Here is a 57,671-nt window from a genome sequence, read left to right on the forward strand (position 1 = left end):
CTATCAGACTCTTTCGTGTCCGATTTCCTCGGTGCCTTTCCGGTTCCCGCTCCGGCCTTTCGGCTTTCGCGTTTCCCTTTCCGGCGGTTCCGACTTTATCAGAAGTTCTGAGTCGGATTTTCCGCCCGGCTCGGGTGGTCCCAGGCACCTGAGTGCTCCGGGTTCCCTCGCTGGCGGAGCCGTAAACCTAACGGAGCGGGGCGCCCCGATGCAAATCGAGGGGCCCCGCTCCGAAGAAGGCGCGGTCAGGAGGGTCAGACCTCCACGACCACCGGCAGGATCATCGGGCGCCGGCGGTAGTTGTCCGAGACCCACTTGCCCAGCGTGCGGCGGATGAGCTGCTGCAGCTGGTGGGGCTCGACGACGCCGTCCTGGGCCGACTTCTCCAGGACTTCCTGGACCTTCGGGACGACACTGGTGAACACCGAGTCGTCGATGCCGGAGCCGCGCGCCTGGATGTGCGGGCCGCCGGTGATCTTGCCGGTGCTGGAGTCCACCACCACGAAGACCGAGATGATGCCCTCGTCGCCGAGGATCTTGCGGTCCTTGAGAGCGGGCTCGCCGACATCGCCCACGGAGAGGCCGTCCACGTAGACGTATCCCGCCTGAACCTTGCCGACGATCTTCGCCTTGCCCTCGACGAGGTCGACGACGACGCCGTCCTCGGCGATCACGATGCGATCGTGCGGGACGCCGGTGAGGGCACCGAGCTCGGCGTTGGCGCGCAGGTGGCGCCATTCGCCGTGGACCGGCATCAGGTTCTTCGGCTTGCAGATGTTGTAGAAGTACAGGAGCTCGCCGGCCGAGGCGTGGCCGGAGACATGCACCTTGGCGTTGCCCTTGTGGACGACGTTCGCGCCCCAGCGGGTCAGGCCGTTGATCACGCGGTAGACGGCGTTCTCGTTGCCGGGGATCAGGGACGACGCCAGGATCACCGTGTCGCCCTGGACGATGCGGATCTGGTGGTCCCGGTTGGCCATGCGGGAGAGCGCGGCCATGGGCTCGCCCTGCGAACCCGTGCAGACCAGGACGATCTCGCTGTCCGGCAGGTCGTCGAGCGTCTTGACGTCGACGACGAGGCCCGGCGGCACCCGGAGGTAGCCGAGGTCGCGGGCGATGCCCATGTTGCGGACCATCGAGCGGCCGACGAAGGCGACCCTGCGGCCGTACTCGTGTGCGGCGTCCAGGATCTGCTGGATGCGGTGCACGTGGCTGGCGAAGCTCGCGACGATGATGCGCTTCTGGGCGCCGGCGAAGACACCGCGGATCACGTTCGAGATGTCGCGCTCGGGCGGGACGAAGCCCGGGACCTCGGCGTTCGTCGAGTCGGAGAGGAGGAGGTCGATGCCTTCCTCGCTCAGCCGCGCGAACGCGTGCAGGTCGGTCAGGCGGCCGTCCATCGGCAGCTGGTCCATCTTGAAGTCACCGGTGGCGACGACCATGCCCGCGGGGGTGCGGATGGCGACGGCCAGGGCGTCCGGGATGGAGTGGTTGACCGCGACGAACTCGCAGTCGAACGGGCCGAGGTGCTCGCGGTCGCCCTCGACGACCTCCAGCGTGTACGGACGGATCCGGTGCTCCTGGAGCTTCGCCTCGATCAGCGCGAGGGTCAGCTTGGAGCCGATCAGCGGGATGTCCGGCTTCTCGCGCAGGAGGTAGGGGACACCGCCGATGTGGTCCTCGTGGCCGTGCGTGAGCACGATGCCCTCGATGTCGTCGAGGCGGTCCCTGATGGACGTGAAGTCCGGCAGGATCAGGTCGATTCCGGGCTGCTCCTCCTCGGGGAAGAGCACTCCGCAGTCGACGATCAGCAGGCGACCGTTGTACTCGAAGACGGTCATGTTGCGGCCGATCTCACCGAGGCCGCCGAGCGGGGTGACCCGCAGGCCGCCCTTCGGGAGCTTCGGCGGGGCGCCGAGTTCAGGATGCGGATGACTCAAAAGACTCTCCTCACCACGCGCGCCACGTACCTCCGAGGCACGTGGCGCGTATGACGTTCGTGCATTAGCAGTTGTTGTGTGGGGTGCGGGCGGCCGTCGGCTGCTGCCGCGCGCCCGCGTGTTCCGCGTATTCAGTTGTGAAGTCTGTGATTACAGCTGTACCCCGCCGGCGGCGAGATCGATCTTGAGCTGGGCCGTCTCGTCGGGTGACAGCTCCACCAGGGGGAGGCGGAGCGGCCCCGCGGGACGGCCCTGGAGGGCCAGCGCCGCCTTGGTCGTGATCACGCCCTGCGTGCGGAACATGCCGGTGAAGACCGGGAGCAGCTTCTGGTGGATCTCCGTGGCCTTCTGTACGTCACCCGTGAGGTGCGCCTCCAGCATGGCGCGCAGCTCCGGGGTGACGACGTGACCGACGACCGAGACGAAGCCGCACGCGCCGACGGACAGCAGCGGCAGGTTCAGCATGTCGTCGCCGGAGTACCACGCGAGGTCCGAGCGGGCGATGGCCCAGCTGGCACGGCCGAGGTCGCCCTTGGCGTCCTTGTTGGCGACGATGCGGGGGTGCTCGGCGAGGCGGACCATCGTCTCGGTGTTGATCGGTACGCCGCTGCGGCCCGGGATGTCGTAGAGCATGACCGGCAGCTCCGTGCTGTCGGCGATGGCCGTGAAGTGCCGGAACAGGCCCTCCTGGGGGGGCTTGTTGTAGTACGGCGTGACGGTGAGGAGGCCGTGGGCGCCCGCCTGCTCGGCGGCGCGGGCCAGCTCGATGCTGTGGCGGGTGTCGTTCGTGCCGACGCCGGCGACGATGTGGGCGCGGTCTCCGACGGCGTCCAGAACGGCTCGTACGAGATCGTTTTTCTCCGCGTCACTGACGGTCGGGGACTCACCGGTGGTGCCGTTGATGACGAGGCCGTCGTTGCCTGCGTCCACCAGATGAGTGGCGAGCTGCTGCGCGCCGTCGAGGTCAAGTGCGCCATCCGCCGTGAACGGCGTGACCATGGCGGTGAGGACCCTCCCGAAGGGGGTCTGCGGAGTGGAGGTCGGAGCCATGGGTAACACGCTACTCGCTGCTCAGCGCGGGGTCGCCCCTCGGGGGATGTGTGCGGACCTGACAAGTGTGGAGCCCGGCACTGCCTGCTCGGGGGTTCAAGCAGTGCCGGGTCCGTTTGATCAGGCTAGATGAACTTCACGAAGTGCCGCAATACGGACACTTCACTCGGGCCACCCGCACATCAGTGCCTCGCCCGCTCGTGGGTCGGCCCCGACAATCGGCCGTTCGGTGCATCGCCAGCACATTCTTCGACTAATTTGCTGAAACAGGGCACCTTTTGGGCGTTTCACGCGTCTGTCTATACAACAGAGTCCACAGAGCTCCGTTCGAGACCCGTGAGGAGAAGCGCGCCCCATGTTCCGTCGGCGAGAGCCCGTTCCGTTCGCCTTCATCGCCGAAGCCGACAAGTTCCGCAGTAACGTCACTCCCCCACCCCGTGAGCGCGCGTCGGCCAGTCAGATCGTGGGCCGCACGCTCATCGGCCTGACCGTCGTGGCCGGTCTGGTGGGATCCCTGCTCTTCGGGATGCCCGCCATGTCGGCCCACCAGTCACCGGCGCAGACGCAGCAGTCCGAAGCTGCCGAAGGCCGCTGACCGGCGCCGACCGTCGTCCGGACTGACTCGTCCGGACCCCCAAGGGTGGTAGCGGGGGGCACGGCTCGATAGCCTCACCGGGCACAGCCCATGTGTGGATCGAGTGAGGATCAGCCCGTGCCCCTGCCCTTCCTGACCGCGGACCGCACTTTCGACGACGTGGCGGACGACACCGCGCTGCCCTTCGAGAACCGCGATCACTGGCGCCGGCCCTACCGGCCCGGTCCCTGGCGGGTGGGCGCCTCGGCACTCCTGTTGCTGCTCGCCTCGTTCGTCCTCTTCGCCGCCGTGATCATCGCGTTCGCGGACTCCCTCGCGGGCGCCGCGATCTGCGCCGGGCTCGCCGTCCTCGTCATCGTGAGTTCCCTGCGGCTGCTGCGCATGGGCATCTGGGTGAGCGCCCACGGACTGCGCAAGGTCGGCTTCCTGACGACGCAGACGCTCCCCTGGGGCCGCATCTCCGCGGTGCGGACCGCTCAGCAGCCGGTGCGCTGGCTGGGGCTGCCCCGCACGGTCCAGGGGCAGGCGCTCGTCCTCGTACGGCGTGATCAGCAGGCTGCCGAGGCGCGGCAGCTGCTCCTCACCGACCGGAACGCCGACTTCCTGGCGCGGCACGAGGCGTTCAACCGTGCGGCCGACTCCATCGAGGTGTGGGCCGACGAGTACCGGCCCGCCACCGAGTACAGCCCCACGGCCTAGCCATCGCCTGGCCACCGCCTAGCTCAGACGTTCACCGGCTTGCCCGCGTGCAGGGCGATGGCCCGCTGCATGGCCTTCCGCGCGCGGGGGGTGTCCCTGGCGTCGTGGTAGGCGACGGCCAGCCGGAACCAGCAGCGCCAGTCGTCCGGTGAGTCCTCGGTCTCCGCCTTGCGGCGGGCGAAGACCTCGTCGGCCGAGTCGCGGTCGATGCGGCCGCCCGGAGTGCGCTTCAACTCGTCGACGGGCAGGCCGCCTTCGGCCTCCAGCTCGGCGGCGAGGCGGTTGGCGCGCTGGACGAACTGGGTGTTCTTCCAGAGGAACCAGACGCCGATGACCGGCAGGATCAGCACCGCGACACCGAAGGTGACGGTGAGCGCGGTGCCGTGCTTTATCAGGAGCACGCCGCGGCTGCCGACGAGGACGAAGTAGACGACCAGGACGGCGGCCGTGACGGCGTAGGTGATCTTCGCGCGCATGTTTCTCAGCTGTCTCTCGGCTCTTGCGTCGGCTCTCGCGTCAGCCGAGATCCAGGAAGTGTTCCAGACCGAACGTGAGCCCCGGGGTGCTGACCACGCGCCGCGCGCCGAGCAGGATGCCCGGCATGAAGCTGCTGTGGTGCAGCGAGTCGTGGCGCACCGTCAAGGTCTCGCCCTCGCCGCCGAGCAGGACCTCCTGGTGGGCGAGGAGGCCGCGCAGGCGCACGGAGTGCACCGGCACGCCGTCCACGTCCGCGCCGCGGGCGCCGTCCAGGGCCGTCGTCGTGGCGTCGGGCTGCGGGGCGCTGCCCGCCGCCCGACGGGCCTCGGCGATGAGCTGGGCGGTGCGCGTGGCGGTGCCGCTGGGGGCGTCGGCCTTGTTCGGGTGGTGCAGCTCGACGACCTCGACGGACTCGAAGTAGGGCGCCGCGATCTGTGCGAACTTCATCGTCAGGACGGCGCCGATGGAGAAGTTCGGGGCGATGAGCACGCCCGTCTCCGGGGACTCGGCCAGCGAGGTCCGCAGCCGCGCGAGGCGCTCGTCGGTCCAGCCCGTCGTACCGACCACGGCGTGGATGCCGTGTCGTACGCAGAAGTCGAGGTTCTCCATCACCGAGTCGGGGTGGGTCAGCTCGACCGCGACCTGGGCGCCGGCCTCCGCCAGCGACTCCAGCTGGTCGCCCCGGCCGAGGGCGGCGACCAGTTCCATGTCGTCGGCGGCCTCGACGGCCTTGACGGCCTCGGAGCCGATGCGGCCCTTGGCGCCGATGACCGCCACGCGCAGCTTGCTCATGTCCTTCATTCCTTCGAGGGGTAGGGCCCGTGCGGGGACTAGGCGACCGCTTCGTGGAGGCGGGCCGCCTGCTTGTCCTTGAGCGGGCCGATGGCCGACAGGGACGGGCGGTGGCCGAGCACGTCGCGGGCCACTTCGCGCACCTCGTCGGGGGTGACCGCGGAGATCCTGGCCAGCATGTCGTCGACCGACATGTGCTCGCCCCAGCAGAGCTCGCTCTTGCCGATGCGGTTCATCAGGGCGCCGGTGTCCTCCAGGCCGAGGACGGTGGAGCCCGCGAGCTGGCCGATCGCGCGGCTGATCTCGTCGTCCGTCAGTCCGTGCTCCGCGACCTGGTCGAGCTCGTCGCGGCAGATCTTCAGGACGTCGTGGACCTGGCTGGGGCGGCAGCCCGCATAGACGCCGAAGAGGCCGGTGTCGGCGAAGCCCGACGTGTACGAGTACACGCTGTAGGCCAGGCCGCGCTTCTCGCGGACCTCCTGGAAGAGGCGCGACGACATGCCGCCGCCCAGAGCGGTGTTGAGGACGCCGAGGGCCCAGCGGCGCTCGTCGGTGCGGGCCAGGCCCGGCATGCCGAGGATGACGTGCGCCTGCTCGGTCTTGCGGTTGATGACCTCGACGCGGCCCGCGGTGCGCAGGGCGCGGGAGCCCTGGCGGGGGCCCATCGGGACCGCGTCGGTGCGCCGGAGCGCGCCGGCCTTCTCGAAGGCGGCACGGACCTGACGTACGACCTTGTTGTGATCCACATTGCCCGCGGCGGCGACCACGAGGTGGGTGGGGTCGTAGTGCTTCTTGTAGAAGCGGCGGATGCGGTCCGCGGTGAGGGCGTTGATCGTGTCCTCGGTGCCGAGGACCGGGCGGCCGAGGGGGGTGTCGCCGAGCATCGTGTGCGCGAACAGGTCGTGCACGCAGTCGCCCGGGTCGTCCTCGGTCATCGCGATCTCTTCGAGGATGACGCCGCGCTCGGCGTCGACGTCCTCCTGGAGGATGAGGGAGCCCGTCAGCATGTCGCAGACGACGTCGATGGCGAGCGGCAGGTCGGTGTCGAGCACGCGCGCGTAGTAGCACGTGTACTCCTTCGCCGTGAAGGCGTTCATCTCGCCGCCGACCGCGTCGAGCGCGGCCGAGATGTCCAGGGCGCTGCGCTTCTTGGTGCCCTTGAAGAGGAGGTGTTCCAGGTAGTGCGTGGCGCCGTTCAGCGAGGGGGTCTCGTCGCGTGATCCGACGTTGGCCCAGATTCCGAAGGTGGCGGAGCGCACGGAGGGCAGGGTCTCCGTGACGACGCGCAGACCGCCGGGGAGGGTCGTCCTGCGGACGGTGCCGATGCCGTGCTCGCCCTTGATGAGGGTTTGGGTACGGGCGACGGCCCGCCCCTCCGAGGAGGGGCGGGCCGTCGTCGTGGTGCTACGCGACGTCACTTGTCGGTGTCGTCCTTCTGGTCTTCGCCCTCTTCGCCCTCGATGACGGGGATGAGGGAGAGCTTGCCGCGGGAGTCGATCTCGGCGATCTCGACCTGGACCTTCTGGCCCACGCCGACGACGTCCTCGACGTTCTCCACGCGCTTGCCGCCGGCGAGCTTGCGGATCTGCGAGATGTGCAGCAGACCGTCCTTGCCGGGCATCAGGGACACGAACGCACCGAAGGTGGTGGTCTTGACGACCGTACCCAGGTAGCGCTCGCCGACCTCCGGCATGGTCGGGTTGGCGATGCCGTTGATCGTGGCGCGGGCGGCCTCGGCCTGCGAGCCCTGAGCGGCACCGATGTAGATGGTGCCGTCGTCCTCGATCGTGATGTCGGCGCCGGTGTCCTCCTGGATCTGGTTGATCATCTTGCCCTTGGGGCCGATGACCTCACCGATCTTGTCCACCGGGATCTTGACGGTGATGATGCGCGGCGCGTTCGGGGACATCTCGTCCGGAACGTCGATCGCCTCGTTCATCACGTCGAGGATGTGCAGACGCGCGTCACGGGCCTGCTTCAGCGCGGCGGCCAGGACCGAGGCGGGGATGCCGTCGAGCTTGGTGTCGAGCTGCAGCGCGGTCACGAACTGCTTCGTGCCGGCGACCTTGAAGTCCATGTCGCCGAAGGCGTCCTCCGCACCGAGGATGTCGGTGAGGGCGACGTAGTGCGTCTGGCCGTCGATCTCCTCGGAGATCAGGCCCATGGCGATACCGGCGACGGCGGCCTTCAGCGGCACACCGGCGTTCAGCAGCGACATCGTGGAGGCGCAGACCGAGCCCATGGACGTCGAGCCGTTCGAACCGAGGGCCTCGGAGACCTGGCGGATCGCGTACGGGAAGTCCTCGCGGGACGGGAGCACCGGCACGATGGCGCGCTCGGCGAGCGCGCCGTGGCCGATCTCGCGGCGCTTCGGCGAACCGACGCGGCCGGTCTCGCCGACCGAGTACGGCGGGAAGTTGTAGTTGTGCATGTAGCGCTTGCGCGTCACCGGGGAGAGGGTGTCGAGCTGCTGCTCCATGCGGAGCATGTTGAGGGTGGTGACGCCCAGGATCTGGGTCTCGCCACGCTCGAACAGCGCCGAGCCGTGCACGCGCGGGATGGCCTCGACCTCGGCGGCGAGCGTACGGATGTCCGTGATGCCGCGGCCGTCGATGCGGACCTTGTCCTTGATGATGCGCTCGCGGACCAGCTTCTTGGTCAGCGCGCGGTACGCACCGGAGATCTCCTTCTCGCGGCCCTCGAACTGCGGGAGCAGCTTCTCGGCGGCGAGCTCCTTGACGCGGTCGAGCTCGGCCTCGCGCTCCTGCTTGCCGGCGATGGTGAGCGCCTGGGCAAGCTCGGTCTTGACCGCGGCGGTGAGGGCCTCAAGGACGTCGTCCTCGTAGTCCAGGAAGACCGGGAACTCGCCGGTCGGCTTGGCGGCCTTCGCGGCGAGGTCCGACTGGGCCTTGCAGAGCGCCTTGATGAAGGGCTTCGCGGCTTCCAGACCGGCGGCGACGACCTCTTCGGTCGGGGCCTCGGCGCCGTCCTTGACGAGCTGGATGGTCTTCTCGGTGGCCTCGGCCTCGACCATCATGATCGCGACGTCGCCGTCCTCCAGGACGCGACCGGCGACCACCATGTCGAAGACGGCGTCCTCAAGCTCGGTGTGCGTCGGGAAGGCGACCCACTGGCCCTTGATGAGCGCCACGCGCGTGCCGCCGATCGGGCCCGAGAAGGGCAGGCCGGCCAGCTGCGTGGAGCAGGAGGCGGCGTTGATCGCGACCACGTCGTACAGGTGGTCGGGGTTGAGCGCCATGATCGTCTCGACGATCTGGATCTCGTTGCGCAGGCCCTTCTTGAAGGAAGGGCGCAGCGGGCGGTCGATCAGGCGGCAGGTCAGGACCGCGTCCTCGGAGGGGCGACCCTCACGACGGAAGAACGAACCGGGGATCTTGCCTGCGGCGTACTGCCGCTCCTCGACGTCCACCGTCAGGGGGAAGAAGTCGAGCTGGTCCTTGGGCCGCTTGGAAGCGGAGGTGGCCGACAGCACCATGGTGTCGTCGTCCAGGTATGCCACGGCGGAGCCGGCGGCCTGCTTGGCCAGGCGGCCCGTCTCGAAGCGGATGGTGCGGGTGCCGAACGTGCCGTTGTCGATGACGGCCTCGGCGTAGTGGGTCTCGTTCTCCACTGTTCTCCTACGTGTCTACGTTTCGTCTTCTCGCCTCTGGGCCCGTGTGGCCCGGAAACGGCGTCCCATGCGTCCTCTGGCGGACGGGGACTGTGTGGAGAAGCGCGCCGTGGATGCGGGCCGGTCTTCGATCGAAGCACCCGGGATGCTCCCGGGGGCCACTACCGAGGACCGGCGGCGGCTGCGTGCGCCTCTCCCTCGTGGGGTTTTCGTGTCGACGCCCCGGAGCGTTTCCCGCCCGCGGGACGTGCTTGTGTCACCAGACTACAAAGCGTCGGTGACACCGCGCATGTACAGCAAAGGGAGCGGCCCCCTTCGAGTGCTTCGAGTGGGAACCGCTCCCTTCACGGCGTCTTACTTGGCGCCCGCCGCACCGCGGCGGATGCCGAGGCGCTCGACCAGGGCGCGGAAGCGCTGGATGTCCTTCTTGGCCAGGTACTGCAGCAGGCGGCGACGCTGGCCGACCAGGATCAGCAGACCACGACGCGAGTGGTGGTCGTGCTTGTGGGTCTTGAGGTGCTCGGTCAGGTCCGAGATGCGGCGGGAGAGCAGCGCCACCTGAACCTCGGGGGAGCCGGTGTCGCCCTCCTTCTGGGCGAACTCGGTCATGATCTGCTTCTTCGTAGCGGCGTCGAGCGACACGCGTACTCCTCGTGATGTCTTCGAGTGCCTCCGAGTGCCCCTGGTCTACATCTCAGGGGAGCTTCCGTGACTCGGGAGGCCGGAATGGGCCGCCGGGCGCGGTCCCGGGTCCTTGGCGGATCCGGGCTCCGGGTCCTTGCAGGGCCGGGTTCGGATCCCTGGGGATTCGCGGGTGCGCAGACAGGCGGTTGTTTCACAGGGTACCAGTCGGCTTGTGGGGCTCGTCGCGGGCCCAGGGGCCTCCGCCCATCGGCACCGTCGGTCAGCCGCTGCTCTCGAATCCTCTCATCACCCACTGATGGGGGCCGTCGCCCCGGCTCCGCGTGACGCTTGTCGTGGCGAGGCGTCTCCACGGTCTCCCTGATGGCGTCGGGGGGCAGCGGTGCCGAGGCCGTGCGCTGATTCGACGTGGTGTCGCCGTCCGGGCCGCCGAGGCTCCGCTGGTGAAGCCTTGCTACGTATGTACGAATGAGTTCGGGGCGCCGCGGGGATCAGCTCGTCATGGCCCTGGCCTGCGCGTACACGTCGAAGACCGCGAGGGTCAGCGGCACCAGGGTCAGCAGGACGAAGGTCTCGGCGATCTCCAGGAACCGGCCCCAGAAGGGCGTCACACCGGTACGTGAGGCGACCAGGCCGATGCCGGTCACCAGGGCCGCCGCCACCGCGATCACCGCGACGAGCCAGATGGTCCGCAGTTCGAGCGCCGCGCCGTCACCGGCCCGGGCGGCGGGCAGGTCGAGGCAGCGGCCGATGCCGAGCAGGACGAGGGCCACCAGTCCCGCGGCCAGCGTGGCGGCGACCTGAGCGGTGTAGCGGAACAGGTGCGCTCGCATCAGCATCGCGATACCCGTGGCCAGGGCCAGAACCTGTCCCCACGTGTCGCCCGAGAAGCCGAGTACCGCGGTGGAGCCGATCGTCACCAGCGCGCAACCGCCGACCAGCCCGATGAGGAGTTCCTGACCGCGGCGGGCCTGGGCCGCGATGCGCTCGGCGTCGACGGGCTCCTGCGGGGCGGGGTCCGTCCCGTAGCTGCCACGCGTGCCGTGCGGAGGTTCGAAGCCGATGGGCAGGCGGGCGAACCGCATGGACAGTCCGGGCAGGAAGGCGAGCGCCCCCACGGCCAGTGGGGCGCACAGGGCGGCCGTCTCGACAGGTTCCAGCTGCCACAGCGCCGCGAGGAACGTGGCGAGCAGGCCTACCGCGGAGGCGAAGACGAAGGCGACGAACGGGCCGTCACCGCGTGGCGAGATCATGCCGAGGAGCACGGATGCCGTCAGGACGGCGGCGCAGGCCAGCAGGAACTGCAGCCTGCCCACGCCCTGGCCGTCCGCCGCGGGGAGCAGGCCGGAGCCGGCCGCCGCCACGTTCGGCAGCGCGCCGAGGCCGAGGGCGAGGGCCGAGGCCCGGTCGTCGTACACCCGCGCGCGGACGGCCGCGAGGGTGAGCAGCAGGACGCCCGCGACGGCGGCGAGGATGCCCGGCAGTCCGTGCATGTCGTGGCGGGGGGCGGCGGTCCAGGCCACATAGGCGAGGAGGGTCGACAGCACGGTTCCGCCGACGAGCCCGGCGCCTCGCGTCAGGTCTCCGGTCCACAGCACGCGGTCACGGGTCACCGCCGACGCCACGACCTCGGACACATCGTCGAAGACGGCGGGCGGCAGCGATTCGGAGAAGGGACGCAGCGTGAGGAGTTCGCCGTCGAGGATGCGCTGGCCCGCGAAGGTGCGGGCGCTGTCGAGGACGGTGCCGTCGCGTCGTACGAGGTGATAGCCGACCGGGGCGCCCTCGGCCGGGCCCTGCCGGGAGAGCCGCAGGATCTCGGGGTAGATGTCGGCGACAGGGACGTCGTCGGGCAGTGCCACGTCGATGCGGCTGTCGGGCGCGACGATGGTGACTCGGCAGAAGCCGGAGGCCGTGCCGGCACCTGAGCCGTGTCCCGATGCGCTCCCGGAGGGGATTCCGCTGCCCTGTCGCCCGTGACCGTTGGCCGTCGTGGAGGCCGTCGTGCTCACCTGCTGCTCCCCCTCTGATGCTGACCCGCTGTCGCCGTCGGACGTGGCCGGCTCCGGTGGTGGTGTTACTGATGTGGCGCCCGCGCCCTGCTCACCGACTGTGCCGCATCGCGCGGCGCATCGCGGCACAACCGGCCCACCTGGCTGATTCTTTGACCGTGCCCCCGCGACGTACCACGAAATGCCCCCGCACTGCGGCTGGTTGATCCCCACGCCGATCGGCCGGTTCAACCGCCGCTCATGTGCACATCCGGCACCCTATCCCCGAGTGGTGACTGGCGGTGTCAGTAGGATCACACGGCGATTGCATCGCCCGGTCACCGGGCGGCGGACGGAACGCCCGCCCCTACAAGGGAATTGGTGCTCAGTGAGCCACATCGTCGTGAAGCGCCCGCCTCGCACACTGCCCTCCGCGGTCCCCACCGACGAGGTCGTGCTGCAGCCCCCGCCCGAGCTGCCGCGCGGGCAGCAGGAGGGCGCGATGATGCAGCTGCTGCCCATGCTCGGCATGGGCGGCTCCGTGGTGTTCTTCTTCATGCCCAGTGCCCATCCGTTCATGAAGGTCATGGGCATGGTGATGGTGGCGTCGACGGTGGCGATGTCCGTGGCCATGCTGATCCGCTACCGCCGGGGCAACCAGGGGCAGTTGGCGGACCTGAGGCGCGACTACCTCGGATATCTGAAGCAGACCCGCCGCGCCGCCATCGACACGGCGCGGGCACAGCGCGACGCGCAGTACTACCTCCACCCCTCCCCCGAGCAGCTGTGGGCCCTGGTCGCCGAGGGCAGCCGGGTCTGGGAGCGCCGCACGGGCGACGCGGACTTCGGACAGGTGCGCATCGGCTTGGGGCCGCAGTCGCTCGCCACTCCCCTCGTGCCGCCGCAGACCGGGCCGGTGGACGAACTTGAGCCGCTCACCGCGGGCGCGATGCAGCGCTTCCTCGCCGCGCACAGCACGCTGGACGACCTGCCCATGGCCATCTCGCTGCGCGCCTTCTACCACGTGACGGTCAGCGGGGATCCCGAGACGGTGCGGGGTACGGCGCGTGCGCTCACCGCGTCCCTCGCCTCGCTGCACTCCCCCCAGGATCTGGTGATCGCTGTCGGGGCGGGCACGGCTGCCGCGCCCGCCTGGGAGTTCACCAAGTGGCTGCCGCACACCCAGGATCCGGGGGCCGCGGACGGAGCGGGCAGCCGCCGGCTCATCACCGGTGACGCGAGGGAACTGGAGGCCATGCTCACCGCCCGGCTCCAGGGGCGGCCCCGCTTCCACCCCGAGGGATCCCCGCTGCCGGACGAGCCGCACATCGTCGTCATACTCGACAGTCTGTCGCTGCCTCCGACAGCGGCGCTCGCGTCACCCGAAGGGCTGCAGGGCGTGACGGTCGTGGAAGTCGTGCCGGGTGAACTCGCCCAGGGGCGAGGCGGTTTGTCGCTCGCGGTGCGCCCGGGGATGCTGCGGATCGAGTCGGACCGCGGCCTGGTGTACGAGGGGACTCCGGATGTCCTTTCGTACGAGGGAGCCGAGGCGTTGGCCCGGCAACTGGCCCCGCTGCGCGTCCCTTCCGGGGGAGACGACGACGAACCGCTGCTCGCCAACCTGGAGTTCACCGACCTGCTCAACCTCGGTGACGCCGACTCGGTCGACACGAGGCGGACGTGGCGCGCCCGCTCGCTCGCGGAACGGCTGCGCGTCCCCATCGGTGTCGGCGAGGACGGCCGCCCCGTCATGCTCGACCTCAAGGAGGCGGCCCAGGAGGGCATGGGCCCGCACGGGCTGTGTGTGGGAGCCACCGGCTCCGGCAAGTCGGAGCTGCTGCGCACGCTGGTGCTCGGCCTCGCCGTGACGCACTCCTCGGAGACCCTCAACTTCGTACTCGCCGACTTCAAGGGCGGTGCGACCTTCGCGGGCATGGCGCAGATGCCGCACGTCGCCGCGGTCATCACCAACCTGGCGGACGACCTCACCCTCGTCGACCGCATGGGCGACTCCATCCGGGGCGAGCTCAACCGCCGGCAGGAACTGCTGCGGGACGCGGGCAACTACGCGAACATCCACGACTACGAGAAGGCGCGGCTGGCGGGTTCGCCGCTCCAGTCCATTCCCTCACTCGTCCTGGTCATCGACGAGTTCAGCGAGCTGCTCACCGCCAAGCCCGATTTCATCGACATGTTCGTGCAGATCGGCCGCATCGGCCGTTCGCTCGGCGTGCATCTGCTGCTGGCTTCGCAGCGCCTGGAGGAGGGGCGACTCCGGGGGCTGGAGACGTACCTCTCGTACCGGGTCGGGCTTCGCACCTTCTCGGCCGCCGAGTCGCGCGCGGCGTTGGGGGTGCCGGACGCCTACCACCTGCCGAACGTGCCCGGGTCCGGCTATCTGAAGTTCGGCACGGACGAAATGGTGCGCTTCAAGGCGGCGTACGTCTCCGGGGTGTACCGGTCGGGGACGGGGCAGGCCGCGGTTCCGGGCGGCCCACGCCCCGTGGACCGCCGCCCGGTGCTGTTCACCGCGGCCGAGGTGCCGGTGCACTACGCGCCCGTGACCGTCCCCGAACCGCGTGCCGCCACCGGGCCGGAGACGGACGACGCGCTCGCCGACACCGTCCTCGACGTGATCGTGCGCCGCCTGGAGGCGCAGGGTCCTGCCGCCCACCAGGTGTGGCTGCCGCCGCTGGACAGCCCGCCGTCCCTGGACGCGCTGCTCCCGGGGCTCAGCGCGGTGCAAGGGCGGGGCCTGACCCAACCCGGCTACAAGGGAGCGGGACGTCTCGTCATCCCGCTGGGCCTGGTCGACAAGCCGTACGAACAGCGCCGCGACACCCTGTGGTGCGACTTCGCGGGGGCCGCCGGCCACATGCAGATCGTCGGCGGACCGCAGTCCGGCAAATCGACCCTGCTGCGCTCGCTGATCGCGGCCTTCGCCCTCACCCACACCCCGTACGAGGTGCAGTTGTACGGCCTCGACTTCGGCGGCGGCGGGATGGCCTCCGTCGCCGGGCTCCCCCACGTGGGCGGCGTCGCCTCGCGCCTCGACCCCGAACGGGTGCGGCGCACGCTCGCCGAGGTGTACGGCGTGCTGACCCGGCGCGAGGAGTACTTCCGTACGGCGGGCATCGCGTCGATCGCCGACTACCGGGCACGCAGGGCCGGGGGCGAGATCTCGGTGACGGACCAGCCCTGGGGCGACGTCTTCCTGGTCATCGACGGATGGGGCAACTTCCGTTCCGAGTACGAGGGCCTTGAGCCCGCCGTTCTCGACATCGCGGCGCGCGGCCTCGGCTACGGCGTCCACCTGATCCTCACCGCGTCACGGTCCATGGAGGTGCGCGCGAACCTCAAGGACCACCTCATGAACCGTCTCGAACTGCGGCTCGGCGACACCATGGACTCCGAGTTCGACCGGAAGGTCGCCGCCAACGTCCCCGCCGGAGTGCCCGGTCGCGGCCAGACCCCGCAGAAGCAGCACTTCATGGCGGCAGTCCCCCGTATCGACGGGCTGTCCTCCGACACGGATCTCGCCGAGGCCACGGCAGCCATGGCCTCCGAGGTCACCCGCCACTGGACGGCTCCGGGCGCTCCCTCGGTCCGTCTGCTGCCACGGGAACTGCCGGCCGGTGACCTGCCCCCGGGCAACGTCTTCCCGGACCGGGGCCTCTCCTTCGCCCTCGACGAGAACAACCTCGAACCGGTCTTCGTGGACTTCGAACAGGATCCGTTCTTCCTCGTCTTCGGGGAGAGCGAGTCCGGCAAGTCGAATCTGCTGCGGCTGCTCATCAAGCGGCTGACGGAACGCTACAGCGGCGATGTCTGCAAGCTCTTCGTGGTCGACAACCGCCGCTCCCTCCTCGATGCCACCCCGGCCTCCCACCTTGCCGAGTACATCCCGATGTCCAACGCCATGGACCACCACATGGCAGCGCTGGCCGACCTGATCCAGCGGCGCACCCCACCCGCTGACGTCACCGCGCGTCAGCTCCGCGACCGCAGCTGGTGGCAGGGCCCGACGGTGTACGTGATCGTCGACGACTACGACCTGGTGTCCACCTCCAGCGGCAACCCGCTGGGAGGTCTCACCGAGCTCCTCCCCTTCGCCCGTGACGTGGGGGTGCGCTTCATCATCGCCCGGTCGACGGCGGGCGCGGGGCGGGCCTCGTACGAACCGTTCATGCAGCGCGTGAAGGAGCTGGGCGCGCAGGGGGTGGTCCTGGCCGGCGACCCCGACGAGGGCGACATCCTGGGCGGCGTACGGCCGCGTCCCATGCCGACCGGGCGAGGGATCTTCGTGTCGCGGAAGCGGGGGAAGCCGATGGTGCAGACGGGGCTGATGGCCGACCAGTTCTGAGAGGCGCGGGAGGGCCGCGGGCGGGGCGCGGGCGGAGAGCGGAAGAATCGGATCCGTCCGGGCCTTTCCAACCTCTGAACAGCGAAGGAGCCCCCCAAGTAGGGTGGGCCCACAGCTCTTTCGTACGTTGTGAAGGGACCCCTCCGCCATGACCGACGCACCCGACCCCGAGGCGCAGGACAAGGCTCGCAAGGAGCGTGAGAAGGAGGAGCTCTACGCCCTCGACATCTCCGGCGTCGAGTGGCACAGCGCCCCGGGCACCGAGGAGCACGAAGAGCGGGTGGAGATCGCGTATCTCCCCGAGGGCGCCGTGGCCATGCGGTCGTCACTGGAACCGGAGACCGTGCTGCGGTACACGGAGGCGGAGTGGCGGGCGTTCGTCCTGGGGGCGCGGGACGGGGAGTTCGACCTGGAGCCTTCGGTGCGCAATGGCGGAGTCGCGGCGACGGAGTGACGTCTGTCCGGCTCCCCGCCGGTCCTACGAAGAAGGCCGGTCCTACGAAGAAGGGGTGGACGCCTCCCGCGCGCGTCCACCCCTCCCTCATGCACCGGCCCAGCCTCACTGGAAGTAGCTGGCACCCTTCAGGTCGCCGCCCCGGTAGTCACCGCCGGCCTGGCCGACCTTCTGGCCGATGTCGACGAGCGCGCGATGAATGGCCTCGACGTGCTTGTCCCATTCCTTCTGCTTCGCGACGTACGCCGTATGGGCCTCGCCCTCCCAACCCTCGGCCACCTTGGCGACGGCCCGCTTGATGTCCGCGAGGTCCGCCTCCAGCTGCTTGGCCTGAATGCCGAGTTCAGTGGTGATGGCGTCGAGGCCGCCGTACTTGACCGCGAGTTCATCCAGGTGCACGTTTGCCATGTCTGCCCCGTCTCTCAGTAGGTGGGGGTTCGTACCCCAAAGACCTCAGTGGTTCAGTAGCTGTTGATCGCGGAGTGCTGCGCGCCGTACTGGACGTCGATACCGTCCATCGTCGACCGGACCTGCTCCTCAAGCCCATCAGTGAGTTTCTCGTTGCCACTGATGCCTTCCAGGAAGTCGACCAGGATGTTTCCGACCGCCCTCATGTGCTCGTTGATCTCGGTCTGCTTCCTGTCGAAGGCATGCGCTCCGATGCCCCGCCAGTTGCCTTCCATCATGTCGAGCGTGCCCTGAAGGCGCTTCAGCTGCTTCTGGACCGAGTCGTACTTGCCCACGATCTCTTTCTTCAGAAGCGCCACTTGCTCGTTGTTCAACTTCCGGCCGTCAGCCACGGCGGGCTCCCTTCGTGCACTGTCGCTGGGACGTATCAGGTGTTGTCGTACCGAGCTCAGGCCCGGCGCCGAGCACGCTTCGCCGCGAATGCTCCGCCGCCGATCACGACGAGTAGTGCGAGGCCGCCCAAGGTCGGCCACAGCCAGTTGCTGCTGCCCTCGTCCAAGGACTCCTCGGCGGCGGAAGTCCCCTTGCCGTCCGAGGCCGCCTCCTTCGCGGGCTGCGACGGCGCGGCGGGCGTGGAGGCGTCATACTTCGAGCCGCCGTCATCGGAACCGGCACCGGCGGTCTTCTTGTTGGTGATGGGGTCGACGTCCGCGGGCCCGGGATTCCCCTCGCCCTTCACGACATTGCGGGCCGGCCGGATCAGCCCGTAGCCGAGGTAGTCACTCGGCTCGTCCTTCGGCCAGTCGCGGCCGGCGGTGTCGATGAGGACACGGAGGACCTGGTTGGCGGTCCAGTCGGGGTGCTTGGACCAGACGAGGGCGGCGGAGGCGGAGGCGATGGCGGTGGCGGCGCTGGTGCCGCCGCCACCTTCGTCGCAGTAGGAGCGGAAGGTCTCGTCGCACCAGCGGGGGATGTCGAGGCCGGGGGCAGCGAGGTCGACGTACTCTCCGAATTCGGAGAATTTGGCGACCTTGCCGGAACGATCGGCCGCGGAGACCCCCACAACCTCTGGATACGCCGCTGGATACCCTACGAAGTTCTTTGTCTGCGCATCGTTACCGACGCCGGCAAACAGCAACTTTCCTTTGGAAAAAGCGTACTTCACCGCAGCCCTTTCGGCCTGGGACATAAAGTCGCTACCGAAGGACATATTGATGATCCGCGCGTCGCTGTCGGCTGCAGCTCGGATGGCAGCGGGGGTGTCGCCCAGTTCCTTGCCCAGTTCTTCACCCGTCGTGGTGCGGACGGGAATAATCTCGGCGTCCGGAGCCAATCCCTTCAGCCCTCCAGCGCGACCGGAACCTGCGATGAGCTCAGCCATGGTCGTGCCATGGCCCTCATAGTCGTCCTCGGCACCGCCCGCCTTGCCAGTGACGTCTTTGCCGGGCAGCACACGGCCCTTCAAAGAGGGAGTCACCCTTACGCCGGAATCGACGACGGCCACTTTGACGCCCTTACCAGTGCTGACTTTCCACAGCTTCTCAGCACTCATCGCGTCCAAGTACCACTGCTTGGACTGGGCATCGGCACTGCTGGCGGCCGGAGCCAAGCCCAACGCCAGCAGGGTCAGCGCACACATGGCAGAGCCAACGGTGGCGACTCTTCGCCCAGCACAACGTGAAAGCGGCGCCTCACGGGGCCGTCCATTGAACCCTGCCTCCATGCCCTGCACGCCCTCGCTCACAACTAGTCGATCACTGGTGGTACATGTCGCCGCACGGCAGGCAGGTGCGTCTCTTCGTCCTCAACTGCGTAATTGGCCCGCTGTGCGTCGCGCCCCTCCCCGCGGCCCGGATCACGCCGGCGGTCGCCCGAAGGCCCTCGCACGAGGCCGGCACCACCGGCCGAGAATCCGTCCCTGCGGCCTGCTGCCGTAGAAACGGGACCCTTTGCGTTCCCAACGACGCCTCCGGGGCTTCCCGGAATGCGACGCTGGCTCCCCCCGGCGGACCCAGCCGCCCCGGACAGAGGGCTTGACACAGGCCGACCTCCCACCACTCCCCGGGTCTGCCCCGCTCCGGTGCTGTGCGGAACGCCAGAATCGCGACCTGATGTCGCCAAGGGCCTCGGGGTGCCGCCGGTGACGCTGCGACCCATGGGTGGCTGTCCAGACCCCGATGGCCCACTAGGACTCCGCCCTTGGGCCATCGGGCCTGTGCGTTGGACCGGCGCGGTGTCGCCGCGGCCGATGCTTTCGTGTACTCCTTTCGGGCCCTCTGCGCCCGTCCGGCCCTGAGCCGGCACGGGGTGCTTAACACCTCCCCGGGGCCCAGGCGTGCGGCTCGTGAGGCCATTGGTGGTCGGATTGGAACGGCCCGCGCTCAGCGGAGGCCCCCCGTCGTTCGGCGTCGGGCCAGACGTCGTGGGTTGCGGCCCCGGCGCCGGGCTCGTGTCCTGCGGGGGCAATGTATGGACACTGTCGAGTTCCGTGCCCACAGGACGTTCCGAGGAAGCCATGGGGGGAAGCACTTCGTGGCGCGACGGCGAGGGTGCGGTCGACGAACCGACTTCGCCCGACGCTTCCGTGTTTCCCGGAGTACGCGTGCTCTGGTCCACCCCGCCCGTGAAGGAACTGGGCGCTTGAGCGCTCTCGCCAGACGCGACGGAGGGCTGCTGTCCGCCTTCACCCACACCCGGCGAGAGTCGTGCAGGGGGCGGAAGACCCACCTCAGGCATCGCCGAGAACGTAGGCGGCTCCTGGCTCGCCATCCCCTCCTGCGACACCAGGTAGAACGACGCCAACCGGTTCATCTGGTTGATCGCCTCTTGACGGTGCTTCTCGGCCTTGACGGCGGCACCGTACTCCTCGTTCCCCTCGACCCGCTTCGGGGAGGGAATGTCCTCCAGAGACTTCGGGTCGGCACGGTTGTCCCGGGGCGGCATGGAGGCGCGTACGGACGCCAACCCCGCACCCGCCGACTCCATGTGCGAGCCCGCAGCGGCAGCGAAGTCGGACAGCTTGTGTGTGTCCTTGACCAGGTTCTTGCCCCACTTGCGAAACGCCTCGCCCGCTTCGCCCTCCCAGTCGACCCGGTCGATGTGCTCTCCGAGCTCCCGGGCGGCAGCGGCGATCGCGTTCCGCGCACCCTGCAGCGCCTTGCCGGCGCTCTCCATGTCCTCCGGTTTGGCCTGGTCGACCAGGTCGATCATGTCGTTGAGACGGTGTCCTTCGAAACCCACTAGGACCACCCTGCATCGGACTTGTCGCTGCCGTGGCCGCCCTGCGGGTCCGGCTTGCCGCCGCGTTCGCGGCCGTCCGGCAGTTCCTCGCGGCCGACCCTGGTCTGGATCGCCCAGAAGCGCTGCCTCAGGTCCTCTTCCAGGTTGTCGAAGCCGACGTCGGCGCCATGCACCGCGATCCCCATGGCGTCAATCTGCTCGCCCAGCATCTTGGAGAGCGAGGTCAGCCGCTCGTGGACCTGGTCGTACTGCGAGTACAGCCCGTCGGCCTCGGGAAAGGGGCTCCCTGTGCCGCTGAAGGACCCCCGGGAGACCTTCTGCGCACCGACCTTCGACGCACTGCCCGCTGAGCCTTCGAACTCTGTGAGAAGCGTGTTGATGCGCCGCCGGAACGTCTTCAACGCTTCCAGGCCGCGCTTGACATCAGCGCCTGACGACGGCGCGGTACCCCCGTGCCCGTCCGTAGGAAGCACCAGGCCTTCCCTCCCCGTTACCTGCCCGCCCGACCCTCTCGTGATCGCAGCGTGACTGGTGGTCACTTATCGCGCCCGTGTCACTCTAGTCACACACGGTGTGCGGACCAACTTCGTTACCTGCTACGCCGGTTGACATCAAGCCACGAGGAGCCACTCGCATGGCGCCCACAGGCTCCCGGAAGCCGCAAATATGGCCCCCGAGGGCTCCTCTTGCGCCACCCGTTCGATCTTCGGTCGAACAACCCGGTTGCCTGGCAGGCGAGTTGCTAGGTTGCTCCGGAAGCTGTCATCCGGGGGAGACGTATCCGGCTACGGGGAAGGGACTCGCGCATGGCGTGGGATGAGTGGGAGCAGCTGAAGTCCCAGGCAGCGGAGCGTCAGTCGACGCATATGCAGCTGAACCAAGTCGAACCTGGTACGGGGGGCAGCACCGCGCCCGACCCCGCCTCGTACGGTGACCTGCGAGTCGCCCAAGCCGACCTGGCGAAGATCGGCGATCACGCTTTCAAGCTTTACGACCGCCTCTGGAAAGAGGCCCGGGTAGCCGTCCCCAGCAGTGACAAGGCGGCAGGCGACCTCACGGGGCAGGGCTTCGCACTGGGCGCCGGGCTCCAGCATGCGTCAACGCGCTGGGACGAGCAGCTCAAGTCTCTCCGGGACGCGTGTGCGCACATCGCCAACCACATGCAGGTCACCAAGAAGTTGCATGCCGGCGACGAGCACTACATCCGGCGTCAGATGAGCAGCATCGACATGCTCGACGCGGGCTTCGACGAACGGGTCGGTGAACCCGGAAAAGACAATCCGATTTACGGGCCGCCGAGTAAGAAGAAGGATGACTGATGGACCTCGACGCCCTCCGCTTCGCGAACTTCAAGCTGCTCGATGAGGCTGTCAGCGACTGGTCGAGGATGGTCGACAACCTCGACGACCTCAAGGAATCCGCCGGCAAAGGGCTTGCAGGTGCGGCTAAGAAGGCCAACTGGGCAGGATACAACGCCACCGTCTCGCGAGAGTTCATCGGCAAAACGGCTGCGGAGTTCGAAGACGCCCTCACCCAGGCCAGGACCACCTGGAAGATCCTCAGGGATACGCGCGATGAGCTGCGAAAGCACAGCGAAGAGCTGGTCCGCGTCATCGCAGCCGGTTTGAAGAAGAACTTGACGGTCAAGCCGACCAGTGGTGGTGGCTTCACCGTTTCCATGAACGTTCATCCCGATCGTGCCGCGAAGGGAAGTTCAGTTCCGGACCACGGCCAGCGTGATGTCGACGCTCTGCGTGACGACGTTCAGAGGATCCTGGACAAGGCCACGGAGAGCGACACCTCCGCGAGCATGGTGCTGCAGGCCATCGCGGACCAGAGCACGCTCGGGTTCTCCGGCGCCAGTTACAGCGACAGAGACGGTGCGGTAGCGGCCGTCAAGGAAGCCGATGCGCTGTCCAAGTTGGCAAAGAAGAACCCATCCGACCTGAGCGTCGCGGAGTTCGACCGGCTCAATGCCAGTCTCAAGAAGTACGCGGACGACGGTCTCTTCTCCGAGCGGTTTGCGACCAATCTCGGCGCGAAGGGAACGTTGGAGTTCTGGGCCAATATCAATGACCCGAACGCGAATCCTCAGCTGAACCACGCGAGGCATGAGAAGTTCGACGACCTCCAGAAGAACCTGAGCCTGACGTTGGCCACTGCTACCCAAAGCGACTCCCTCGGCATGACCGAATGGACGAGCAAGGTGGTGGACCTCGGAAACCGGCCCATTGGGAACAGCGGGCCTGCGGGTTTCCAAGTGATGAGCAACCTCATGCGTTGGGGCGACTTCGACGACCAGTTCTTGACTGATTACGGTTCCAAGTTGATTGAGACCGAAAAGAAGCTGACGGGCAATGGTGAAGGTGCGGCCTGGAGACGCACCGGGACGGATCTGCACCTCAACCGTACAGGTAGCGACACCGGGTGGGACCCGATGACCGGATACTTGAAGGGTCTGTCGAGCAGCCCTGATGCGGCTACGTCCTTCTTCAATTCCGAGTTCATCTCGAAGGGTGACGCAGGAAACCCCTTCGAGCGTGAGGTGGACGGAAAAAGTCAGCCTGCATCTCTGTCTAATTTTCAGTATCTTTTCGAAGAACGGGAATGGCCTGCGGAGACGAACAGCAAGGGGGAAAGCAGCGATACCGGGCGCAACAATCTGGCCCTTGCTCTCGAGGCAGCCGCCACAGGGCACCCTGCGGGCGAGATGCCGACAGCAGATACGCCCCCACACAATGCAGAGCAGGCGAAGCTCGTGGAGAGTATTTTCTCTTCGGTGTCCAGAGATTCCAACCGCCTGACTGACAATGGATACATGTCGGACAGTATGGGTCAGATCGCAGCCGAGTATATGCCTGACATCCATCGCGGGCTGCATCCCGGCACCATTGGCGAAAAGGACTTGTTCCCTGTCGTCGGCTCTTCGGCGCAGCTGGGGGAAGCCGACATCACGCGATTCCTGTATACCGTCGGCAGAAACCCCGAGGGTTACGCAGCCGTGAACCTGGGACAGCACAGCTACACCGCCTCCATTATGGAGTATCACTTCAAGAATCCGGGTGAATACATCAATGACCCAGACTTCACGCAATCCGACAACTTGAAGAAGACGATCGAAGACATCGCGCGTGTCGGTGGAGAGATCGAAGGCACTATCGGCGCGGGGCGGGCTTATGAAGCTGAATTGGAAGCCGGCGCGAAGGACAGTGACTACAACAAGGTCATGGAGAAGGTCGGCACGTGGGGAGGCACAGCGGTTGGCATCGGAATCGGGCTCGGTACGGCACCACTCATAGGTCCGGGCGGGGTCGTCGTAGGGGGTGTCACCGGAACTGCGGCGGATCAGATCATCGGCTCCCTCGTGGACGGAGCAATGAAGGACAGCTCTGGCGAGGTGCTCTATCGAAACGGGCAAGAACTGAACGGAACTCGCGACTCCACGTATCGCCTCATCGAAGAGTCCGCGAAGGCGGCCGGCGAAAGGTCGAAGAACTCTTCACCTCACATCGTTGTTGCCGCCAGCGCTGCCGCCGAACAAGGGTTCGGCAACGCGCATACCAACATCAAGGACTACATCGAGGGTCAAGGCATTCCAGGGAAACTCGGATAGGGAGCTCAAATACGTGACCACCATCCCCAAGCGATATCTCATCCCCGGCACGTTGGCAATCACGGTCGGCCTGACTGTAGGCATCGTCTACCTGGCGAGCACGCCCCAAGCAGATAATTCCAACACTGTCCGATCCTCCGATTCCTGCAATTTGCTGAAGACCGACGAGGCCGTTTCCGCACTGAATGAGGTGCTCCCTGATCGATCCGCGTATGCATTCGATGAAGAGCCCGTTAGAATCCATTCGACAGAAGCCAGCGACAGCTTCACAACCAGTTGCTTCGTTCGCGGTGACCACGACCTGCTCCTCAGCGCCAGGGCGCGCATGATGATCGCCGAGCCGCACAAGGCGTGGGAAAGCACAATCTTCGAAGGAGAAGCCGACAAAGAAGAGCGGGTGACACCCTTCGAAGCGGGTGTCCGAGGGGTGACGTCCCCCGACAAGGCGGCAGCCTTTGTGCCGTGCGTACCCAAAGGGAAGATTCCTGGTGGAAACTATAACCTCAGCGTAGTTGTGGACTTGAAACAGCGCGGAGATGTCAGCGAGGCCCAGGCGCGGGACAGCCTCATCGACTTGGCGGTCAGTGCCTCCAAGCACGCACACAAAGCAGCCAAGTGCACACTGCCATCAAGAGCCTAGGTCGCCCGCAGGGCGGTTTCTCTTCCGCGAGTGAAGTTCACGCAGACCGACGGCCCCTGCGCCGCGCATCCCGCACAGCCACCCCCACCCCGCCGAGCCCCGCCACCGCGACCACCACCCCCACCACGGCGTACGTGGCCAGGCGGGCCGTTCGTTCTTCGGTGGTCTCACCGAGGTGGAGTTTCGCGGGAGTCGGGGCGTCCGCGCGGATTACGTCTTCCTGTGGCGTCGGGGATTCGAGTGGGTGGCCGTCCTCAGTCAGGGCGCGCACCGGGTCCGCGATGCCCCAGCCGACCAAGCGGTCGTGGCCCGGTACCGAGCGTTCCGCTGTTTGTTGGATTTGGGTTGTGATCTGACGTGGAGTCCAGGTGGGGTGCTTGGATTTGATGAGGGCGGCCAGGGCGGCGACGTACGGGGCCGCGAAGCTTGTGCCGCTGTCGGCGCAGTGGCCGCCGCCCGGGACCGTGGAGATCATGTCGACCCCCGGGGCCGCCACGTCGACGAAGTCGCCGGACTGGGAGAAGGCGGCTCGTTCGTTGTTGCGGTCCGAGGCCGCCACCGCGAGCACGCCCTCGTAGGACGCCGGATAGGTCTTCTTGATGTTGCCGCCCAAGCCGTCGTTGCCTGCTGAGGCGACGACGACCACTTGCTGCGTGAGCGCCCTGTCCACCGCCCGCTTCAGTTCCGGTGCGGGCGTCGCCGCGTTGGCGGTGTCCTGGGAGATGTTGATGACGTCCGCCCCGGCGTCGACCGCGTGGTCGATGCCTTTGGCGAGTGTGGTCGCGGTGCCGTGGCCCTCAGCGTCGTTCTGCGTGATCGGGATGATCGTCGCGTCGGGTGCGAGGCCCACGAAACCGGTGCCCTTGGCTGGGCGTGCCGCGATGATGCCCGCCACGCGGGTGCCGTGACCGACCCCGTCCGTCGTGCCGTTCGCCTTGCCTCGATCGATCTTCTCTCCCTTGTCGTCCCTGGTGGGGAGGAAGTTGCGGCCGCGGGACACGTCCACCGCGGGCTTCAACTGCGGGTTCTTGGTGTCCACACCTGTGTCGATCACCGCTACGCGCATCCCCTTGCCCGTCGACTGGAGCCACAGTTCGTCCAGGAGCACGCGTTGCAGGGACCAGGGGCGCCCCTCGTAGGCCTTCGAGGGGAACGTGCATTGTCCGGACGACGACGGATCGGCGTCGGCCGGCGTCGGTGTCGCCATTGCGAAAGTCAGGGCAGCCGTGACCGCCCCGGCCGCCTTTCTCGTACCGCGGGAGAGCGCAATGGAAGCGTTCGTCATGTCAACGTCCCCTCATGCCTCAGGAGCCCTGCGGCTGCCGTGCCGCGGCCGTCGACAGTCGTGGCCCGGTGGGCAGGAACTTGGACCAGGCCGCGGGGATCGGTGTCACGTCCGTGTCCCCGTACCCGAGCCGTGTCTGGGCTTGCTGCGCCTCCTGCTGTTGCTGCTCGCGCTGCTTCGCGGAGGTGCCGATGCCTGCGTCGTCGGTCGCGCTGTCGCTGTTGGACTGCATCGCGTACCGGAGGCCCGTGTCGGTGACCAGGAAAACGCCGCCGGCCTTCGTCTCGGAGCCGAGGAACTGCCGGTAGAGCTGGCCCGAGCCGGGCGTGACGTACGCGCTGGACGAGCCGGTCGGAAGCGGGGCCGGGAAGTCGGTGCCTGCCCAGGTGCTGAGCGTCGTCGCGCCGTCGTCGGTGTCGACGTCGCGCAGGACGTTGCACACGGTGTTGCGGCTCCCACGCGTGGTGGACGCTTCGTTGGCGGTCCTCGGCTCCTCGCGCGGCCACCTGTACTCCGCTCCGAACTCCTTCGTCCCGGGGGTGAAGGCCGCGGCGCTCAGTTGCCGGGCCCGGCCGTTCTGTCCGAGGGTGACCAGGTCGGGGCTGCTGAGGAGGAGTTTCGCGGTGAAGTCGGAGACCGGGGCGATCCGCCCGGGAAGAACCACGTAGTGCTGGGGACCTTCGCCGTCCGTCGCTTTGAGGATCATGCCGACCTTGTCAGCCACGCGGTCCTGCAGGCCCGGCACCTTCGCATCCGCACCCGGAGGGCCGTCGATCTCGGGGAAGGCGATCGCGTCTCGGGGGAGCAGAGTGTCGAGCCACTGTTTGGAGACCCCCTGCGGCTCACGACCGGACCCCACGAGGACGCGCAGCAGGAGTCCACGCTCCTCCCTCTCCGAGATCCGGTACGCCCGGCCGTGGGCGTCGACCACGTAGCGTGTCTTGTCCGGGCCCACGACGTACAACAGCTCACCGCCCCGCAGACGTGCACGGCCCTCGGTCCTGTTCCGGTCACGCTCCCCGAGGACGAACGCCGCTTTCTGAATGCTGCTGCCGCCCTCGACCGGGCGCTCACAGACAGCCCAGCGTTTGGCGGAGCCGGCCTCCGATGCCGAGGGCAGCCGGTCGGGGGCGTACGGGATGCCGATGGTGGCGCCGTGCGGGATCGTGCCCTTGTCGAGCACGGACTCGTCGACGTTGATGACCTCACCCTTGCCGGAGTCGAGCAGGAGCTTCGCCGACGCCATGTTGAGGACCGGGTGCAGTTGGGCTTTGCCGCGGGTCTTCAGGATGACGTAACGGGTCGTCGAGTCGCTCGCGATGATGACGTGTTCCTTGGGCGTGTCCCAGCCGGGCTTGGCCGTCGGCCGGAACATCCCCCACGCACCGAAGACCGCCAGAACGATCACCGCGACGATGAGGCCGGGCACCACCGCACGCAGAGGGCGAGGCGCTCCTTCCTCCGAGCCCGAGGGTGAGGGCTGGATGAACGCGGCCAGCGTGCGGCGCTTCGCGAAGATGTACGCGTTGAGTTCGTCCCGCCGTGATGCCATGCGTGTCTGGTTCTCCCCGTGAGCGACCTGAGTGGCTGCTGCTCCCCGTGCGGTGGCGGGCCGTGCCCATGCCCGCGCTCTCCGTTGTCGGACCGGGCCCCTACTATGCCTGTTGAGTAATCGCGCGTGCGGGCTGGGTGAGGTTATTGAAGTCCAAGCACCTTGCTCAAGAAGGCGGTTCGGGAGAGTTACGGGGGTGGGGCTGGTGGCTTCGACGTCGCACAGGCGGACGGGAAGACGTGCGGATCCCGCCGCTCGGACTCCGGCGCAGGCAGGCGGCAGCTTGTCGGATGCATCAGCAATGCCCGGCCCCGGCGTCATTCAACTGCGGCTGGCGGCAGGACAATTGGGCTCCCTCCGCCTGTTGCGGCTCGTTCTGCTGGAGCTCGCCGCCGCTCTGCTCGTCGCGGCCTGGATCATCGGTCCACTGGCTCTCGTCCCGGCATCCTTGGTCGCTGCGGCGTTGGTGCTGTTCGCCGTCGTACGTCGCCGCGGGCGCCCGTTGCACGAATGGCTGGGCACTGCACGGGCGTTGAAAGCCCGGCAACGCGCTTCCGTGGAGAGATCGGTGCCTCCGGGTACCGACCCCGCTTTCGCCCCAGCGGTCGAGTGTGACCCTGCCCTGCGTACGTACGCCTACAGCGGCCGGGACCGTCGTGAGGTCGGGATGGTCGGCGACGGGACGTTCGTGACCGCGATGCTGCAGGTGGAATCGGACGTGACGGCTCTGAGGGCCGATCGCGGAAGGCAGCCGCTGCCGGTGAGCCTGGTACGGGACGCGCTCGAAGTGGACGGCATCCGGCTCACGTCCGCCCAGATTGTGCTGCACACCCAACCGGCCCCCGCGCTGCACCTTCCGCAACAGTCCTTGGCCGTCAGCAACTACGCACCGCTGCAGGTCCTCACGGGGGCACCCGCGGTGCGGATCACCTGGATCGCCCTCAAGCTCGATCCTGAGCTCTGTCCCGAGGCCGTGGCAGCGCGCGGGGGCGGTCTGGCCGGTGCACAGAAGTGCGTGGTGCGTGTCGCGGACCAGCTCGCGAGTCGGCTCACGGGAGCGGGATTCCACGTGACCGTTCTGAACGAGGAAGAGGTGGCCTCCGCCATCGCGACCTCCGCCTGCGCCAACCCCTTGGTGACGTCTCAGGCCAACCGGGCCGAGGTTCCGGAGCGCAGAACCGAGGAGTCCCCGCGCGCCTGGCGGTGCGACAACCGGCGCCACACCACCTATTGGGTGGCGCGCTGGCCGCAGTTGGGCAGGTCCGGAGCGCCCGCGCTGCCTCAACTCGTGGCCCTTCTCACCGCGGTTCCGGCGCTGACCACGACCTTCAGTCTCACGCTCGGACGCGGCGCGCGGCAGGAGATCGCCTTGCGCGGCCACCTGAGGGTGACGGGACGCGGCGATGCCGAACTCGTAGCCGCGCGGCGCTCTTTGGAGCAGGCCGCCCGTCAGGCCGGGACGGGGCTGGTACGGCTGGATCGCGAACAGTTGCCGGGGATGCTCGCCACGCTGCCGCTCGGGGGTGCTCGTTGATGGCTGTCTCGACTCCTTCGGTCACGGGTTCCACGGGTGAGCCGGCCAGGAATGCATTCGCATCCGCCGTGCGAGGCGGGTTCGGGCTGATCGGTCCTCGACACAGGAGACACGCGCTCTCCGCGGACCAGGTGGACGCGCTCACGCTGCCGATCGGTGACGACGGGGTCGTGATCGGCGCGGACGCGGAGGGCCGACCCGCGACCCTTGGCGTCAACCGTCCCACTCCGTACGACATTCTCTTCATCGGTGGTCTGTGGACGGCTCAGGTCATCGCGTTGCGGGCCGCCGCGACCGGGGCGCGGGTGGCTGTGGAGACCGGGCGGGCCGGGGCCTGGGAGCCGTTGGTGCGGGCGCTCGGGGTGGGGCCGAGTGGGATGGGTGTGCATGACGTGGGGCGGGTGCCGCCCCAGGGGGCTTCCGCGGGGAGTCCGGTGCTGGTGGTGCGGGACTGCGGGATGCGGCCGCCTCGGGGGCGGGTCGTGTCCGCGCCCTGGCAGTCCGTGCTGACGGTGCTGCCCTATCTGAGTCCCGTCGCGCCTCGGCTCGTGCGGCAGGCGCGGCTGGTGGGGGTGCAGCGGGTGTCGCCGGATGAAGCGGTGCAGATCGGGCGGTTGCTGGGGCTGCCGGGCGGGGATGTCGAGTCGCTGCCGACGCTGGCCGACGGGGTGACGTTGTGGTGTGCCGACCGTGACCGGCAGTACGTGATGACGCAGGCCACCGACGCCGAGACCGGATTGTTGGGTACCGCTCGGCGGATGGATTGACTCGGCGCGGCATCCGGCAATTCGGGGCGAGGTGTCGGCCGTTGAGGGATTTGTCCGTCACGGTTTGATGTACGTGGATCGCTCCTCGGTGTGGCGTGACGCAATGGACAGCATTGGTGGGGCGGACTGCCCTGCCGTGCTGGTGGTTTTGATGATTAGGCTGGGACAGGGCGCATCGCCGGAACCCTCGAACGGGTGGTGCGCGTCCCGCAACGGGGAGAGCCAGGCGGATCGGACGACAGGAACGGTCGCCCCCCACCACGGCACGAGGGTGCTCGACCACACCAGGAGGCATTGTGAACAGCGATCGGGACGAGATCCGCGGGGGCTGGGACTCACCCGTCGATGATCAGTCCGACGCGGAGTCCGCTGCCGAGACGACGGGCGAGTTCACCATCGACTACGCGCCGCCCGCCTGGTACACGCAGAACGCTTCGGGCAGTGCGGGTGAGACGCCTTCGGCGCCGCCCGTTTCCACGCCGGCCGCCTCCGTTCCGGCTGCCCCTGCTCCGGCTGCTCCTGCTCCACCCGTTTCTGCTCCGGGGGAAGCCGCCTCGGTGGACTCCGCCCCGAAGGAATCCGCTTCGGAGGAATCCGCTTCGGAGGAATCCGCTTCGGCCGCTTCTTCTGCTTCGGAAGCTGTGGCTCCGGCCGCCTCCGCGCCGGTGCCCGCCATGCCGTCCTTCTCCGCTCCCCCGCCCCCGCCGGCGCCTGTGGGTCCGCCTTCGGGGAGCGTGCCCAGTGTCGTGCCGAAGTTGCCCCTCGGCAGTGGGTTCCAGCCTGCGGCTTCGGATCCGGATCCTGTGGAGGAGGTGGAGGAGGTCGAGGAAGTGCGGGATGTCCAGGAAGTCGAGGAGACGGGGACCGAGGGTGCGGCGAGTGCTGCGCCTTCTGATGTCTCTTCCTCTGTGCCTCCCGTGGTTTCCGGTGGTGGTGCCGCCGACTGGAGTGGGGCCGTTGCCGGGCCTGCGGCCTCCGTTCATGTGACCGGTGTCGTCCCGAAGAACGAAGTCGATGCCCTGGCCGAGGCCAAGGGCGACGGGGATGACGACGCTGCCGTTGAGCCTGTCGGGGAGAGCCTGGGCAGTGGTGACCTCGAAAGTGGCGCCACCATGCGGTTCTCCGCTCGCGCCCTCAAGCAGGAGATCGAGGAGCGGGCTGCCGCTGCCGAGGCTTCGGGGGGCTCGGAGGTCTCGGAGGTCTCGGAGGATCCGGAGGCTTCTGCGGGTGCGGGTGCGGGTGGTTCCGTTTCCGGTGGTGACGTCGATGTTGATGAGTCCGGTAAGTCCGGTGAAGCGCAGGGTGAGGGGCGGGATTCCGGCACTGATGCGAGTGCTGACGGTGACTCCGGTCCCGTAGCGGAAGATGTCGTTCCGCAGGACGCCGTGCCTTCCGCCTGGCCTCCGCCGCCCTCGCCGCAGGATGTGCTTCCGCCGTTGCCGCCCGCGTTCCAGCCCGCGGCTCCGACGTCCGCGCCGCAGTGGCCCGCGCCCACGACGCCTCCGCCGGCCACGCAGGCTGCTCCCTACCCCGCGCCGGGCCAGCCGCAGGCTCCACAGCCGGCGCCCGGGGCCTGGCCGACCTCCACGCCCGCCCCTGTGACCGCGCCCGCGCCTGAACCCGCGCCCGCGCCCGCCACTCCGCAGGGTGGGTACGGGTTCCCCCAGTCCGCTCCGGTTGCCCCGGCCGCCCCCGAGGCGCAGGCACCCCCTGCGCCTCCGACGGGTTACGGCTTCCCGCAGGCTGCCGCTGCCGCACCTGCCCCGGTCGCCCCCGCTCCAGCTCCCGCCCCCCAGCCACAGGCTCCCCCTGCGCCCCAGACCGGTTACGGATTCCCGCAGCCGCCCGCGCCGCAGGGGCAGCAGCCCGTTCAACCGGGGCAGCCCTTCCCGGGGCAGCAGTTCCCCGTCCAGCAGCCGGCGCCGGGGCAGCAGTCCGTTCCGCCTCAGCAGCCGCAGGCATTTCAGGGGCAGGCCCAGCCTCCGGTGCAACCCCAGCCTCCGGTTCAGCCCCAGGCACCCCAGCCCCAGGCACCCCAGCCGCAGGCCCCTCAGATCCCCCACCAGGAACAGCCGGGACAGCCGGGGCACCCCGGGCAGCCGCCCGTCGACCCCCGTACCGGTGCCGCCTGGCCGCAGGCCGTCCGGCACGATCAGCGGGAGCGCACCAACCCGGGTGCCCCGCTCGGTTACACCGCCGCGGTCGAGCTGTCCTCCGACCGGCTGCTGCGCAACACCAGGACGAAGCCCAAGAGCAGCCGGCCCACCGGTGGCGGTTCGCGGTTCAGGCTGGGCGGCAAGAAGGAAGAGGCCGAGCGGCAGCGCAAGCTGGAGCTCATCCGGACGCCTGTGCTGTCCTGCTACCGGATCGCCGTCATCAGCCTCAAGGGCGGTGTCGGCAAGACGACCACGACCACCGCCCTGGGGTCCACGCTCGCCACCGAGCGGCAGGACAAGATCCTCGCGATCGACGCCAACCCCGACGCCGGTACGCTCGGCCGGCGCGTGCGGCGCGAGACCGGAGCCACGATCCGTGACCTCGTCCAGGCGATCCCCTACATCAACTCGTACATGGACATCCGGCGCTTCACCTCGCAGGCGCCGTCCGGACTTGAGATCATCGCCAACGACGTCGACCCGGCCGTGTCGACCACCTTCAACGACGAGGACTACCGGCGCGCGATCGACGTACTGGGGAAGCAGTACCCGATCATCCTGACCGACTCCGGTACGGGGCTGCTCTACAGCGCCATGCGTGGGGTCCTCGACCTCGCCGATCAGCTGATCATCATCTCCACGCCGTCCGTGGACGGCGCGAGCAGCGCCTCGACGACGCTCGACTGGCTGTCCGCGCACGGGTACGCCGATCTCGTCTCGCGGTCCCTCACCGTCATCTCCGGTGTGCGCGAGACCGGCAAGATGATCAAGGTCGACGACATCGTGTCGCACTTCGAGACGCGGTGCCGTGGCGTTGTCGTCATCCCCTTCGACGAGCATCTCGCCGCCGGTGCCGAGGTCGATCTCGACATGATGCGGCCGAAGGTGCGGGAGGCGTACTTCAATCTCTCGGCGATGGTGGCCGAGGACTTCGTGCGGGCCCAGCAGCAGCAGGGGTTGTGGACGTCGGACGGGAATCCGCCGCCGCACATGGCTCCGCCGATGCCCGGTCAGCAGGTGCCGGGGGCGCAGGCGCCCGTACAGCAAGCGCCCGCCCCGCAAGGGCAGCCCCAGCCGTACGCTCCCCCGCAGCCGCAGCCGCAACCCCAGCCCGGCCATCAGCCCTACCCGCAACAGCCGGGGGCCCCGCAGGGCTGGCAGGCCCAGCAGGCCCAGCCGCCCCAGCAGGCCCAGCCGCCGCACCAGGCCCAGCCGCCCCAGCAAGTGCCGTCACCCCACCAGCCACAGGCGCAGCCACAGCCACAGGACGGACAGGCGCCGCCGCCCGCGCAGCCCGGCGCGCCGTTCCAGCCGGGGGCGCCCTTCCAGCAGCCGCCGCCTCCGCAGCAGTAGGCTCGTCAGCCTCTCAGTGGGCCCGCACCGTTCCTCGGTGCGGGCCCACTCGGCGTACCGCCCCCGTTCGCCGCATCCCGCACCGTGCGCTGTGCCCACCCGTTCCGCCGTGCGGAACGCCTGCCCACAGCGGAGGGATGCCACAGGCGAGACCGCCGGCACCACAACCAACAGGCCGCCCACAGCCCCGCAGGCACCCGTGCGGAACCGTTGGCCTCCTCACCAGCCCCTCCCTCCGTCGCCACCCCCTCACCAGCCAGGCGTCAGTGGTCTTGACCAATGCGGATGAAATCCCGGTCAACTCGTTATTTCCGCAGGCCACATGGGGTTCACCCGCCGTTGACGCGTGCAGACTGGCGCTGGTAGACACACAGCAACCAGCTGACGTTCCTTGATCCACCAGCGTGTAGCCAGCCATCCCTGCGCGAGCGATGACGCGAGGTCACCGACCCATGGACACACAAGATCAGCACGGCAGACCAGCAGCACCGGACACCGCAGTACCCAAGACAGCAGCACCGCACCGTCCCCGCGGCCGCCTGAGGCTCGTGCTCGCGGGCGGTGCCGCCGCGTTCACTCTGACGGCCGGTCTCGCCACGCCGCTCAATCCGGGCCCGCAGCAGGCGCGGGCCGAGGACGGCGGCAAGAAGGTGCTCACCGTCGCCGTGGCGCAGAGCGTCGACTCGCTCAGTCCGTTTCTCGCCCAGCGGCTGCTCAGCACCAGCCTGCACCGGCTGACGTATGAATACCTGACGAACTACGACGCCGAGAACAACAAGGCGATCGCCGGGTTCGCCACCGACTGGAAGCCGTCGGCCTCCAAGCTGACCTGGACGTACACCATTCGGGACGACTCCAAGTGGTCCGACGGGAAGCGGGCGACCGCCGAGGACGCGGCCTGGACGTTCAACAAGGTGATGTCCAAGGAGGGCACCGCCACCGCGAACTCCAACTTCGTCACCAACTTCAGGAAGGTGACCGCGCCGAGCCCCACGAAGCTGGTCATCGAGCTGAAGAAGCCGCAGGCCACGATGGCCGCGCTCGACGTGCCGATCGTTCCCAAGCACGTCTGGGAGAAGGTCGACGACATCTCGAAGTTCAACAACGACAAGGACTTCCCCGTCGTCGGCAACGGGCCGTTCATCCTGACGGACTACAAGGTCGACCAGTACGTGAAGTTCAAGGCCAACAAGGAGTTCTGGCGGGGCCCCGCGAAATTCGACGAGCTGGTCTTCAAGACCTACAAGGACCAGGACGCGGCCGTCTCCGCCCTCAGGAAGGGTGAGGTGTCCTTCGTCGCCGGGCAGCCCGCGCTCACTCCCGCGCAGGCCGACTCCCTGAAGAACGAAGAGAACATCAAGGTGAACGAAGGGCCCGGGCGGCGCTTCTTCGCCCTCGCCACCAACCCCGGAGCGAAGACGCAGGACGGCAAGAAGTTCGGCGACGGGCATCCGGCGCTCCTCGACAAGAAGGTGCGGCAGGCGCTCTTCCTCTCCGTCGACCGGGAGGCGCTGGTCGACAAGGTCTTCCAGGGACACGCCGTCGAGGGCGCGGGATACATTCCGCCGCGCTTCTCCGACTACGCCTGGAAGCCGTCCGCCGGGCAGGAGATGAAGTACGACCCCAAGCGGGCCGCCGAGCTCCTCGACGAGGCGGGGTACAAGGAGAACAGTGACGGCAAGCGGGTCGGGAAGGACGGGAGGCCGCTGGACTTCCGCATTCTGTGTCATGCCACCGACCCCAATGACAAGGCCGTGGGCAAGTATCTGAAGGAGTGGTGGGGCGACCTCGGGATCGGGCTGAAGGTCAACTGTCTCGACGACGTGTCCGTGCCGTGGTACGCCGGTGAGTACGACCTCGCCTTCGACGGCTGGTCCGTCAACCCCGACCCGGACTTCGTGCTCGGCATCCACACCTGCGCCGCGCTGCCGGAGAAGGCGAAGGAGAGCGCCGCCACCGACAACTTCATCTGCGACAAGAAGTTCGACGACCTGTACGCCAAGCAGCTCGCGGAGTACGACCCCGCCAAGCGCGCCGACATCGTCAAGCAGATGCAGTCGTGGCTCTACGACTCCGGGTACATGAACGTCCTCGCGTATCCGAACGCCGTCGAGGCATACCGCACCGACCAGATCAAGTCCATCACCACCATGCCGAAGGCCGCCGGCAACATCTACGGCCAGGATGGATATTGGAGCTGGTGGTCGGCCGTCCCCGCGGATGGGAAGAGTTCCTCCAAGGACGGCAGCTCGACCGGTGTCATCATCGGTATCGCCGCTGCCGCGGTGGTGCTCGTGGGCGGCGGAGTCCTGTTCGCCCTGCGCCGCCGTTCTACCGCAGAGGACCGCGAGTAACGCATGACCGCTGACAGCAATCCCGCCCTGCTCGACACCGAGGGCCCCCCGGGTCCAGGGGCCGACGGCGACCCGGCATCGGCCGGGCCGGCGTCGGCCCGCGGGCCGCGCGCCCGCAACACCCGCGCCTACCTCCTCTATGTGGCGGGCAAGCTCGGCGGCGCGGTCGTGTCGCTGTTCGCCGTGCTCGTCACCAGCTTCTTCCTGTTCCGGCTGATCCCCGGCGACCCCGTCAAGCAGATGACGGGCGGCAAGCGCGTCTCCGCCGAGCAACTCGCCGCCATGCGCACGGAGTTCGGCCTCGACAAGCCGGTCATGGCCCAGTTCTGGGACTACACCGGCAATGTCCTGAGCGGCGACTTCGGCACGTCGTACCAGTTCCACGCCCCCGTGATGGAGAAGATCACGGAGGCGCTGCCCGCGACGCTGCTCCTCACCGGAACGGCGTACGTCCTCTACACCCTCATCGGCATCTGGCTGGGCACGCGCACCGCCTGGCGCAACGGCGGGCTCGGCGACCGGTTCAACACCGGGCTCGCACTGACGCTGTACTCGGTGCCGTCGTTCTGGCTCGGGCTGCTGCTGATCATCACCTTCGCGGTGGGGATCGGGCCGATTCCCGGGATGTTCCCGACCGGCGGCCTGGAGTCGGGCGGCGAGACCGGGTTCGCGTACGTCATCGACGTCGCGCACCACATGGTGCTCCCCGTGATCACACTGGTCGCCGTCGGGTACGCGCAGACACTGCTCGTCATGCGGTCCTCGCTCCTCGACGAGATGGGCAGCGACTATCTGACGACCGCGCGGGCGAAGGGGCTCCGCGACGATCTCGTACGGCGGCGGCACGCCGTACCGAACGCGATGCTGCCGACCGTCACCCTGATGTTCGTCAACCTCGGCACGGTGGTCGCCGGCGCGATCCTCGTCGAGACGGTCTTCTCCTGGCCGGGGCTCGGCGGACTCTTCTACGCGGCGCTGAGCGTGCCCGACCTGCCGCTGGTGCAGGGGCTGTTCTTCGTCTTCTCGGCCGCGGTGATCCTGATGAACACCCTGGCCGACGTGATCTATCCGCTGCTCGATCCCCGGGTGGGCCGATGACGACCGAATCCGCACCGACCGGCCCGACACCGACACCGACCACCCCGGCGACGGCTCCGAAAAGCGCCCGGTCGCTCGCCTGGACCCGACGCAGGCACTCCGCGGCCCGCTTCTGGCGGGAGTACCGCACGCACAAGGCCGGGCTCTTCGGCCTCGCCGCACTCACCGTGATCGCCCTCGCCGCGGTCTTCGCGCCGCTGCTCGTCGGCTCCGACGCGCAGAGCGTGACCGACGCGCCGGGCGATCCGATGGAGTCACCGAACGGCGCGTACCCGCTGGGGACCGACCAGTTCGGGCGCGACCTGCTGGGCCTGCTGGTGTGGGGCGCGCGCATCTCGCTGTCCGTGGGGCTGCTCGCCGCCGTGCTCTCGGTGGCCATCGGCACGCTGGTGGGGATCACCGCCGGGCACTTCAAGGGCTGGTACGCCACCGTCATCATGCGCGTCACCGACTGGTTCCTGGTGATGCCGACGCTGGTGCTCGCGATCGCCCTCGCCTCCGTGATGTCCCGCTCCATCTGGACGATCATCCTGGCGATCGGCGTGACGACCTGGCCGACCACGGCACGCCTGGTCCGCGCGCAGACGCTGGCGGTCGAGTCCCGCCCGTACATCGAACGCGCCCAGGCACTCGGCGGCGGCCACGGCCACATCATGGCCCGGCACGTGCTGCCCAACGTGATGCCGCTCGTCCTCGCGCAGACCACCCTCGTCATCTCCGGCGCCATCCTCACCGAGGCGACGCTCGCCTTCCTCGGCCTCGGCGACCCGACGAGCGTGTCGTGGGGCGGGCTGCTGCAGGACGCGCGCGAGGCGGGCGCGGTCAGCGCGGGCCACTGGTGGTACCTCGCGCCGCCCGGTCTCGCCATCGCCGTCGTCGCGCTGGCGTTCACCCTGTGCGGCCGCGCCGTGGAATCCGTGCTCAACCCCAGGCTGGGGGCCTCCCGTTGACCGACGTGCAGAAAGACGTACAGAAAGACGTGCAGAGAACCGAGGGGCCCCGCCTCCTCGACGTGCGCGACCTCGAAGTGACGTACGCGAACGGCGCCGCCGCCGTCCGCGGCGTCAACCTCCACGTCGACGCGGGCCAGAAGCTCGGCGTGGCCGGCGAGTCCGGGTGCGGCAAGTCCACGCTCGCGCTCGCCCTGCTGCGGCTGCTGCCCGCCGGCACGAAGGTGTCCGGCGAGATCCTGCTCGACGGTGAGGACGTCCTCACCATGAAGTGGGGGCGGGTCCGCGCGGTGCGCTGGGCCGGCGCCTCGATCGTCTTCCAGGGCGCGATGCACTCGCTGAACGCCGTGCACCGCATCGGCGACCAGATCGCCGAGCCGATCCTGCTGCACAGGAAGGCAACACAGGCGGGCGCGAAGAAGAAGGTGGGCGAGCTCCTCGAACACGTGGGGCTGCCCGCCGCGCGCGCGGACGCGTATCCGCACGAGCTGTCCGGCGGCCAGCGGCAGCGCGTGATGATCGCGATGGCGCTCGCCTGCGACCCCCGGCTGATCATCGCGGACGAGCCGACCACCGCACTGGACGTGATGATCCAGGCTCAGATCCTGCGCCTGATCGAACAGTTGGTGGCCGAGCAGGACCTCGGCCTGATGATGATCAGCCACGACCTGGCGGTGCTCTCCGACACCTGCGACCGGCTCGCCGTGATGTACGCGGGCCGCGTCGTCGAGGAGGGCCCGGCCACACAGGTCTACGAGAACGCGCGGCACCCCTACGGCAAGGCCCTGTCGGCCGCCTTCCCGCGCATCGGCGACGCCGCGTCGCGGTTCGCCCCGCGCGGCCTGCCGGGCGACCCGCCCGACCCGTCGGCGCTCCCCACGGGCTGTACGTTCCACCTGCGGTGCGCGGTCGCCCTCGACTCCTGCGCGACGGAGGACCAGGCACTGCGGGACGCGGGCCCGCACCACCGCGCGGCCTGTGTCCACGCGGGCGCGCCGCTCCCGGCACAGCCCACGTCGGCGCCGGCGACGGCGGAGCGCACGCCGTGACCACCCGCCCCCGTGCCCATGAGCCCTCGGGACCGACAGCCCTCGTGACCAGGAGCAGCACATGACCACCGAAGCCGCAGACCCCCTGCTGTCGGCCGCCGGCCTGCACATCGCCTTCCCCGGCCGCCGCGGCGCGCCGACCGCCCGTGCCGTGGACGGCGTCGACCTCGACATCAAGGGCGGTGAGATCGTCGCGCTGGTCGGCGAGTCGGGGTGCGGCAAGACGACGCTGGCCCGCTCGCTGCTCGGCCTGGTGCCGCCGACCTCCGGCAGGGTGACGTTCGGCGGCAAGCCGCTGGACTACTCGGGCCGCGCGCTCAAGGCGTACCGGAAACGGGTCCAGCTGGTCCTCCAGGATCCCAGCGGCTCGCTCAACCCCCGGCACACGGTGTACGACGCCGTGGCGGAGGGGCTGCGCATCCACGGGTACGGGGGCGACGAGCGTGCCGCGGTCGCCGGTGCCCTCTCACGGGCGGGGCTGCGTCCGCCGGACCGCTTCTTCCTGCGCTATCCGCACGAGCTCTCCGGCGGCCAGCGCCAGCGCGTCGTCATCGCGGGCGCGCTGGTCCTCGAACCCGAACTCATCGTCGCGGACGAGCCGGTGGCGTCCCTCGACGCATCCGTGCGCGGCGAGATCCTGGCGCTGCTGCTCCGGCTGCGGGACGAACTCGGCCTGTCCGCGCTGGTGGTGACGCACGATCTGGGTCTTGCCTGGAACATCGCGGACCGGGTCGCGGTGATGTATCTGGGCCGGATCGTCGAGACCGGCACGGTGGAGGAGGTGCTGACGGCCCCTCAGCACCCTTACACCCAGGCGCTGTTGTCCGTGCTGCCCGAGGCGCCCGGCGATCCGGTGGTCCTCACGGGTGAGCCGCCGGATCCGTCACGGATTCCCGGGGGGTGCCGGTTCCATGCACGGTGCCAAGTGCTTGCCTCCGGCGAGGCGGAGCGGGCGGGCGTCGCCGACCGCTGCCGTGAGGTGGACCTCCCCCTCCTGGCCGGCGGCGGCCAGACGCAGGTGGCCTGCCACTGGGCGGCTGCCGCCGCGAGCTCGGCTTCCCAGGGTCTCGTGCGCCCCTGACAAAGCGCCCGCAGGGCGCTTGTCCAGGGGCGCGGGGAACTGCGCGAGCAACCACGACACACCCGCAGCCGCAAAAGGAGCGCGCCCCCTACGGCGACTAGGCGGACTCGATAAGAGCCCTGCACCGCTTCACGTCATCCGCGATAGCGACAAGCAGCGAGTCGACCGAGTCGAACTTGGCCTGCCCCCGCACGAAGGCCAGGAACTCCACGGCCACGTGCAACCCGTACAGGTCGAGGCCGACGCGATCGATCGCGTACGCCTCGACCGTCCGCTCGGTGCCGTCAAACTGCGGATTCGTGCCCACGGAGATCGCCGCGGGCATGGCCTCGCCCTCGACGTGCAGCCAGCCGGCGTAGACGCCGTCGGCGGGAATGGCGGTGTGGGGCAGCGTCCCCACGTTGGCGGTGGGGAAGCCCAGCTCGCGGCCGCGCTGCGCGCCGCGCACGACGACGCCCTCGACGCGGTGCGGGCGGCCGAGGATCTCCGCGGCCCCCGTCATGTCCCCCTCGGCGATCAGGCGCCGGGTCAGCGTCGAGGAGAACGGCTCGCCGCCACCCGCCTCGCCGCTCACGTACAGGTCGATGACATCGACTTCGTAGTCGTACGTCCGGCCGAGCTCGGCCAGGAAGTCGACGTTGCCCGCGGCCTTGTGGCCGAAGCGGAAGTTGGGGCCCTCGACGACCACGCGCGCGTGCAGCTTGTCGACGAGGACCTTGACCACGAAGTCGGCGGGCGACAGCTTCGAGAACTCGGTGGTGAAGGGGAGGATGAGCAGCGCGTCCACGCCGAGTTCGGCCATCAGCTCGGCGCGCCGGTGGTGCGGGGCGAGCAGCGGCGGGTGGCTGCCGGGGCGCACCACCTCGCTGGGGTGCGGGTCGAAGGTGACGACCACGGCGGGCACGCCGAGCTCACGCGCGTGCTCCACGGCACGCCCGATGATCAGCTGGTGACCGCGGTGCACGCCGTCGTAGGAACCGATGGTGACGACGCTGCGCCCCCAGTCCTGGGGGATGTCCTCCAAGCCACGCCAGCGCTGCACTTCTTTGCTCCTCGCCGAACCCGTATACGTCACGTACATCTGTACGTTCCCATTGCCGATTGCGCAGGTCTAAGACTGCCATGCCGACGGGTCCCGGCTCGCACCGGAGGGAGTGGCGGGGGTCACTCCGTCCGCCGGGCGCCGTCTAGGCGAGGACGCGGACGCCGCCCGTGAGCTTCTCGATCGTGCGGTGGGCGCTCGGGCCGACCAGGGCGGCCCAGTCCTGCGGTGCGGCGTCGAGCCAGCCCGCGACGAGCGCGGCGAAACGAGGTCGGCCGCGAGCCAGTTCGACCAGGTGCCGGTCGAAGCGGGCCGCGCCCTCCGGGGTGCGGACGAGCAGCAGTCCGACGCGCCGCACGAGCTCGCGGGTGCGGTCCTCGCCGCGCTCCCCGGCGCCGCGCGCCACCGACCGCAGGACGCTCTCCAGCACCGCGGCGTCCCGCTCCTGGCTCAGCAGTACGTCGAGCAGCTCGCCCCGCAGGGCGCGCGACGCGGCGGTGCCCGGGGCGGCGAGGACGGGCGCGAGGGCGGCCCGGACCTGCAGGGGCTTGCTGTGCAGCAGCCCGGCGACCAGCGGGAAGAGGACGCCGCGCACGGCCGGGCCGTGTTCGAGGCGCCGGTCGATGTACGCCGCGGCGAGCCCGGCCGCCTCGGGGCGGGTCTCCAGGAGGTCGTGCACGAGGGTGGCGACGCGGCGCGCGAGGGCGGGCGTGGTCACGTCGGCGAGGGCGCACAGGACGTCGTCGGCGGCCGGGCCCTGCGCGTGCAGGCGGGCGCGGAAGGCGTCGAGGACGGGCTCTGGGTGGGTGGGCAGGGTGGTGGCCAGGGCGCTCGCGGGCAGCTGCGGGTCGCCGGCGGCGAAGCGCCGCAGGGCCTGGGGCAGGTACCGGGAGCAGGTCCGCGGGTCGCGGACGAGGAGGGCGAGCGCGGCGCCGTGCAGGGTGTCGTCGGCGGGGCGTGCGAGCAGCGCGGAGGCGGCGTTCCGCAGGAGCTCGCGGTCCGTGTCGGTGGTGGTGTGCGGGGCGGCGCGCGGGCCGTAGGTGGCGGCGGCGACGCGCCGGGCGGGGCGCTCGTCGTGGGCCCAGCGGGCGACCGCGCGGCAGACGGCCGATGGCTCCTCCTCGGCGAGCGCGGCGAGGAGCTCGTCGGCGCGGGGGTGGGCGCGGTCGACCAGGGTCTCCGTGAGGGCGTCGATGGCGCGGTGCCGGTGGGTGTGGAGCAGCGCCTGCGCGGCGGAGGCGACGGTCGCGTCGGGCGTGGCGTCCAGCGGCCGCTCGTCGGCGAACCACTGGGCGAGCTGCGGCTGTACGCCCACGGGGTCGGCGGTGAGCAGTTCGGCGACGGCGTCGAGGCAGCGGTCCGGGGTCCCCGGTGGTCCGTCGTGCACGACGAGCCGCCGCAGCAGCGTGAACCGGTCGGCCTCGCCCAGCGGCAGCCGCAGCCAGAAGGCGGTCCCGAACTCCCCCCGGTCGGCGAGCGGTTCGAGCACCGCGAGGTACGGCGACGCGTCGCGCACCCGCAGCAGCACCTCCCCCAGCAGCCGGCGGGCCCACCACACGGCGTCCTCGGACCCGGCCGCCCCGGACGCGTCGAAGTCCGCCAGCGCGTCCGCCAACTCCACCAGCCGCGAGGCCAGTTCGGCGGCGCCGCGCTGCCGTCCCAGCGAGAGCAGCGCCTGGATCACCGGGCCGATGCGGTGCCGCGGCACCGGCACGGGCGCCGGGCGGTACGGATCGCGCCGCCGCTGTTCCGGAACCGACGGGTTCCGTGCCGCGTCCCGGTGGCGGTGGACCAGTGAGGTCAGCGCCCCGTCGACATCCAGGTGCATCCCCTGGAGCCAGTCGGCGAGCTCCTCGTGCGCGAAGCGGTAGCCCGGTCCGGCCGGCACCAGCAGCCCCTCGGTGAGCACCGCCGACGCCCACCCCGTGCAGGCCCCGCTCCCCCGGCCCGGCAGCGAGCCCCACGGGAACACCGCTTCGAAGGAGGTCCGGTCCAGCTGGCCCTGGCCGGGTCCGAGGCAGCGCCGCGCCGCCTCGTGGACCTGGCCGGAGACCGTTGCCGCGAGGCGGCGCACGGCGTTCCCGCGCAGCCCTTTCGGTGCCGCGAGCCGCACCGCGACCCGCAGGCACACCAGGTCCAGATAGGCGCCGAAGATGTCCTCCCGGTCCGGAGTACCCGGCGGCGGGGCGTCCGGCCGGGCGGCCCGCACCTCGGCGAGCAGCCGCAGCGCCAGCGGGTGCCGCGCGTCGGCGTCGGCCATCGCGCCGTCGGGGATGCCGTACCGCGCCCGGGCCCGGCGGGCCTGCGGCTCCGGCAGATCGCCGAGGTGTACGCAGCCGGAGGGCTCCGCACCGTCGTCCGCCGGGTGCGTCGCCGCGCCGAAGTGCGCACCGGCCTGCTCCCAGTACTCCGCACGGCAGGCGATGACGAGGCGGGCCCCGGTGTCCCGCAGCCACCGGGCCGTGCCGTCGCTCCACTCCGCGAGGCGGTGGGCGAGCACGGGCGGCATCTCCTCGGGGCCGTCGAGCAGCAGGAGCAGCGGCCGTCCCGCGTCCCGCACGAGCCGGGCGACGCGGTGTGCCGAGATGTCCCCGAGGTCCCGGTCCGCGGACTCCTCCTCCGCGGCGGCCGCCAGGATCCGCCCTGCGCGGTCCAGCGCCCGCTCCACCGCGTCGGCGACGGATGTGTCCATGCCGAGCAGGTCGGCGCCGCGCAGCCACAGCGTGGGGGCGGGCTCGGCGCCCCTGGCCCGGCGTGCGGCGAGCGCGGCCAGCTCCGTGGTGCGGCCCGTGCCGGGGTCGCCGACGAGGCCGAGCACCCGTGCGGGTCCCGTGGTGAAGGCGGTGAACTCCCGTGCCGTATCGGGCCGTTCGACCGGTTCGAGGAGGTCGGCGTGCGGGAGAGTGGGGTGCGGAAGCGTGGTGTGCGGGCCGTCGGAGCCCGCCGATGTGGCGGTCAGGTGCAGCGCGCCCGCGAGGTTGAGGTCCTCGCCGTACGCGGGCACGGTCGCGGCGTTGCGCGCGAGGAGCTCGGCGAGCGGTCCGCCGGGGTCGGCGGCCGCCGCGTCCCGCAGCGACACCGCGAAGCCCGCCGGGCGGTGCGTCCAGGCGTCCTGTCCGGGCACGGCGGGGCCGGCGGCCTGGGGCAGCAGGGCCGTCCCGAGAACGGCGAGTACGGCGCCGGATGCGGCGTCCAGGACGGGTCCGCCCGCGGCCCCGCCGCCGAGCCGCAGCGCGTCGGCGCCGTCGGTGCCGATCGCGAGCTCCAGGGCGGCGCCGACCAGGTGGAAGCGGTCCGTCGCCGTGTACGTGACGGCCGAGGTGCCGAGGACGCGTGCCTCGCGCCAGCCGCGCGCGGTGATGCGCACGTACGTCCCGGTCGGCACGGCGGTCCGCGCGGTGACCGGGAGGGGCCGCAGCCCGAGTCCTTCGGTGCGGATGAGCGCGAGGTCGGCTTCGGGCAGCGTCACCACGGCGTCGGCGGGGACCACGCACGTCCGCTCGTCCGGCGTGTGCAGGACGATCCGGGCGAGGCCGTCGACCGCCTCGTGACTGGTGACGACCGTGCCGTGCTCGTCGGCCGCGAATCCCATGCCGCGCGGGCGCCCGGCGAGATCGCACACCCGCACCACGGACCGGTCCGGCGCCGGAGCCGAAAGCCCTCCTCCGCCGCGTCCCGCCATGCTCGAACCTCCCCACCGTGCCCCGTTCTCCCGACCGTAGGTCGGGAGTGATCAGCGGGACAGCAGGCCGCGCGAACGCGCCCCCTTCCGACCCCGCGGTTCACTCCGAGCGCCTGCCCGATGGGGTGAATCGGCGGGTGGCGATGGATACACCTCTAGTGGGGGGAATGGTGGAGCGGCGGACCTGGGTCCGCCGCTCCACAATGCCGTCGGGCGGGCGGGCCACCGGACGAGAAGGCCGTCAGGCGAAGACGGCCAGGCCCTTGGCCTTGCCCCGCGACTCCTCCGCGAGGACCAGGAAGCGGCCCTCCGGGTCGAAGACGGCGACGGCGCCCACACCCGCGTACTCCTCGGGCATGTCGATCCGGACGCCGTTGAGCAGCAGCCGGCCGCGCTTCTCGTCCACGTCCCAGCGGGGGAAGGCCCGCCCCGCGGCCTCGGCCACGGGCATCACGGTGAGCTCCTCCTGGAGCTGGTCGAGGGTCTTGGCCGCGTCCAGCTTGTAGGGGCCGACGCGGGTGCGGCGCAGCGCGGTGAGGTGGCCGCCGACGCCGAGGCCGGCGCCGAGGTCGCGGGCGATCGCCCTGATGTACGTCCCCGAGGAGCAGACGACCGAGACGACCAGGTCGAGGACGGGCGTGCCGTCCTCGGCGACGGCGTCACGGACGTCGTACACCGTGAAGGCGGAGATCGTCACGGGCCTGGCCGGGATCTCGAAGTCCTCGCCCTTGCGGGCGCGGGCGTACGACCGCTTGCCGTCGATCTTGATGGCGCTGACCTTCGACGGCACCTGCATGATGTCACCGGACAGCTTGGCGACGCCCTCGTCGATGGCCTCCCGGGTGATCTTCGAGGCGTCGGCGGACGAGGTGATCTCGCCCTCGGCGTCGTCGGTGATCGTGTTCTGCCCGAGGCGGATGGTGCCCAGATACTCCTTCTCGGTCAGCGCCAGGTGACCGAGGAGCTTGGTGGCGCGCTCCACGCCGAGCACGAGGACACCCGTCGCCATCGGGTCGAGGGTGCCCGCGTGTCCGACGCGGCGGGTTCTGGCGATCCCGCGCATCTTGGCCACCACGTCGTGCGAAGTGAAGCCGGACGGCTTGTCGACGATGACAAGGCCGTCCGGCGTTGTGGTGCTGCTCTTGCTCATGCGCGGGCGTCGCCGTCCGTCTCGTCTGCGGTGCCGTCCGTGTCCTCGTCGGACTCGGGCTTGCGGTACGGGTCGGCCCCGCCGGCGAACTCGGCGCCGGCCGAGACCTCGCGCACCTTCTCGTCGGACATCCGCGCCTTGTCGAGGAGGTCCTCGATGGCCCGCGCGTTGTCCGGCAGGGCGTCGGCGACGAAGGCCAGGGTCGGCGTGAACTTCACGCCGGCGGCCTGTCCGACCGCCGACCGGAGCACGCCCTTGGCGCTCTCCAGGCCCGCGGCGGCCGCCGCACGGTCCTCGTCGTCGCCGTAGACCGTGTAGAAGACCGTGGCCTCCCGCAGGTCACCGGTCACCCGGGTGTCCGTGATCGTCACGTGCGTTCCGAGCCGCGGGTCCTTGATCCCGCGCTGCAGCTTCTGAGCAACCACCTCTCGAATGAGGTCCGCCAGCCTTTTCGCCCGCGCGTTGTCGGCCACTGCTCCGTCTCCCTTATCCCCGGGCATTCCCTGGGCTTGTCTTGCTGTGTTCAATCGTCGTCGCCGTGCAGCCGCCGCCGGACCGACAGCAGCTCCACTTCGGGCCGGGCGGCGACGAGGCGTTCGCACCGGTCCAGTACGTCCGTGAGATGGGCCCAGTCGCCCGCCACCACGGCGAGGCCGATCTCGGCCCGCCGGTGCAGATCCTGACCGCCGACCTCCGCCGCGCTCACCGCGTACTTGCGCTGGAGTTCGGCGACGATCGGACGGACGACGGAGCGTTTCTCCTTCAGCGAATGTACGTCGCCGAGGAGCAGATCGAAGGACAGAGTCCCCACATACATGTGTTGTCCGGATGTCCCGCCGGTACGGGTTCGGCGCCCCGCCAACCGCTTGGCAGGGACACAAGAACCGTACACGGAACGGCCGGGGCCGATCGACGGGATTTACCTCCCCTCGACCGGCCCCGGTTCGAGCTGGCGTGATCAGCCGCGCGGCTTCTCGCGCATCTCGTACGTCGCGATGACGTCGTCGATCTTGATGTCGTTGAAGTTTCCGAGGTTGATACCGCCCTCGAAGCCTTCGCGGATCTCGGTGACGTCGTCCTTGAAGCGGCGCAGACCCTCGATGTTGAGGTTCTCCGCGATGACCTTGCCATCGCGCAGCAGGCGGGCCTTGGTGTTGCGCTTGACCTCGCCGGAACGGATGAGGACACCCGCGATGTTGCCGAGCTTGGACGAGCGGAAGACCTCGCGGATCTCCGCGGTGCCGAGCTCGACCTCCTCGTACTCCGGCTTGAGCATGCCCTTGAGGGCCGCCTCGATCTCCTCGATGGCCTGGTAGATCACCGAGTAGTAGCGGACGTCGACGCCCTCGCGCTCCGCCATCTGCGCGGCACGGCCTGCCGCACGGACGTTGAAGCCGATGACGATGGCGTCGGAGCCCATCGCCAGGTCGATGTCCGACTCGGTGACCGCACCCACACCGCGGTGCAGGACCCGGATGTCGACCTCTTCGCCGACGTCCAGCTGGAGCAGGGAGGACTCAAGAGCCTCGACGGAACCGGAAGCGTCACCCTTGATGATGAGGTTGAGCTGCTGGATCTCGCCGGCCTTGAGCACCTTGTCCAGGTCCTCCAGCGAGACACGGCGCACGCGCTTGGCGAACGCTGCGTTCCGCTCACGGGCGGCACGCTTCTCGGCGATCTGACGGGCCGTACGGTCCTCGTCGACGACCAGGAAGTTGTCGCCGGCGCCCGGGACGTTGGTGAGACCGAGGACGAGGACCGGGGTCGACGGACCCGCCTCTTCCACGTTCTCGCCCTTGTCGTCGAGCATCGCGCGGACTCGGCCGTACGCGTCACCGGCGACCATCGTGTCGCCGACGCGGAGGGTACCGCGCTGGACGAGGACGGTCGCGACGGCGCCGCGGCCCTTGTCGAGGTGGGCCTCGATGGCAATACCCTGCGCGTCCTGCTCCGGGTTGGCCCGCAGGTCGAGCGAGGCGTCCGCGGTCAGGACCACGGCCTCAAGGAGCTGCTCGATGTTGAGGCCCTGGCGCGCGGAGATGTCGACGAACATCGTGTCGCCGCCGTACTCCTCGGCCACCAGACCGAACTCGGTGAGCTGACCGCGCACCTTGGTCGGGTCGGCACCCTCGACGTCGATCTTGTTGACCGCGACCACGATCGGCACGTCGGCCGCCTTGGCGTGGTTCAGCGCCTCGATCGTCTGCGGCATCACACCGTCGTTCGCCGCGACCACGAGGATCGCGATGTCGGTGGACTTCGCACCACGGGCACGCATGGCGGTGAACGCCTCGTGACCGGGGGTGTCGATGAAGGTGATGGCGCGCTCTTCGCCGTTGACCTCGGTCGCGACCTGGTAGGCACCGATGTGCTGGGTGATGCCACCGGCCTCGCCCGCGACGACGTTCGTCTTGCGAATGGCGTCGAGGAGCCGGGTCTTGCCGTGGTCGACGTGACCCATGACGGTCACTACCGGCGGACGGGCGATGAGGGCCTCTTCGCCGCCCTCGTCCTCGCCGAACTCGATGTCGAAGGACTCGAGCAGCTCGCGGTCCTCCTCCTCGGGGCTGACGATCTGAACCGTGTAGTTCATCTCGTCGCCGAGGAGCTGCAGCGTCTCGTCGGAGACGGACTGCGTGGCCGTGACCATCTCGCCGAGGTTCATCATCACCGCGACGAGCGACGCCGGGTTGGCGTTGATCTTCTCGGCGAAGTCGGTGAGGGAGGCACCGCGCGACAGGCGAACGGTCTCGCCGTTGCCGCGAGGCAGCATCACGCCGCCGACCGACGGGGCCTGCATGGCCTCGTACTCCTGGCGCCTCTGCCGCTTCGACTTGCGACCGCGACGCGCGGGACCGCCGGGACGGCCGAAGGCGCCCTGCGTGCCACCGCGGCCACCCGGACCACCGGGACGGCCACCGAAACCGGGACGACCGCCGAAGCCGCCGCCACCACCGGGACGACCGGCACCGCCGCCGCCACCCGGACCACCGGGACGACCGGCGAAACCGCCGCCGCCACCGGGACCGGCCGGACGGCCCGCGAAGCCGCCGCCACCGGGACGACCGCCGCCGCCCGGACGACCGCCGCCGCCGGGACCACGACCGCCGCCGGGGCCACCACCGGGGCGCGGGCCGGCAGCGGGACGCTGCGGCATCATGCCCGGGTTCGGACGGTTACCTGCGGGACCGCCGCCAGGACGGGGCGCCTGCGGACGGGGCATGCCGCCCGGGGTCGGACGGGCGCCGCCCTGACCCTGCGGACGGGGCGCGCCACCGGGGCCGCCCTGGCCGCCCTGCGGACGCGGAGCGCCGCCGGGACCACCCTGGCCACCGGGGCCGCCGGGACGCGGGGCACCGCCCGGACGGGGCGCCTGCGGGCGCGCCATGCCGGTGGAGCCGCCGGAGGTGAAGGGGTTGTTGCCCGGACGCGGACCCGCGGGACGGGCACCGCCGGGACGCGGGGCGCCACCCTGGCCGCCGGGACGCGGGGCGCCCTGACGGTCACCGCGGTCGCCACGCTCATTGCGGTCGCCACGGCCCTGACCCTGACCCTGGCCCTGAGCGGGGGCCGGACGGCCACCGGGCTTCGGGGCACCCGGGCGGGCGGCGGCCGGACGGGGGTTCTGCGGGGCCGCGGGGGCGGCCGGAGCAGCCGGGGCGGCCGGCGGAGCGGTGAACTCCGGGGCGGACGGCGCCGGGGAGGCCGGGGCCGGCTTGGGGGCCGGGGGCTTCGGGCCGGGCGTCGGGCGCGGGCCCGGGGTCGCCGGCGAAGCCGCGGGCTTCTCGGCCGCGGCGGGCTTGGGCGCCGGCGGCTTGGGCGCGGCCGGACCCGGACGGGCGGCCTGCGCGGGAGAGGGGGTCGCCTGGCCCGAGGGGGCCGGCGGCTTGGGGGCGGCCTGCTTGCGCGGCGCGCCGGGCTTGGCGGCGGACTTGCCGTTGCCGCCGCCCTGCTGGAATGCGTCAGTCAGTTTGCGTACTACGGGCGCCTCGATCGTCGAGGACGCCGAACGTACGAATTCACCGAGTTCTGTGAGCTTGGCCATGACGACCTTGCTCTCTACCCCGAACTCCTTGGCGAGTTCGTATACCCGGACCTTAGCCACTTCGCTCCTTTTAGGTCCGGGTTACGCCGGACCGTCGCTACTTCATGGGCGTACTCATCGCGTGCTCATCGAGTGCTCATCGCAATCTCGACCTACTTCCAACTCGCGGAATACCAAGGCCGCACGGGGTTCCGTGCGACCACGTCTTACGGTGTTGCCTGCTGGGCAACCGCCTCGACAGCCCGGCGCAAGGCCTCCGTGTCGAGCGGTCCCTGGGCGCGAAAGGCCCTCGGGAGCGCCCGGCGGCGGACCGCCAGGTCCAGACAGACCAGGGCGGGGTGTACATACGCACCCCGGCCGGGCAGCGTACCGCGAGGATCGGGGACGCAGGCGCCCTCTTTCGCCACGATGCGCAGCAGATCGCTCTTGGCCGCTCGCTCCCGGCACCCCACACAGGTGCGCTCAGGGCATGCGCGGGCATGCGTCCGGCCAGACACGCTTAAGTCTACCTCCCCGCACCGACCTCACCCCTTCGGGGCAAGAATCGAACGGCTACTCGCCACATACTGTCGTGATCGAAGCGGTGGCCGCCCGGAATTTATTCCCGCGACGGCCTCCGCCGCTGGTCCGCTACCGGTCGTCCCGGTCCTGCCGGTCCTGCCGGTCGTGCCGGTCGTCGGGCTGCTCGGTGTCCGGCCTGATGTCGATGCGCCAGCCCGTGAGCCGCGCGGCCAGGCGGGCGTTCTGCCCCTCCTTGCCGATCGCGAGCGACAGCTGGTAGTCCGGCACGGTCACCCGGGCCGAGCGGGCGCCGAGGTCGACGACCTCGACCTTGCTGACGCGGGCCGGGGAGAGCGCGTGGGCGACCATCTCGGCCGGGTCGTCGGACCAGTCGACGATGTCGATCTTCTCGCCGTTGAGCTCGGCCATCACGTTGCGCACGCGGCTGCCCATGGGGCCGATGCAGGCGCCCTTGGCGTTGAGCCCCGAGCGCGTCGAGCGGACCGCGATCTTGGTGCGGTGGCCGGCCTCGCGGGCGATGGCGGTGATCTCGACTGAACCGTCGGCGATCTCCGGCACCTCAAGCGCGAAGAGCTTCTTCACCAGGTTCGGGTGGGTGCGCGACAGCGTCACGGACGGGCCGCGGACGCCCTTGGCGACCCGGACGACGTACGAACGAAGGCGCATCCCGTGCGGGTACTCCTCGCCCGGCACCTGCTCCTGCACCGGCAGGATGGCTTCCAGCTTGCCGATGTCGACGAGCACGTTCTTCGGGTCGCGGCCCTGCTGGACGACGCCGGTGACGATGTCGCCCTCCCGGCCCGCGTACTCACCGAGCGTCACGTCGTCCTGGGCGTCGCGCAGGCGCTGCAGGATGACCTGCTTGGCCGTGGTCGCGGCGATGCGGCCGAAATCGGACGGAGTGTCGTCGAACTCCTTGGGCTCCTGGCCCTCTTCGAGGTCCGCCGGGTCCTCCGTCGCCCACACCGTGACGTGGCCGGTCTCACGGTCCAGCTTCACCCGCGCACGGCGGAAACTGCCTTCGGTGCGGTGGTAGGCGATGAGGAGGGCCGATTCGATCGCCTCGACGAGGAGGTCGAAGGAGATCTCCTTCTCCCTGACCAGACCCCGCAGGGCACTCATGTCGATGTCCACGGCTACGCCTCCTCTTCCTTCTTGTCCTTGCGGTTGAACTCGACCTGCACACGCGCCTTGTCGATCTCGTCGAAGGCGAGGCGGCGCGAGGTGGCCTTGCGGCCCTTCACGCCGGGCACTTCGAGGTCGAGGCCCTCGTCGTCCACGGTGAGGATGCGGGCGGTCAGCTCGCCGCCCTCGGTCAGCTGGAACTTCACCAGGCGGTCCACGGCGCGCACATAGTGACGGTGCTCGGTCAGGGCTCGCTCGGCGCCGGGGGAACCGACCTCCAGGTCGTACTCCCCCTCGCCCATGGCGTCCGTCTCGTCGAGCTTCGCGGAGAGCAGGCGGCTCACTTCCGCGATCTGGTCCAGGTCCACGCCGTCGTCGGAGTCGATGACGACTCTCAGCACCCGCTTGCGTCCGACGGAGGCCACTTCGATCTCTTCGAGATCCAGGTCCTGCGAGGTGACGAGCGGTTCCAGTAGTTGCCGCAGCCTCTCGCTCTGGGTGGTGCTCATCCGGGTGACTCCTCGGCCGCGTGTGCTGTTGTGGGTGCGTTGCAAGTCTGCGTGTCAGGTCAAAGGGTATCCGGTCCCGAGGGGTGTTGCGGCCCACGGACCGCGCGATGCGCCGCTCCGTCCCGAGCCGCTCGCGGGTGCCGGGCCGGTCCGAAGGTACGGTGATCACCGGGCCCACGCCCACCGATCTTCATTTCTTCCTTCTGCTCCGAGGACGTCTGCCGTGCCGTCGTATCGCACCGCCCCGCGGTCCCGCCCTGGCCCGCGCCGAAGGAGTCTGCTCACCGGGGCCGCCGGCGTCGCGTCGGCGGCGCTGCTCGCGGGCTGCTCGGACTCCGGGGACTCCGCCGCCGACGAGCGCACGTCCGCCGCCCGGCGGCTGCGTGCCGCGGCCGCGAAGGACAGCGGGGAGCTCCTCGGGCGGTACGACGCCGTGCTCGCGGCGCATCCCTCGCTCGCCGGGCGGCTCGCGCCGCTGCGGGCCGAGGTGAAACAGCACGCCGACGCCTTCGCGGCCGGCCGGGCCCCCTCCCCCACGGCCTCCGCTGGCGCCACGGCCCCGAAGTCCGTGTCGCCGTCGCCTTCCGCCTCCGCGCGTCCTTCGCCGTCCGTGCCCGCCGACCCCGAGGACGCCGTACGCGCGCTCGCCAAGGCCGAGCGCGAGCTGGCCGACCGCCGGGGCGAGGCACTGCTCGACGCCCCGGCCGAGGAGGGCAGGCTGCTCGCCTCGGTGGCGGCCGCGGGCGCGGCCCACGCATATCTGCTGACCGAGCCGGAGGGCGACAAGTGAGCGACGCGAAGGACCCGAAGGCGGCGTCGAAGGACGAGGAGCTGAAGGCCCTCCAGGCCGCTCTCGGCGCCGAGCACGCGGCGGTGTACGGCTACGGCGTCGTCGGCGGCCGGATCGGCGACGAGCGCAGGCCCGAGGCGCGCACGGCGTACGACGCGCACCGCGCCCGGCGCGACGGGCTGCAGCGCGCGGTGCGCGACCTGGGCGGCGAGCCGCAGTCCGCGGACGCGGCGTACTCACTGCCGTTCCCGGTGCCGGACTCCGCGGCGGCCGCCCGGCTCGCCACGGAGCTTGAGGACCGGGTCGCGGGCGTCTACTCCGATCTCGTACGCGCGTCGACGGGCGCCCGGCGCGGCACCGCGGCCCGCGCGCTGCGGGAGGCGGCGGTCCGTGCGGCACGGTGGCGGGCCGGGAGCGTAGCCTTCCCTGGGCTCGCCGAGCGGTCGACACCGTCGTCCGCACCGGCGACTCCCAAGGCGTAACGCGTTCAGGAAGGGAACAACTCGCGCATGGCTTTCGAACCGCCGCAGCGCCTCGTCACAGCACTCGGCGAGACGGCGCAGGACGGCGACGACTGGCTGGAGAAGCTGCCCGGGGCAGTGGAACAGTCCGTCGCTCTACGCGAGTTGACCGTCGAGCGGACGCACCTTCCCGGTGGCCGCAGCAGCCTCGTGCTGCTGGTGCGGCGGGCCGACGGCACGCCCGCCGTGCTGAAGCTCGTGCCGCCGCGGTCGCGGCCGGAGAGCGAGCGGGCCGCGCTCGCCCACTGGGGCGGACTCGGCGCCGCGCGGCTGCTCGACCCGGAGTTCTCGGACGGGGCGCTGCTCCTGGAGCGGCTGCACCGCGACGTGTCCGTGCGGTCGCTGCCCGAGGCCAAGGCGCTGCTTGAGGCCGCGGGGACGCTGCGCCGGCTGTGGGTGGAGCCGCCCACCGGGCACCGCTTCGAGACGGTCGCCGAGCGGACGGGGCGGCAGGCCGACGCGATGCGCGCCTCCGCGACCGCCGACACGGACGTGGCGCCGCTGGTCGACGCGGCGCTCGCGGCCCGCGACGAGCTGCTCGCCGGGGAGTCCGGGGGCGTCGCGCCGCGGCTGCTGCACGGCACGTTCCGGCAGAGCAAGGTGCTCGCCGGGGACCGGCTGCCGTGGCTGGCGGTGGGGCCCGACCCGGTGGTCGGCGACCCCGCCTTCGACCTCGCGCGCCTGGTCCGTGACCGGGTGGAGGATCTGATCGCCTCGCCGTCGGGCGCGTCCATCACGCGGCGGCGCGTGAAGAAGCTCGCCGAGTCCCTGGAGGTCGACCAGGAGCGGCTGCGGGGCTGGACGCTGTTCCGGGCGGTGGAGTCCGGGGTCCGGGCGCTGCGGGTGGGGCGGCCGCAGGACGCGGAGCTGCTGCTGGAGTTCGCGGGCTGGCTGTAGCGGTACGAGAGAGGGCGCACCCCGTGCGGGGTGCGCCCTCTCTCGTGTGTGCGGGTGCCGTCAGGCGGTGAGGCGGGCGATCGCCTCGTCGACCGTGAGCTCCTCGCGCTCGCCGGTGCGGCGGTCCTTCAGCTCCAGGACACCGTCGGCGGAGCGGCGGCCCGCGACCAGGATCTTCGGCACGCCCATCAGCTCGGAGTCGGTGAACTTCACGCCCGGCGAGACGCCCGGCCGGTCGTCGACGAGGACGCGGACACCGGCCGCGGCCAGCTTGTCGGAGACCTCCAGGGCCAGCTCGGTCTGGAGCGCCTTGCCCGCGGCGACGACGTGGACGTCGGCCGGGGCGATCTCCTCCGGCCAGATCAGACCCTTGTCGTCCGCGTGCTGCTCGGCGAGGGCGGCGACGGCGCGCGAGACGCCGATGCCGTACGAGCCCATGGTCACGCGGACCGGCTTGCCGTTCTGGCCGAGCACGTCGAGCTGGAAGGCGTCGGCGTACTTCCGGCCGAGCTGGAAGATGTGGCCGATCTCGATGGCGCGGTCCAGCTTGAGGCCGGTGCCGCACTTCGGGCACGGGTCGCCCTCCTGGACGACCACGACGTCGACATACGCGTCGACCTCGAAGTCGCGGCCCGCGACGACGTTCTTCGCGTGCACGCCGTCCTTGTTGGCGCCGGTGATCCAGGCGGTGCCGGGGGCGACGCGCGGGTCGGCGATGTACTGGACCTTGTCCAGACCCTGCGGGCCGACGTACCCGCGTACGAGATCGTTCCGCTCCTCGAAGTCCTCCGCCGTCACGAGCTCCACCGCGGCGGGGGCGAAGTGGGCCTCGACCTTGTCCATGTCGACCTCGCGGTCGCCGGGGACGCCGACGGCGACGATCTCGCCGTCGACCTTCACGAGGAGGTTCTTGAGAGTCGCGGAGGCCGGGACGCCGAGGTGCGCGGCGAGCGTCTCGATGGTCGGGGTGTCGGGGGTGGGGATCTCCTCGGCGGCGGGCACGCCGGCCGCGTCGACCGGCTGCAGGGCGAAGGAGACGGCCTCCGTGTTGGCTGCGTAGTCGCAGTTCGGGCAGTCGGCGAAGGTGTCCTCGCCGGCCGCGGCCGGGGCGAGGAACTCCTCGGACTTCGAGCCGCCCATGGCGCCGGCGGTGGCGGCGCAGATGCGGTAGTCCAGGCCGAGGCGCTGGAAGATCTTCTGGTACGCGGCGCGGTGCAGCGCGTACGACTGGGCGAGGCCCTCGTCCTCCAGGTCGAAGGAGTACGAGTCCTTCATCAGGAACTCGCGGCCGCGCAGGATGCCGGCGCGGGGGCGGGCCTCGTCGCGGTACTTGGTCTGGATCTGGTAGAGGATCACGGGCAGGTCCTTGTAGGACGTGCACTGGTCCTTGACCAGGAGGGTGAAGATCTCCTCGTGGGTGGGGCCGAGGAGGTAGTCGCCGCCCTTGCGGTCGTTGAGCCGGAACAGCTCCGCGCCGTACTCCGTCCAGCGGCCCGTCGCCTCGTACGGCTCCTTGGGCAGCAGGGCGGGCAGGGAGACCTCCTGGCCGCCCATGGCGTCCATCTCCTCGCGGACGACGCGCTCGACGTTGGCGAGGACCTTCTTGCCCAGCGGCAGCCAGGACCAGACGCCTGCGGCGGTGCGGCGCACGTAACCGGCGCGGACGAGGAGTTTGTGGCTCAGCACCTCGGCGTCCGCGGGGTCGTCGCGCAGGGTCTTCGCCATCAAACGGGACATGCGCTGGACCTGGGCCATGGTGAACTCCTGCTGCGTAAGGGTGGTGTGCAGGAGGTTAGCCGGGGGCCGGGGGCGGGCGGAAATCGGTTACGGCTCAGACCCGTTTCGGCAGGGGCAGCGGGGCGCCCATCACGGCGTACGGCTTGGGGGCGCTGGGGAACAGGACGCGGCGGGCCAGATCGGTGTAACCGAGGGAGCGGTACAGCCCGCGGGCGGGGCTCTCGACATCGATCGCGGAGAGGATCGAACGCGGCTCCGGGACGCCCTCGGTGATGGTGGTGATGAGCGCGCGCCCGATGCCGCGGTTCTGGTGGCCGGGGTGCACGTGCAGCTCGGTGATGACGAAGGAGTCGTCCAGCCAGTCGTCCAGGTCCTGGCTGCGCAGATACGGCTCGACGACCGTCGACCACCAGTGGCCGCGGCTGTTCGGCATGCCGTAGACGAAGCCGACGAGCCGGTCGTCGGAGGTGGTCGCGCCGAACGCGCGGGCGCGGGGGTACGTGAGGTGCCGCAGGACGATCTGGCGCCGCACGGCCACCTCGTCCTCGCTCAGTCCGAAGGCGTGGGCCTGGACGCTCAGCGCGTCGTCCACGCGCGCGGCGAGGTCGATGGGAGCGATCACGACATCGTCTGTCATGGGGCGACCCTACTTCGCGAGGCTCGCGTTCAGAACAGGACGCTCATGAACGCCCCGACCTCCCGGAAACCCACCCTGCGGTAGGCCGACCTGGCCGCGGTGTTGAAGTCGTTGACGTAGAGGCTGGCGACGGGGGCGACGTCCGCGAGGGCGTAGCGCAGGACGGCCGCCATGCCGGGGGCGGCCAGGCCGCGGCCCCGGTACTCGGGGGCCACCCACACGCCCTGGATCTGGCAGGCCTTCGCCGTGGCGGCGCCGATCTCCGCCTTGAAGACGACCTTGCCGTCCCGGTCGAGACGGGCGAACGAACGGCCCGAGCCGACCAGTTCGGCGACCCGGGCCTGATAGAGGAGACCGCCGTCGCCCGCCATCGGCGACACCCCGACCTCCTCGGTGAACATGGCGATGCACGCCGGCATGATCGTGTCCATCTCGTCCTTCCGGACACGACGGACGTACGGATCGGGGACGACGTCGTCCGGGAGCCGGTCGGTGACCATCAGGGGCTGCTGGGCGCGGACCTCGCGGGCGGGGCCCCAGGACGGCTCCAGGAGCCGCCACAGCTGGGCCGTGGAGGCGGCGGGGCCGACGATGGACGAACAGCGCCGGCCCGCCCTGCGGGCCCGGTCGGCGAAGCCCCGTACGGCTCGGGGGGTCGCGCAGATGGGGACGAGATTGGCCCCCGCATAGCAGAGGGACTCCAGCATGCCGTGCTCGTACCAGCCCCACATCTCGCCGCCGAGACGCCAGGGATCGAGACCCGCCACCTGGACGCGAGCGGTCACGAAGGCGTTCGCGACCGGCTCGCGGTCGAGCACGGCGAGCGCGGCGTCGAGGTCACTCGGTTCGAGGACCCGGGTAGTGGTCTGAGTCAACACGTGCGGGGGCCTCACCATACGGTCTACTGATCTCCGCACTGTACCTGGCGGGGGCGCCTTGTGCGGGGGGTGCCTTTTGCCCGTTGGGCTTTGCTGCTGGTCGGGGGGTTGCCCCGGGGGCGGGGGGCTTGGTGCCGGTGCGCTGCGGGGTGCCCCCGGGGCACGAGAGTCTCCTCGCCGCTTCGCGGCGGGGTCGGCTCTCGGGTGGCCCCGGGCGGGGGGGGAAGCGCGCCTTGCCGGTGCGGGGCGTGAGGGGGCGTACGTGTGTGCCCCGCGCTCAGGGAGCGGCGGGGCACCGGGGAGGAGGGGCGCAGGTCAGCCTGCGCCCGGGAGGGGCGGAGAGGCGTGGGTCAGCCTGCGACGGCCACTGTCGGCTCGCCGGAGGCCACCCCGTCCTTTTCCATCTGCTCGGCGATCTTCAT

General features: G+C 70.1%; 45 protein-coding genes (1 of these 45 running past the window's edge). 18 read left to right on the plus strand and 27 right to left on the minus strand.

From position 1 onward, the window contains the following. Window positions 1-254 precede the first annotated feature (254 nt). Together AB0H82_RS18755 and dapA are read right to left on the minus strand one after the other, a co-directional pair. The gene (locus AB0H82_RS18755) at window positions 255-1,940 is read right to left on the minus strand and encodes a ribonuclease J (RefSeq protein ID WP_362994029.1); all 1,686 of its coding nucleotides are present in this window, start codon (window positions 1,938-1,940) and stop codon (window positions 255-257) included. Window positions 1,941-2,090: 150 nt separating this feature from the next. Next, window positions 2,091-2,990 (minus strand): 4-hydroxy-tetrahydrodipicolinate synthase, encoded by a 900-nt coding sequence (dapA, locus tag AB0H82_RS18760; RefSeq protein WP_362994031.1) that lies wholly within the window; start codon window positions 2,988-2,990, stop codon window positions 2,091-2,093. Window positions 2,991-3,345: 355 nt separating this feature from the next. Between dapA and AB0H82_RS18765 the strand changes: the two genes are divergently transcribed. Together AB0H82_RS18765 and AB0H82_RS18770 are read left to right on the plus strand one after the other, a co-directional pair. Further along, complete coding sequence (locus AB0H82_RS18765) at window positions 3,346-3,585, plus strand: hypothetical protein (RefSeq protein ID WP_362994033.1); 240 nt, start codon at window positions 3,346-3,348, stop codon at window positions 3,583-3,585. Window positions 3,586-3,702: 117 nt separating this feature from the next. Continuing rightward, entirely contained in the window at window positions 3,703-4,284 is a 582-nt protein-coding gene (locus AB0H82_RS18770) for a hypothetical protein (RefSeq protein WP_362994034.1), read from the plus strand. Between the two features lie 23 nt (window positions 4,285-4,307). Here the strand turns inward: AB0H82_RS18770 and AB0H82_RS18775 are convergent, their stop codons facing one another. From AB0H82_RS18775 to eccD, 6 genes are all read right to left on the minus strand, one after another. Beyond that, entirely contained in the window at window positions 4,308-4,760 is a 453-nt protein-coding gene (locus AB0H82_RS18775; RefSeq protein ID WP_362994036.1) for a tetratricopeptide repeat protein, read from the minus strand. A gap of 40 nt (window positions 4,761-4,800) precedes the next feature. Beyond that, window positions 4,801-5,553 carry a 4-hydroxy-tetrahydrodipicolinate reductase gene (dapB, locus tag AB0H82_RS18780; protein WP_362994038.1) on the minus strand — a complete coding sequence of 251 codons (753 nt, stop codon included), beginning with the start codon at window positions 5,551-5,553 and terminating at the stop codon, window positions 4,801-4,803. 38 nt (window positions 5,554-5,591) lie between these two features. After that, complete coding sequence (locus AB0H82_RS18785) at window positions 5,592-6,971, minus strand: pitrilysin family protein (RefSeq protein ID WP_362994040.1); 1,380 nt, start codon at window positions 6,969-6,971, stop codon at window positions 5,592-5,594. Further along, window positions 6,968-9,184: a polyribonucleotide nucleotidyltransferase gene (locus AB0H82_RS18790; RefSeq protein ID WP_362994042.1), complete on the minus strand. Its 2,217-nt coding sequence runs from the start codon at window positions 9,182-9,184 to the stop codon at window positions 6,968-6,970. Before AB0H82_RS18790 ends, AB0H82_RS18785 begins: the two co-directional genes overlap by 4 nt. Before the next feature lie 354 nt (window positions 9,185-9,538). Beyond that, window positions 9,539-9,826 carry a 30S ribosomal protein S15 gene (gene rpsO, locus AB0H82_RS18795; protein WP_362994044.1) on the minus strand — a complete coding sequence of 96 codons (288 nt, stop codon included), beginning with the start codon at window positions 9,824-9,826 and terminating at the stop codon, window positions 9,539-9,541. Window positions 9,827-10,317: 491 nt separating this feature from the next. Next, on the minus strand, window positions 10,318-11,784 hold the full coding sequence (gene eccD / locus AB0H82_RS18800; RefSeq protein WP_362994263.1) for a type VII secretion integral membrane protein EccD: 1,467 nt from the start codon (window positions 11,782-11,784) through the stop codon (window positions 10,318-10,320). A 421-nt stretch (window positions 11,785-12,205) separates the two neighbouring features. Between eccD and eccCa the strand changes: the two genes are divergently transcribed. Then, window positions 12,206-16,180 carry a type VII secretion protein EccCa gene (gene eccCa / locus AB0H82_RS18805; RefSeq protein WP_362994046.1) on the plus strand — a complete coding sequence of 1,325 codons (3,975 nt, stop codon included), beginning with the start codon at window positions 12,206-12,208 and terminating at the stop codon, window positions 16,178-16,180. A 148-nt stretch (window positions 16,181-16,328) separates the two neighbouring features. Next, window positions 16,329-16,634: a DUF397 domain-containing protein gene (locus AB0H82_RS18810; RefSeq protein ID WP_362994048.1), complete on the plus strand. Its 306-nt coding sequence runs from the start codon at window positions 16,329-16,331 to the stop codon at window positions 16,632-16,634. 105 nt (window positions 16,635-16,739) lie between these two features. On the opposite strand, the gene AB0H82_RS18815 is transcribed toward AB0H82_RS18810, so the two are convergent. From AB0H82_RS18815 to AB0H82_RS18830, 4 genes are all read right to left on the minus strand, one after another. Then, window positions 16,740-17,042, minus strand: a complete 303-nt coding sequence (locus tag AB0H82_RS18815; RefSeq protein WP_361720947.1) for a WXG100 family type VII secretion target — start codon at window positions 17,040-17,042, stop codon at window positions 16,740-16,742. A gap of 53 nt (window positions 17,043-17,095) precedes the next feature. Next, window positions 17,096-17,434, minus strand: coding sequence for a WXG100 family type VII secretion target (locus AB0H82_RS18820; RefSeq protein WP_362994050.1), 339 nt, complete (start codon window positions 17,432-17,434; stop codon window positions 17,096-17,098). A 56-nt stretch (window positions 17,435-17,490) separates the two neighbouring features. Beyond that, the gene (locus AB0H82_RS18825; RefSeq protein WP_362994052.1) at window positions 17,491-18,681 is read right to left on the minus strand and encodes a S8 family serine peptidase; all 1,191 of its coding nucleotides are present in this window, start codon (window positions 18,679-18,681) and stop codon (window positions 17,491-17,493) included. 1,600 nt (window positions 18,682-20,281) lie between these two features. Continuing rightward, window positions 20,282-20,755, minus strand: coding sequence for a hypothetical protein (locus tag AB0H82_RS18830; RefSeq protein WP_362994054.1), 474 nt, complete (start codon window positions 20,753-20,755; stop codon window positions 20,282-20,284). 333 nt (window positions 20,756-21,088) lie between these two features. Between AB0H82_RS18830 and AB0H82_RS18835 the strand changes: the two genes are divergently transcribed. Genes AB0H82_RS18835 through AB0H82_RS18845 form a run of 3 tightly spaced genes read left to right on the plus strand, consistent with a single transcriptional unit; the run spans window position 21,089 to window position 24,535 of the window. Beyond that, entirely contained in the window at window positions 21,089-21,601 is a 513-nt protein-coding gene (locus AB0H82_RS18835) for a hypothetical protein (protein ID WP_362994056.1), read from the plus strand. Continuing rightward, the gene (locus AB0H82_RS18840) at window positions 21,601-23,895 is read left to right on the plus strand and encodes a hypothetical protein (protein ID WP_362994058.1); all 2,295 of its coding nucleotides are present in this window, start codon (window positions 21,601-21,603) and stop codon (window positions 23,893-23,895) included. The genes AB0H82_RS18835 and AB0H82_RS18840 overlap by 1 nt, the downstream gene beginning before the upstream one ends. A gap of 13 nt (window positions 23,896-23,908) precedes the next feature. Next, window positions 23,909-24,535 carry a hypothetical protein gene (locus tag AB0H82_RS18845; protein WP_362994060.1) on the plus strand — a complete coding sequence of 209 codons (627 nt, stop codon included), beginning with the start codon at window positions 23,909-23,911 and terminating at the stop codon, window positions 24,533-24,535. Between the two features lie 37 nt (window positions 24,536-24,572). On the opposite strand, the gene mycP is transcribed toward AB0H82_RS18845, so the two are convergent. Further along, complete coding sequence (mycP, locus tag AB0H82_RS18850; RefSeq protein WP_362994062.1) at window positions 24,573-25,742, minus strand: type VII secretion-associated serine protease mycosin; 1,170 nt, start codon at window positions 25,740-25,742, stop codon at window positions 24,573-24,575. A 97-nt stretch (window positions 25,743-25,839) separates the two neighbouring features. Then, window positions 25,840-27,372: a type VII secretion protein EccB gene (gene eccB, locus AB0H82_RS18855; RefSeq protein WP_362994064.1), complete on the minus strand. Its 1,533-nt coding sequence runs from the start codon at window positions 27,370-27,372 to the stop codon at window positions 25,840-25,842. 301 nt (window positions 27,373-27,673) lie between these two features. On the opposite strand from eccB, the gene eccE reads away from it, so the two are divergent. From eccE to AB0H82_RS18895, 8 genes are all read left to right on the plus strand, one after another. After that, window positions 27,674-28,906: a type VII secretion protein EccE gene (eccE, locus tag AB0H82_RS18860; protein ID WP_362994066.1), complete on the plus strand. Its 1,233-nt coding sequence runs from the start codon at window positions 27,674-27,676 to the stop codon at window positions 28,904-28,906. Next, window positions 28,906-29,673: a hypothetical protein gene (locus AB0H82_RS18865; RefSeq protein ID WP_362994068.1), complete on the plus strand. Its 768-nt coding sequence runs from the start codon at window positions 28,906-28,908 to the stop codon at window positions 29,671-29,673. Before eccE ends, AB0H82_RS18865 begins: the two co-directional genes overlap by 1 nt. A gap of 296 nt (window positions 29,674-29,969) precedes the next feature. Beyond that, window positions 29,970-33,182 (plus strand): SCO5717 family growth-regulating ATPase, encoded by a 3,213-nt coding sequence (locus AB0H82_RS18870; protein ID WP_362994069.1) that lies wholly within the window; start codon window positions 29,970-29,972, stop codon window positions 33,180-33,182. A gap of 452 nt (window positions 33,183-33,634) precedes the next feature. Then, window positions 33,635-35,536: an ABC transporter substrate-binding protein gene (locus AB0H82_RS18875; RefSeq protein ID WP_362994071.1), complete on the plus strand. Its 1,902-nt coding sequence runs from the start codon at window positions 33,635-33,637 to the stop codon at window positions 35,534-35,536. 3 nt (window positions 35,537-35,539) lie between these two features. Continuing rightward, window positions 35,540-36,634 (plus strand): ABC transporter permease, encoded by a 1,095-nt coding sequence (locus tag AB0H82_RS18880; RefSeq protein ID WP_362994073.1) that lies wholly within the window; start codon window positions 35,540-35,542, stop codon window positions 36,632-36,634. Next, a complete protein-coding gene (locus tag AB0H82_RS18885; RefSeq protein ID WP_362994075.1) occupies window positions 36,631-37,584 on the plus strand; it encodes an ABC transporter permease in 954 nt (317 codons plus the stop codon). Before AB0H82_RS18880 ends, AB0H82_RS18885 begins: the two co-directional genes overlap by 4 nt. Before the next feature lie 29 nt (window positions 37,585-37,613). Further along, complete coding sequence (locus AB0H82_RS18890) at window positions 37,614-38,633, plus strand: ABC transporter ATP-binding protein (RefSeq protein ID WP_362994077.1); 1,020 nt, start codon at window positions 37,614-37,616, stop codon at window positions 38,631-38,633. Window positions 38,634-38,694: 61 nt separating this feature from the next. Then, window positions 38,695-39,714, plus strand: coding sequence for an ABC transporter ATP-binding protein (locus AB0H82_RS18895; RefSeq protein WP_362994079.1), 1,020 nt, complete (start codon window positions 38,695-38,697; stop codon window positions 39,712-39,714). A 97-nt stretch (window positions 39,715-39,811) separates the two neighbouring features. Here the strand turns inward: AB0H82_RS18895 and AB0H82_RS18900 are convergent, their stop codons facing one another. The 9 genes from AB0H82_RS18900 to rimP all read right to left on the minus strand — a co-directional run bounded on the left by AB0H82_RS18900 (window position 39,812) and on the right by rimP (window position 51,789). Continuing rightward, on the minus strand, window positions 39,812-40,756 hold the full coding sequence (locus tag AB0H82_RS18900; RefSeq protein ID WP_362994081.1) for a bifunctional riboflavin kinase/FAD synthetase: 945 nt from the start codon (window positions 40,754-40,756) through the stop codon (window positions 39,812-39,814). A 145-nt stretch (window positions 40,757-40,901) separates the two neighbouring features. After that, the gene (locus AB0H82_RS18905) at window positions 40,902-44,438 is read right to left on the minus strand and encodes a trypsin-like peptidase domain-containing protein (protein ID WP_362994083.1); all 3,537 of its coding nucleotides are present in this window, start codon (window positions 44,436-44,438) and stop codon (window positions 40,902-40,904) included. Window positions 44,439-44,679: 241 nt separating this feature from the next. Continuing rightward, window positions 44,680-45,588 (minus strand): tRNA pseudouridine(55) synthase TruB, encoded by a 909-nt coding sequence (gene truB, locus AB0H82_RS18910; RefSeq protein WP_362994085.1) that lies wholly within the window; start codon window positions 45,586-45,588, stop codon window positions 44,680-44,682. Continuing rightward, entirely contained in the window at window positions 45,585-46,061 is a 477-nt protein-coding gene (gene rbfA / locus AB0H82_RS18915; RefSeq protein WP_362994087.1) for a 30S ribosome-binding factor RbfA, read from the minus strand. Before rbfA ends, truB begins: the two co-directional genes overlap by 4 nt. A gap of 50 nt (window positions 46,062-46,111) precedes the next feature. After that, on the minus strand, window positions 46,112-46,405 hold the full coding sequence (locus AB0H82_RS18920) for a DUF503 domain-containing protein (RefSeq protein WP_362994089.1): 294 nt from the start codon (window positions 46,403-46,405) through the stop codon (window positions 46,112-46,114). 141 nt (window positions 46,406-46,546) lie between these two features. After that, complete coding sequence (infB, locus tag AB0H82_RS18925) at window positions 46,547-49,693, minus strand: translation initiation factor IF-2 (protein ID WP_362994091.1); 3,147 nt, start codon at window positions 49,691-49,693, stop codon at window positions 46,547-46,549. Window positions 49,694-49,839: 146 nt separating this feature from the next. Beyond that, complete coding sequence (locus AB0H82_RS18930) at window positions 49,840-50,130, minus strand: DUF448 domain-containing protein (protein WP_362994093.1); 291 nt, start codon at window positions 50,128-50,130, stop codon at window positions 49,840-49,842. Between the two features lie 133 nt (window positions 50,131-50,263). After that, complete coding sequence (gene nusA, locus AB0H82_RS18935) at window positions 50,264-51,289, minus strand: transcription termination factor NusA (protein WP_362994095.1); 1,026 nt, start codon at window positions 51,287-51,289, stop codon at window positions 50,264-50,266. Between the two features lie 2 nt (window positions 51,290-51,291). Next, complete coding sequence (gene rimP, locus AB0H82_RS18940) at window positions 51,292-51,789, minus strand: ribosome maturation factor RimP (RefSeq protein ID WP_362994097.1); 498 nt, start codon at window positions 51,787-51,789, stop codon at window positions 51,292-51,294. 223 nt (window positions 51,790-52,012) lie between these two features. Here rimP and AB0H82_RS18945 point away from each other — a divergent pair, with 223 nt between their 5' ends. Genes AB0H82_RS18945 through AB0H82_RS18955 form a run of 3 tightly spaced genes read left to right on the plus strand, consistent with a single transcriptional unit; the run spans window position 52,013 to window position 53,997 of the window. After that, entirely contained in the window at window positions 52,013-52,579 is a 567-nt protein-coding gene (locus AB0H82_RS18945) for a hypothetical protein (protein ID WP_362994099.1), read from the plus strand. Beyond that, window positions 52,576-53,061: a ferritin-like domain-containing protein gene (locus AB0H82_RS18950; protein ID WP_362994101.1), complete on the plus strand. Its 486-nt coding sequence runs from the start codon at window positions 52,576-52,578 to the stop codon at window positions 53,059-53,061. The genes AB0H82_RS18945 and AB0H82_RS18950 overlap by 4 nt, the downstream gene beginning before the upstream one ends. Window positions 53,062-53,088: 27 nt before the next feature. Next, window positions 53,089-53,997, plus strand: coding sequence for an aminoglycoside phosphotransferase family protein (locus AB0H82_RS18955; RefSeq protein ID WP_362994103.1), 909 nt, complete (start codon window positions 53,089-53,091; stop codon window positions 53,995-53,997). A gap of 60 nt (window positions 53,998-54,057) precedes the next feature. Here AB0H82_RS18955 and AB0H82_RS18960 read toward each other — a convergent pair whose 3' ends face one another. From AB0H82_RS18960 to ispG, 4 genes are all read right to left on the minus strand, one after another. Further along, complete coding sequence (locus AB0H82_RS18960; protein WP_362994105.1) at window positions 54,058-55,752, minus strand: proline--tRNA ligase; 1,695 nt, start codon at window positions 55,750-55,752, stop codon at window positions 54,058-54,060. A gap of 76 nt (window positions 55,753-55,828) precedes the next feature. Beyond that, on the minus strand, window positions 55,829-56,371 hold the full coding sequence (locus AB0H82_RS18965; protein WP_362994107.1) for a GNAT family N-acetyltransferase: 543 nt from the start codon (window positions 56,369-56,371) through the stop codon (window positions 55,829-55,831). Window positions 56,372-56,400: 29 nt separating this feature from the next. Continuing rightward, window positions 56,401-57,249 carry a GNAT family N-acetyltransferase gene (locus AB0H82_RS18970; RefSeq protein WP_362994109.1) on the minus strand — a complete coding sequence of 283 codons (849 nt, stop codon included), beginning with the start codon at window positions 57,247-57,249 and terminating at the stop codon, window positions 56,401-56,403. Window positions 57,250-57,599: 350 nt separating this feature from the next. Beyond that, a protein-coding gene (gene ispG / locus AB0H82_RS18975; protein ID WP_362994111.1) for a flavodoxin-dependent (E)-4-hydroxy-3-methylbut-2-enyl-diphosphate synthase crosses the window boundary here: on the minus strand, window positions 57,600-57,671 show its final stretch. Its footprint extends 1,086 nt past the window's final position; only the last 72 of its 1,158 coding nucleotides appear in the window; the start codon falls outside the window, past its right edge; its stop codon occupies window positions 57,600-57,602.

The organism is Streptomyces sp. NPDC050732 (assembly GCF_040654255.1).
Classification (GTDB): Bacteria; Actinomycetota; Actinomycetes; order Streptomycetales; family Streptomycetaceae; genus Streptomyces.

What these genes read in the sequence shown, in the direction of transcription:
- AB0H82_RS18815 (WP_361720947.1), bottom strand. Translation starts at nt 17,042, where the DNA reads ATGGCAAACGTGCACCTGGATGAACTCGCGGTCAAGTACGGCGGCCTC.
- eccE (WP_362994066.1), top strand. Translation starts at nt 27,674, where the DNA reads ATGCCCGGCCCCGGCGTCATTCAACTGCGGCTGGCGGCAGGACAATTG.
- AB0H82_RS18920 (WP_362994089.1), bottom strand. Translation starts at nt 46,405, where the DNA reads ATGTATGTGGGGACTCTGTCCTTCGATCTGCTCCTCGGCGACGTACAT.
- AB0H82_RS18775 (WP_362994036.1), bottom strand. Translation starts at nt 4,760, where the DNA reads ATGCGCGCGAAGATCACCTACGCCGTCACGGCCGCCGTCCTGGTCGTC.
- AB0H82_RS18895 (WP_362994079.1), top strand. Translation starts at nt 38,695, where the DNA reads ATGACCACCGAAGCCGCAGACCCCCTGCTGTCGGCCGCCGGCCTGCAC.
- AB0H82_RS18865 (WP_362994068.1), top strand. Translation starts at nt 28,906, where the DNA reads ATGGCTGTCTCGACTCCTTCGGTCACGGGTTCCACGGGTGAGCCGGCC.
- AB0H82_RS18840 (WP_362994058.1), top strand. Translation starts at nt 21,601, where the DNA reads ATGGACCTCGACGCCCTCCGCTTCGCGAACTTCAAGCTGCTCGATGAG.
- AB0H82_RS18960 (WP_362994105.1), bottom strand. Translation starts at nt 55,752, where the DNA reads ATGGCCCAGGTCCAGCGCATGTCCCGTTTGATGGCGAAGACCCTGCGC.
- dapB (WP_362994038.1), bottom strand. Translation starts at nt 5,553, where the DNA reads ATGAGCAAGCTGCGCGTGGCGGTCATCGGCGCCAAGGGCCGCATCGGC.
- dapA (WP_362994031.1), bottom strand. Translation starts at nt 2,990, where the DNA reads ATGGCTCCGACCTCCACTCCGCAGACCCCCTTCGGGAGGGTCCTCACC.
- AB0H82_RS18880 (WP_362994073.1), top strand. Translation starts at nt 35,540, where the DNA reads ATGACCGCTGACAGCAATCCCGCCCTGCTCGACACCGAGGGCCCCCCG.
- AB0H82_RS18965 (WP_362994107.1), bottom strand. Translation starts at nt 56,371, where the DNA reads ATGACAGACGATGTCGTGATCGCTCCCATCGACCTCGCCGCGCGCGTG.
- eccB (WP_362994064.1), bottom strand. Translation starts at nt 27,372, where the DNA reads ATGGCATCACGGCGGGACGAACTCAACGCGTACATCTTCGCGAAGCGC.
- AB0H82_RS18955 (WP_362994103.1), top strand. Translation starts at nt 53,089, where the DNA reads ATGGCTTTCGAACCGCCGCAGCGCCTCGTCACAGCACTCGGCGAGACG.
- AB0H82_RS18765 (WP_362994033.1), top strand. Translation starts at nt 3,346, where the DNA reads ATGTTCCGTCGGCGAGAGCCCGTTCCGTTCGCCTTCATCGCCGAAGCC.
- AB0H82_RS18810 (WP_362994048.1), top strand. Translation starts at nt 16,329, where the DNA reads ATGACCGACGCACCCGACCCCGAGGCGCAGGACAAGGCTCGCAAGGAG.
- truB (WP_362994085.1), bottom strand. Translation starts at nt 45,588, where the DNA reads ATGAGCAAGAGCAGCACCACAACGCCGGACGGCCTTGTCATCGTCGAC.
- mycP (WP_362994062.1), bottom strand. Translation starts at nt 25,742, where the DNA reads ATGGCGACACCGACGCCGGCCGACGCCGATCCGTCGTCGTCCGGACAA.
- AB0H82_RS18825 (WP_362994052.1), bottom strand. Translation starts at nt 18,681, where the DNA reads ATGTGTGCGCTGACCCTGCTGGCGTTGGGCTTGGCTCCGGCCGCCAGC.
- AB0H82_RS18835 (WP_362994056.1), top strand. Translation starts at nt 21,089, where the DNA reads ATGGCGTGGGATGAGTGGGAGCAGCTGAAGTCCCAGGCAGCGGAGCGT.
- AB0H82_RS18885 (WP_362994075.1), top strand. Translation starts at nt 36,631, where the DNA reads ATGACGACCGAATCCGCACCGACCGGCCCGACACCGACACCGACCACC.
- rimP (WP_362994097.1), bottom strand. Translation starts at nt 51,789, where the DNA reads ATGAGCACCACCCAGAGCGAGAGGCTGCGGCAACTACTGGAACCGCTC.
- AB0H82_RS18905 (WP_362994083.1), bottom strand. Translation starts at nt 44,438, where the DNA reads ATGGCGGGACGCGGCGGAGGAGGGCTTTCGGCTCCGGCGCCGGACCGG.
- AB0H82_RS18875 (WP_362994071.1), top strand. Translation starts at nt 33,635, where the DNA reads ATGGACACACAAGATCAGCACGGCAGACCAGCAGCACCGGACACCGCA.